59 protein-coding genes, 1 tRNA gene and 1 riboswitch (1 of these 61 cut by a window edge) are annotated in these 54,133 nt (G+C 66.7%); of the genes, 31 read left to right on the forward strand and 29 right to left on the reverse strand.

Going from position 1 to position 54,133, the window contains the following annotated elements; genetic code table 11:
• The first annotated feature begins 51 nt into the window (after positions 1 to 51).
• Positions 52 to 690: a DsbA family protein gene (locus DPV74_RS02365; RefSeq protein WP_060193526.1), complete on the forward strand. Its 639-nt coding sequence runs from the start codon at positions 52 to 54 to the stop codon at positions 688 to 690.
• Positions 691 to 758: 68 nt separating this feature from the next.
• The gene (locus DPV74_RS02370) at positions 759 to 1,706 is read left to right on the forward strand and encodes a LysR family transcriptional regulator (RefSeq protein ID WP_021157131.1); all 948 of its coding nucleotides are present in this window, start codon (positions 759 to 761) and stop codon (positions 1,704 to 1,706) included.
• Positions 1,707 to 1,754: 48 nt separating this feature from the next.
• On the opposite strand, the gene DPV74_RS02375 is transcribed toward DPV74_RS02370, so the two are convergent.
• From DPV74_RS02375 to xdhA, 4 genes are all read right to left on the reverse strand, one after another.
• Complete coding sequence (locus tag DPV74_RS02375) at positions 1,755 to 2,156, reverse strand: nuclear transport factor 2 family protein (RefSeq protein WP_060313812.1); 402 nt, start codon at positions 2,154 to 2,156, stop codon at positions 1,755 to 1,757.
• Between the two features lie 88 nt (positions 2,157 to 2,244).
• The gene (gene xdhC / locus DPV74_RS02380; RefSeq protein ID WP_091921236.1) at positions 2,245 to 2,862 is read right to left on the reverse strand and encodes a xanthine dehydrogenase accessory protein XdhC; all 618 of its coding nucleotides are present in this window, start codon (positions 2,860 to 2,862) and stop codon (positions 2,245 to 2,247) included.
• Between the two features lie 84 nt (positions 2,863 to 2,946).
• Complete coding sequence (gene xdhB / locus DPV74_RS02385; RefSeq protein ID WP_027788240.1) at positions 2,947 to 5,310, reverse strand: xanthine dehydrogenase molybdopterin binding subunit; 2,364 nt, start codon at positions 5,308 to 5,310, stop codon at positions 2,947 to 2,949.
• An 18-nt stretch (positions 5,311 to 5,328) separates the two neighbouring features.
• Positions 5,329 to 6,873 (reverse strand): xanthine dehydrogenase small subunit, encoded by a 1,545-nt coding sequence (gene xdhA / locus DPV74_RS02390; RefSeq protein WP_060193530.1) that lies wholly within the window; start codon positions 6,871 to 6,873, stop codon positions 5,329 to 5,331.
• 348 nt (positions 6,874 to 7,221) lie between these two features.
• On the opposite strand from xdhA, the gene DPV74_RS02395 reads away from it, so the two are divergent.
• Positions 7,222 to 8,436, forward strand: a complete 1,215-nt coding sequence (locus DPV74_RS02395) for an MFS transporter (protein ID WP_059698925.1) — start codon at positions 7,222 to 7,224, stop codon at positions 8,434 to 8,436.
• A 96-nt stretch (positions 8,437 to 8,532) separates the two neighbouring features.
• Here DPV74_RS02395 and DPV74_RS02400 read toward each other — a convergent pair whose 3' ends face one another.
• The 3 genes from DPV74_RS02400 to DPV74_RS02410 form a co-directional block, all read right to left on the reverse strand.
• Entirely contained in the window at positions 8,533 to 9,129 is a 597-nt protein-coding gene (locus DPV74_RS02400; RefSeq protein WP_060174623.1) for an RES family NAD+ phosphorylase, read from the reverse strand.
• A 9-nt stretch (positions 9,130 to 9,138) separates the two neighbouring features.
• Entirely contained in the window at positions 9,139 to 9,810 is a 672-nt protein-coding gene (locus tag DPV74_RS02405; RefSeq protein ID WP_119336431.1) for a hypothetical protein, read from the reverse strand.
• A gap of 113 nt (positions 9,811 to 9,923) precedes the next feature.
• A complete protein-coding gene (locus DPV74_RS02410) occupies positions 9,924 to 10,814 on the reverse strand; it encodes a DMT family transporter (protein WP_027788245.1) in 891 nt (296 codons plus the stop codon).
• Positions 10,815 to 10,951: 137 nt separating this feature from the next.
• Between DPV74_RS02410 and DPV74_RS02415 the strand changes: the two genes are divergently transcribed.
• A complete protein-coding gene (locus tag DPV74_RS02415) occupies positions 10,952 to 11,887 on the forward strand; it encodes an AraC family transcriptional regulator (protein ID WP_060193534.1) in 936 nt (311 codons plus the stop codon).
• A gap of 18 nt (positions 11,888 to 11,905) precedes the next feature.
• Here the strand turns inward: DPV74_RS02415 and DPV74_RS02420 are convergent, their stop codons facing one another.
• The gene (locus DPV74_RS02420; RefSeq protein WP_027788247.1) at positions 11,906 to 13,117 is read right to left on the reverse strand and encodes an alanine--glyoxylate aminotransferase family protein; all 1,212 of its coding nucleotides are present in this window, start codon (positions 13,115 to 13,117) and stop codon (positions 11,906 to 11,908) included.
• Between the two features lie 755 nt (positions 13,118 to 13,872).
• On the opposite strand from DPV74_RS02420, the gene DPV74_RS02425 reads away from it, so the two are divergent.
• From DPV74_RS02425 to DPV74_RS02445, 5 genes are all read left to right on the forward strand, one after another.
• Positions 13,873 to 14,856 carry a LysR family transcriptional regulator gene (locus tag DPV74_RS02425; protein WP_059497303.1) on the forward strand — a complete coding sequence of 328 codons (984 nt, stop codon included), beginning with the start codon at positions 13,873 to 13,875 and terminating at the stop codon, positions 14,854 to 14,856.
• A gap of 30 nt (positions 14,857 to 14,886) precedes the next feature.
• Positions 14,887 to 15,885 carry a 2-hydroxyacid dehydrogenase gene (locus DPV74_RS02430; RefSeq protein WP_048023666.1) on the forward strand — a complete coding sequence of 333 codons (999 nt, stop codon included), beginning with the start codon at positions 14,887 to 14,889 and terminating at the stop codon, positions 15,883 to 15,885.
• Positions 15,886 to 16,064: 179 nt separating this feature from the next.
• Entirely contained in the window at positions 16,065 to 16,823 is a 759-nt protein-coding gene (bluB, locus tag DPV74_RS02435; RefSeq protein ID WP_059698914.1) for a 5,6-dimethylbenzimidazole synthase, read from the forward strand.
• Positions 16,824 to 17,061: 238 nt separating this feature from the next.
• Positions 17,062 to 18,231 carry an MFS transporter gene (locus DPV74_RS02440; protein WP_119336432.1) on the forward strand — a complete coding sequence of 390 codons (1,170 nt, stop codon included), beginning with the start codon at positions 17,062 to 17,064 and terminating at the stop codon, positions 18,229 to 18,231.
• A 103-nt stretch (positions 18,232 to 18,334) separates the two neighbouring features.
• A complete protein-coding gene (locus DPV74_RS02445; RefSeq protein WP_060359560.1) occupies positions 18,335 to 19,495 on the forward strand; it encodes an MFS transporter in 1,161 nt (386 codons plus the stop codon).
• 168 nt (positions 19,496 to 19,663) lie between these two features.
• On the opposite strand, the gene fahA is transcribed toward DPV74_RS02445, so the two are convergent.
• The 6 genes from fahA to DPV74_RS02475 are packed head-to-tail and all read right to left on the reverse strand — an operon-like array spanning position 19,664 to position 25,723.
• Positions 19,664 to 20,968: a fumarylacetoacetase gene (gene fahA, locus DPV74_RS02450; RefSeq protein ID WP_119336433.1), complete on the reverse strand. Its 1,305-nt coding sequence runs from the start codon at positions 20,966 to 20,968 to the stop codon at positions 19,664 to 19,666.
• Positions 20,965 to 22,299: a homogentisate 1,2-dioxygenase gene (gene hmgA, locus DPV74_RS02455; RefSeq protein WP_059698909.1), complete on the reverse strand. Its 1,335-nt coding sequence runs from the start codon at positions 22,297 to 22,299 to the stop codon at positions 20,965 to 20,967. The genes fahA and hmgA overlap by 4 nt, the downstream gene beginning before the upstream one ends.
• A gap of 15 nt (positions 22,300 to 22,314) precedes the next feature.
• Positions 22,315 to 23,676 (reverse strand): MFS transporter, encoded by a 1,362-nt coding sequence (locus DPV74_RS02460; protein WP_119336434.1) that lies wholly within the window; start codon positions 23,674 to 23,676, stop codon positions 22,315 to 22,317.
• Positions 23,673 to 23,903 carry a DUF2783 domain-containing protein gene (locus DPV74_RS02465; RefSeq protein ID WP_021157152.1) on the reverse strand — a complete coding sequence of 77 codons (231 nt, stop codon included), beginning with the start codon at positions 23,901 to 23,903 and terminating at the stop codon, positions 23,673 to 23,675. The genes DPV74_RS02460 and DPV74_RS02465 overlap by 4 nt, the downstream gene beginning before the upstream one ends.
• Positions 23,904 to 23,931: 28 nt before the next feature.
• Positions 23,932 to 25,584, reverse strand: coding sequence for an FAD-dependent oxidoreductase (locus DPV74_RS02470; RefSeq protein WP_119336435.1), 1,653 nt, complete (start codon positions 25,582 to 25,584; stop codon positions 23,932 to 23,934).
• Positions 25,585 to 25,600: 16 nt separating this feature from the next.
• Positions 25,601 to 25,723 (reverse strand): hypothetical protein, encoded by a 123-nt coding sequence (locus DPV74_RS02475; RefSeq protein WP_257942895.1) that lies wholly within the window; start codon positions 25,721 to 25,723, stop codon positions 25,601 to 25,603.
• Positions 25,724 to 25,981: 258 nt separating this feature from the next.
• Between DPV74_RS02475 and DPV74_RS02480 the strand changes: the two genes are divergently transcribed.
• On the forward strand, positions 25,982 to 26,785 hold the full coding sequence (locus tag DPV74_RS02480; protein WP_027788254.1) for an EAL domain-containing protein: 804 nt from the start codon (positions 25,982 to 25,984) through the stop codon (positions 26,783 to 26,785).
• Positions 26,786 to 26,930: 145 nt separating this feature from the next.
• Here DPV74_RS02480 and DPV74_RS02485 read toward each other — a convergent pair whose 3' ends face one another.
• The gene (locus DPV74_RS02485) at positions 26,931 to 27,341 is read right to left on the reverse strand and encodes a GFA family protein (RefSeq protein ID WP_027788255.1); all 411 of its coding nucleotides are present in this window, start codon (positions 27,339 to 27,341) and stop codon (positions 26,931 to 26,933) included.
• Positions 27,342 to 27,496: 155 nt separating this feature from the next.
• On the reverse strand, positions 27,497 to 28,288 hold the full coding sequence (locus DPV74_RS02490) for an IclR family transcriptional regulator (RefSeq protein WP_027788256.1): 792 nt from the start codon (positions 28,286 to 28,288) through the stop codon (positions 27,497 to 27,499).
• 164 nt (positions 28,289 to 28,452) lie between these two features.
• Here DPV74_RS02490 and DPV74_RS02495 point away from each other — a divergent pair, with 164 nt between their 5' ends.
• Positions 28,453 to 29,640: an acyl-CoA dehydrogenase gene (locus tag DPV74_RS02495; RefSeq protein ID WP_021157157.1), complete on the forward strand. Its 1,188-nt coding sequence runs from the start codon at positions 28,453 to 28,455 to the stop codon at positions 29,638 to 29,640.
• A gap of 149 nt (positions 29,641 to 29,789) precedes the next feature.
• Here the strand turns inward: DPV74_RS02495 and DPV74_RS02500 are convergent, their stop codons facing one another.
• Positions 29,790 to 30,428, reverse strand: a complete 639-nt coding sequence (locus DPV74_RS02500) for a peroxiredoxin (RefSeq protein ID WP_021157158.1) — start codon at positions 30,426 to 30,428, stop codon at positions 29,790 to 29,792.
• A gap of 318 nt (positions 30,429 to 30,746) precedes the next feature.
• On the opposite strand from DPV74_RS02500, the gene DPV74_RS02505 reads away from it, so the two are divergent.
• The 3 genes from DPV74_RS02505 (at position 30,747) to DPV74_RS02515 (ending at position 32,049) form a co-directional block, all read left to right on the forward strand.
• Complete coding sequence (locus tag DPV74_RS02505; protein ID WP_006494044.1) at positions 30,747 to 31,049, forward strand: YqjD family protein; 303 nt, start codon at positions 30,747 to 30,749, stop codon at positions 31,047 to 31,049.
• A gap of 123 nt (positions 31,050 to 31,172) precedes the next feature.
• Positions 31,173 to 31,562: a phage holin family protein gene (locus DPV74_RS02510; protein WP_060084030.1), complete on the forward strand. Its 390-nt coding sequence runs from the start codon at positions 31,173 to 31,175 to the stop codon at positions 31,560 to 31,562.
• A gap of 43 nt (positions 31,563 to 31,605) precedes the next feature.
• A complete protein-coding gene (locus DPV74_RS02515) occupies positions 31,606 to 32,049 on the forward strand; it encodes a DUF3318 domain-containing protein (RefSeq protein ID WP_027788257.1) in 444 nt (147 codons plus the stop codon).
• Between the two features lie 54 nt (positions 32,050 to 32,103).
• Here the strand turns inward: DPV74_RS02515 and DPV74_RS02520 are convergent, their stop codons facing one another.
• From DPV74_RS02520 to glyA, 7 genes are all read right to left on the reverse strand, one after another.
• Complete coding sequence (locus DPV74_RS02520; protein WP_119336436.1) at positions 32,104 to 32,538, reverse strand: type IV pilin protein; 435 nt, start codon at positions 32,536 to 32,538, stop codon at positions 32,104 to 32,106.
• A complete protein-coding gene (locus tag DPV74_RS02525; RefSeq protein WP_205571878.1) occupies positions 32,535 to 33,059 on the reverse strand; it encodes a hypothetical protein in 525 nt (174 codons plus the stop codon). Before DPV74_RS02525 ends, DPV74_RS02520 begins: the two co-directional genes overlap by 4 nt.
• Before the next feature lie 140 nt (positions 33,060 to 33,199).
• The gene (locus DPV74_RS02530) at positions 33,200 to 34,033 is read right to left on the reverse strand and encodes a PilW family protein (protein ID WP_119336437.1); all 834 of its coding nucleotides are present in this window, start codon (positions 34,031 to 34,033) and stop codon (positions 33,200 to 33,202) included.
• A complete protein-coding gene (locus DPV74_RS02535) occupies positions 34,023 to 34,412 on the reverse strand; it encodes a hypothetical protein (RefSeq protein ID WP_204356095.1) in 390 nt (129 codons plus the stop codon). The genes DPV74_RS02530 and DPV74_RS02535 overlap by 11 nt, the downstream gene beginning before the upstream one ends.
• A gap of 20 nt (positions 34,413 to 34,432) precedes the next feature.
• Positions 34,433 to 34,996 carry a GspH/FimT family pseudopilin gene (locus DPV74_RS02540; RefSeq protein ID WP_119336438.1) on the reverse strand — a complete coding sequence of 188 codons (564 nt, stop codon included), beginning with the start codon at positions 34,994 to 34,996 and terminating at the stop codon, positions 34,433 to 34,435.
• A 153-nt stretch (positions 34,997 to 35,149) separates the two neighbouring features.
• On the reverse strand, positions 35,150 to 35,629 hold the full coding sequence (gene nrdR, locus DPV74_RS02545) for a transcriptional regulator NrdR (RefSeq protein ID WP_006476792.1): 480 nt from the start codon (positions 35,627 to 35,629) through the stop codon (positions 35,150 to 35,152).
• Between the two features lie 6 nt (positions 35,630 to 35,635).
• On the reverse strand, positions 35,636 to 36,883 hold the full coding sequence (glyA, locus tag DPV74_RS02550; protein WP_027788263.1) for a serine hydroxymethyltransferase: 1,248 nt from the start codon (positions 36,881 to 36,883) through the stop codon (positions 35,636 to 35,638).
• 137 nt (positions 36,884 to 37,020) lie between these two features.
• Positions 37,021 to 37,121: riboswitch (ZMP/ZTP riboswitch) on the reverse strand.
• Positions 37,122 to 37,301: 180 nt separating this feature from the next.
• On the opposite strand from glyA, the gene DPV74_RS02555 reads away from it, so the two are divergent.
• The 9 genes from DPV74_RS02555 to DPV74_RS02595 all read left to right on the forward strand — a co-directional run bounded on the left by DPV74_RS02555 (position 37,302) and on the right by DPV74_RS02595 (position 43,844).
• A complete protein-coding gene (locus tag DPV74_RS02555) occupies positions 37,302 to 38,048 on the forward strand; it encodes an SDR family NAD(P)-dependent oxidoreductase (RefSeq protein ID WP_059698893.1) in 747 nt (248 codons plus the stop codon).
• 101 nt (positions 38,049 to 38,149) lie between these two features.
• Positions 38,150 to 38,635 carry a tol-pal system-associated acyl-CoA thioesterase gene (gene ybgC / locus DPV74_RS02560; RefSeq protein ID WP_119336439.1) on the forward strand — a complete coding sequence of 162 codons (486 nt, stop codon included), beginning with the start codon at positions 38,150 to 38,152 and terminating at the stop codon, positions 38,633 to 38,635.
• A 130-nt stretch (positions 38,636 to 38,765) separates the two neighbouring features.
• Positions 38,766 to 39,443 carry a protein TolQ gene (tolQ, locus tag DPV74_RS02565; RefSeq protein WP_021157170.1) on the forward strand — a complete coding sequence of 226 codons (678 nt, stop codon included), beginning with the start codon at positions 38,766 to 38,768 and terminating at the stop codon, positions 39,441 to 39,443.
• 10 nt (positions 39,444 to 39,453) lie between these two features.
• Complete coding sequence (gene tolR / locus DPV74_RS02570; RefSeq protein ID WP_011351075.1) at positions 39,454 to 39,903, forward strand: protein TolR; 450 nt, start codon at positions 39,454 to 39,456, stop codon at positions 39,901 to 39,903.
• Positions 39,900 to 40,955: a cell envelope integrity protein TolA gene (gene tolA, locus DPV74_RS02575; RefSeq protein ID WP_119336440.1), complete on the forward strand. Its 1,056-nt coding sequence runs from the start codon at positions 39,900 to 39,902 to the stop codon at positions 40,953 to 40,955. The genes tolR and tolA overlap by 4 nt, the downstream gene beginning before the upstream one ends.
• A gap of 109 nt (positions 40,956 to 41,064) precedes the next feature.
• Complete coding sequence (gene tolB / locus DPV74_RS02580) at positions 41,065 to 42,360, forward strand: Tol-Pal system beta propeller repeat protein TolB (protein ID WP_027788267.1); 1,296 nt, start codon at positions 41,065 to 41,067, stop codon at positions 42,358 to 42,360.
• Between the two features lie 17 nt (positions 42,361 to 42,377).
• Positions 42,378 to 42,890: a peptidoglycan-associated lipoprotein Pal gene (gene pal, locus DPV74_RS02585; protein WP_021157174.1), complete on the forward strand. Its 513-nt coding sequence runs from the start codon at positions 42,378 to 42,380 to the stop codon at positions 42,888 to 42,890.
• Between the two features lie 19 nt (positions 42,891 to 42,909).
• Positions 42,910 to 43,659 carry a tol-pal system protein YbgF gene (gene ybgF, locus DPV74_RS02590; RefSeq protein ID WP_021157175.1) on the forward strand — a complete coding sequence of 250 codons (750 nt, stop codon included), beginning with the start codon at positions 42,910 to 42,912 and terminating at the stop codon, positions 43,657 to 43,659.
• A gap of 108 nt (positions 43,660 to 43,767) precedes the next feature.
• Positions 43,768 to 43,844 (forward strand) — tRNA-Lys (locus tag DPV74_RS02595).
• Between the two features lie 91 nt (positions 43,845 to 43,935).
• Here the strand turns inward: DPV74_RS02595 and DPV74_RS02600 are convergent.
• From DPV74_RS02600 to DPV74_RS02610, 3 genes are all read right to left on the reverse strand, one after another.
• Positions 43,936 to 44,442 carry a hypothetical protein gene (locus tag DPV74_RS02600; protein ID WP_119336441.1) on the reverse strand — a complete coding sequence of 169 codons (507 nt, stop codon included), beginning with the start codon at positions 44,440 to 44,442 and terminating at the stop codon, positions 43,936 to 43,938.
• Positions 44,436 to 44,615: a hypothetical protein gene (locus tag DPV74_RS02605; RefSeq protein WP_119336442.1), complete on the reverse strand. Its 180-nt coding sequence runs from the start codon at positions 44,613 to 44,615 to the stop codon at positions 44,436 to 44,438. The genes DPV74_RS02600 and DPV74_RS02605 overlap by 7 nt, the downstream gene beginning before the upstream one ends.
• A gap of 555 nt (positions 44,616 to 45,170) precedes the next feature.
• Positions 45,171 to 45,491 (reverse strand): XRE family transcriptional regulator, encoded by a 321-nt coding sequence (locus DPV74_RS02610; protein ID WP_111017746.1) that lies wholly within the window; start codon positions 45,489 to 45,491, stop codon positions 45,171 to 45,173.
• Between the two features lie 142 nt (positions 45,492 to 45,633).
• Between DPV74_RS02610 and DPV74_RS02615 the strand changes: the two genes are divergently transcribed.
• The 5 genes from DPV74_RS02615 (at position 45,634) to DPV74_RS02640 (ending at position 50,138) form a co-directional block, all read left to right on the forward strand.
• Positions 45,634 to 46,047 (forward strand): hypothetical protein, encoded by a 414-nt coding sequence (locus DPV74_RS02615; protein WP_060279494.1) that lies wholly within the window; start codon positions 45,634 to 45,636, stop codon positions 46,045 to 46,047.
• A gap of 50 nt (positions 46,048 to 46,097) precedes the next feature.
• Positions 46,098 to 46,562, forward strand: coding sequence for a hypothetical protein (locus DPV74_RS02620; RefSeq protein WP_111017747.1), 465 nt, complete (start codon positions 46,098 to 46,100; stop codon positions 46,560 to 46,562).
• Positions 46,563 to 46,931: 369 nt separating this feature from the next.
• Positions 46,932 to 47,201 (forward strand): DUF1778 domain-containing protein, encoded by a 270-nt coding sequence (locus DPV74_RS02625; protein ID WP_111017748.1) that lies wholly within the window; start codon positions 46,932 to 46,934, stop codon positions 47,199 to 47,201.
• Positions 47,198 to 47,686 (forward strand): GNAT family N-acetyltransferase, encoded by a 489-nt coding sequence (locus DPV74_RS02630; RefSeq protein ID WP_060279491.1) that lies wholly within the window; start codon positions 47,198 to 47,200, stop codon positions 47,684 to 47,686. The genes DPV74_RS02625 and DPV74_RS02630 overlap by 4 nt, the downstream gene beginning before the upstream one ends.
• Before the next feature lie 1,411 nt (positions 47,687 to 49,097).
• A complete protein-coding gene (locus DPV74_RS02640; RefSeq protein ID WP_119336443.1) occupies positions 49,098 to 50,138 on the forward strand; it encodes a relaxase/mobilization nuclease domain-containing protein in 1,041 nt (346 codons plus the stop codon).
• A 481-nt stretch (positions 50,139 to 50,619) separates the two neighbouring features.
• On the opposite strand, the gene yiaA is transcribed toward DPV74_RS02640, so the two are convergent.
• Positions 50,620 to 51,063, reverse strand: coding sequence for an inner membrane protein YiaA (yiaA, locus tag DPV74_RS02645; protein WP_119336460.1), 444 nt, complete (start codon positions 51,061 to 51,063; stop codon positions 50,620 to 50,622).
• A gap of 102 nt (positions 51,064 to 51,165) precedes the next feature.
• Complete coding sequence (locus DPV74_RS02650) at positions 51,166 to 52,113, reverse strand: AraC family transcriptional regulator (protein ID WP_119336444.1); 948 nt, start codon at positions 52,111 to 52,113, stop codon at positions 51,166 to 51,168.
• 130 nt (positions 52,114 to 52,243) lie between these two features.
• Between DPV74_RS02650 and DPV74_RS02655 the strand changes: the two genes are divergently transcribed.
• The 3 genes from DPV74_RS02655 to cysC form a co-directional block, all read left to right on the forward strand.
• A complete protein-coding gene (locus DPV74_RS02655) occupies positions 52,244 to 52,573 on the forward strand; it encodes a carboxymuconolactone decarboxylase family protein (RefSeq protein ID WP_027788276.1) in 330 nt (109 codons plus the stop codon).
• A 198-nt stretch (positions 52,574 to 52,771) separates the two neighbouring features.
• Positions 52,772 to 53,605, forward strand: coding sequence for a class II glutamine amidotransferase (locus tag DPV74_RS02660; protein ID WP_119336445.1), 834 nt, complete (start codon positions 52,772 to 52,774; stop codon positions 53,603 to 53,605).
• A 169-nt stretch (positions 53,606 to 53,774) separates the two neighbouring features.
• Positions 53,775 to 54,133, forward strand: partial view of an adenylyl-sulfate kinase gene (gene cysC / locus DPV74_RS02665; protein ID WP_081082835.1) — the 5' portion only. Its footprint extends 238 nt past the window's final position; only the first 359 of its 597 coding nucleotides appear in the window; it begins with the start codon at positions 53,775 to 53,777; its stop codon lies beyond the right edge, outside the window.

Consider the following 54,133-nt stretch of genomic DNA (forward strand, 5'->3'; position numbering starts at 1 on the left):
AACATGGAGGCCGCCGCCAGACGCCGCACGCCCCATCCACTGGAGATCGACATGACAACCGGCCTCGATATCGCCCAGCCCGCCTGGTTCTTCGACTTCGTGTCGCCGTTCTCCTACCTGCTCCTCGAACAGCACGACAAGTGGCCGGACGTGCCGTTCGAACCCGTCGCCGTGTCGCTGCCCGACCTGCAGCGGCACTGGGGGCAGCGCCCCAGCGCCGACGTGCCGGCCAAGCGCGTGTTCACGTACCGTCACGCGCTGTTCCGCGCCGAGCAGCTCGGCATCCGCTTCAAGATGCCGCCCGCGCACCCGTTCGAGTCCGACAAGGTGCTGCGCCTCGCGATCGCGCTGCGCGCCGACATCGCGACCGTGCTGGAGATGTTCCGCTTCATCTGGCGCGACGGCAACGATCCGTCGACGCCGGAAGGGTTCGCGGCATTGTGCGAGCGGGTCGGCGTCAGCCACGGCGACGAGCTGATCGAATTCGAGGAGACCGCCGCGCAACTGGCACGCAACAACGCCGACGCGATCGCGCTCGGGGTGTTCGGCGTGCCGACGTTCTGGATGAACCAGCAGCTGTTCTGGGGCGAGGATGCGCTGCCGATGGTGCTGTACTGCGCGCGCACGCCGAACTGGCTCGAATCGCGCGAGGTCAAGCGGATCAGCGCGCTGCCGAAGGGCCGCGCGTGATGGCCGGTATCACGCACGGCAACGCGCGATTACGGTAACGTTACGCGTCACCCGAATCACCCCCACCGATGGAAGACGACGACCGTACCGCCTCGCTCGATATCTGGCTCGTGCGTGTGCTGCGCACGCTGCTGCTCGAGCGCAGCGTCACGCAGGCCGCGCTGCGGCTGAACCAGACCCAGCCCGCGATCAGCACCGCGCTGCGCAAGCTGCGCGAGACGCTGAACGACCCGATCCTCGTGCGCGGCAAATCCGGCATGGTGCCGACCGAATACGGCGCGTCGCTGCTCGAGGCCGCGCAGCGCGCGCTGCGCGAGGTCGATTTCATCGCGACGCCGCACGGCGACTTCGATCCGTCGTCCGCACGGCGCACGTTCCGCGTCGCCGCGCCGGATTACCTGAACGATTTCTTCATGCCGACGCTGATCGAGCGCTTTCGCGACGCGGCGCCGCATGCGCACCTGGAAATCGATTCGCTGAATCCCGCGCTCGATCACGCGGGCGCGCTCGAATCCGGCGCGCTCGATCTCGTGATCGGCAACTGGCCGAAGCCCGACCCGCAGTTCGCACGCCAGGACCTGTTCTCCGACACGATCGTGTGCCTGATGCGCGATGCGCACCCGCTCGCGCGCGGGCCGCTCACGCGCGAAGCGTACGCGTCGGCCGCGCACGTCGCGCCGACGCCGTACACCGGCGACAAGCGCAACGCGATCGAGATCGGCCTTGCCCGCGCGCACCTCACGCGGCGCATCGTGACGACGCTTCCGTACTTCGGGATCGTGCCGCAGGTGCTGCTGCAATCGGACCTGATCTTCACGACGACGCGCCGCTTCGCGACGCATTACGCGCAGTTGCTGCCGCTCGTCGTCGTCACGCCGCCGGTGCCGTTTCCGCGCATCAAGAGCTACCTGCTCACGCATCCGCAACCCGACCGGCCGACCGACATCGCGTGGCTGTGCGCGCTGATGCAGAGCGTGTCCGACGAGCTGACGGTCGCCCGCGGCCGCAAGCGCTGAGCCGCAAGCGTCGCAGCCGCAGCGCGGCCGCTCAGGCCATTCAACCGTTCAGGCCGTACAGAAGGTTTCCTGCAGATGGGCCCAGCGCACGACGCCCGCCGCGTCGCGTTCGAACACGGCGGTCGCGCGGCGCGCGGGCAGCTCGCCCGAGGCCGCGTGCTGCGCTTCGAGATAGGTAAGCGTCGCATGCGACGCGTCGGCGGCGAGCACGCGGATGTCCGACAGCGTGATGCGCAGCCCCGGCTTCGCGCCGGCGAGCTTCGCGAACAGCGCGCGCGTACCGTCGTGGTCGACCTCGCGGCCGTCGGTCAGGATCATCGTGAAATCGGCGGAGAACGAAGCGAGCAGCGCGTCGAGCGCCCCGGGCGCGGTATCGACGCCGGACAGCCAGCGCTCGATGGCGACGAGGCTCGCATCGAGCGTGTCGAGATAAACCTGGTGATCGGACATGGTGCGTGCACGGTAAGGCGCGGCCCGGTGCCGCGCGTCGTCGTGCAGTGTATGCAAAAACGCGCGGCCATGCGCTGGCCGCGCGGTGCTACCGCGCGCAGGACACGTCGTCGCGCGCACGCCCCGCCGCGGCGGCCTTCACGTCCGCCACCGGCATGCCCGAGCGCGCCTGCAGCAGCTCCGCGCACACGGCCACCGCGATCGCGCCCGGCGTCTTGTCGACGATGCCCGCGACGCCGATCGGGCACACCATCTCGACGAGCCGCGCCGGATCGACGCCGCGCGCGGCAAGGCGGCGCTCGAACTTCACGCGCTTGGTGCGCGAGCCGATCATCCCGAAGTACGCATAGTCGCGCCGCCGCATGATCTGCGCGGCGAGCGAGAAGTCGAGCGCGTGGTTGTGCGTCATCACGAGGAAATATGCGCCGGGCGGCGCCGCGTCGACGACGGCCTCCGGCGTGTCGGTCGGCTCCGGCTGCACGTTCGGCGGACATTCGTCCGGGAACAGCTCGTCGCGCGTGTCGACCCACTGCACGACGCACGGCAGCGCGCCGAGCAGCGTGACGAGCGCGTGACCGACGTGCCCGGCGCCGAACAGCACGATGTGCATCGGCGCCGGCGTGCCGCTCGCGCGGTTGCGCTGGCCGGTGCCCTGCGCGAACGCCGGGGGCGGCGCGGTGCGAAGCGAGCGTGCGGCGCCGTTCATGTCAGCCTCCGCCGGGCCGCCCCAGGGAGGCTGACCGCCCCCATCGGAAGCAGCGAACGAAGCGAGCGTGGGAGCCGTTTCATCTCAGCCTGCCTGACCGGCGCGCGCCGCACGCACCGCGCTGACCGCGCGCAGGATCGACTCGCCGGTGGCCGGCGCGTCGAGCGGCGGGTTCACCTGGTAGTCGCCGACCGCGGCCACCGCGTCGCGCACCGCGAAGAACACCGAGAACGGCAGCAGCAGCGGCGGCTCGCCGACGGCCTTCGAGCGGTGGATGCTGTCCTCGACGTTGCGGTTCTTGAACAGCTGCACGTTGAACTCGGGCGGCGTGTCGTTCACCGTCGGGATCTTGTACGTCGACGGCGCATGCGTCATCAGCTTGCCGCCCTTGTTCCACCACAGCTCCTCGGTCGTCAGCCAGCCCATCCCCTGGATGAACGCGCCTTCGACCTGGCCGATGTCGAGCGCCGGGTTCAGCGATGCGCCCACGTCGTGCAGCGCATCGACGCGCAGCGTGCGCATCTCGCCCGTCAGCGTGTCGATCACGACTTCCGACACGGCCGCGCCGTACGAGTAGTAGTAGAACGGCCGGCCCTGCAGCTTCGACTGATCCCAGTACAGCTTCGGCGTCGCGTAGAAGCCGTCGGACCACAGCTGCACGCGCGCGAGGTACGCCTTCGCGACCACGTCGCCGAACGGCACGCCGTTGCCGCCGACCCACACGAAGTCGTTGCCGAACTTCACGTCGGCCGCATCGACCTTGCCGTCGCCGAACTGCTTCGCCGCGAACACCGCGAGCCGCTCGCGCAGCTGGCGCGCCGCATCCTGCGCGGCCTTGCCGTTCAGGTCCGAGCCCGTGGAGGCGGCCGTCGCGGACGTGTTCGCGACCTTGCTGGTGTCGGTCGCCGTCACGCGGACCCGGCCGAAGCGGATGCCGAGCTCGTGCGCGACGACCTGCGCGACCTTCGTGTTGAGCCCCTGCCCCATCTCCGTGCCGCCGTGGTTCACGAGCACCGAGCCGTCGGTATAGATGTGCACCAGCGCGCCGGCCTGGTTGAAGTGCGTGACGTTGAACGCGATACCGAACTTCACCGGCGTGAGCGCGATGCCCTTCTTCAGCACCGTGTTGCGCGCGTTGAATTCGCGCACGCCCGCGCGCCGCGCGCGGTAGTCGCTCGTCGCCTCGAGTTCGCCGAGCAGTTCCTGCAGCACGTTGTCCTCGACCGTCTGCCCGTACGGCGTCACGTTGCGTTCGGTCTTGCCGTAAAGGTTCGCGTAGCGCACGTCGAGCGGATCGCGGTCGAGCGAACGCGCGATGTCGTCGAGGATGTACTCGATCGCGAACGCGCCCTGCGGGCCGCCGAAGCCGCGGAACGCGGTGTTCGACTGCGTGTTGGTCTTGCCGCAGTAACCGGCGATGTTCACGTCGCCGAGCCAGTACGCGTTGTCGAAATGGCATACCGCGCGCGTCATCACCGGGCCCGACAGGTCGGCCGAGAAGCCGCAGCGCGACGTCATGTCGAGCGCGACGCCATCGATGCGGCCGTCGTCGTCGTAGCCGACGTCGAAGCGGTAATGGAAGTCGTGGCGCTTGCCGGTGATCATCATGTCGTCGTCGCGATCCGGACGCAGCTTCACCGGGCACAGCAGCTTCCACGCGGCGAGCGCCGCGCAGCACGCGAACAGGCCCGACTGCGATTCCTTGCCGCCGAACCCGCCGCCCATCCGGCGGCACTCGACGAGCACGTTGTGCGACGCGACGCCGAGCACGTGCGCGACGAGGTGCTGCATCTCGCTCGGGTGCTGCGTCGAGCAGTACACGTGCATCCCGTCGTCGTCCTTCGGCACCGCGTACGCGATCTGCCCTTCGAGGTAGAACTGCTCCTGGCCGCCGAGCAGCATTTCGCCCGACTCGCGGTGCGGCGCGACGGCGAGCCGTGCGGCCGCGTCGCCGCGCGCGAGCTTCAGCGGTGGGATCACGTAGGTTTCGGCCGCGCGCGCTTCCTGCGCGGTGAGAATCGCCGGCAACTCCTCGTAGTCGACCTGTGCGCGGCGCGCGGCGAGCCGCGCGGTTTCGTGCGACGTCGCGACGACGATGAACATCGGCTGGCCGACGAACTGCACGATGCCCTTCGCGAGCACCGGGTCGTCGTGGATGATCGGGCCGCAATCGTTGACGCCCGGGATGTCGTCGGCCGTGAACACGGCGACCACACCCGGCGTCGCGCGCACCGCGTCGAAGTTCATCGACACGATCTTCGCGTGCGGCTTCGCCGACAGGCCGAGCGCCGCGTGCAGCGTGCCCGCGACGATCGGGATGTCGTCGGTGTAGGTGGCACGTCCGCTGACGTGCAGGTGCGCGGATTCGTGCGCGCGCGAGACGTGGACCTGCGCGGCGTCGGCTTGCGGATCGAGGGTGTTCAGGAACGGTTCTGCTTGCTGGTTCATGTTCGGGGTTCTCCGTCTTCAGACGCGCGCCGCGTCGGTGCCGGTTTCTGCGGCCACTTCACGCACATTCAGGGCTTGCGGCGGCAGCGGGTCGTGCGGGCGCGTCTCCAGCCAGAATCGGTACATCAGGTTCTTCGCGGTATCGAGGCGATACGTGCTCGTCGCGCGCATGTCGGACAGCGGCTGGTAGTCGCGCTCGAGCGCCTGCATCGCGGCCTGCGCGGTGGCTTCGTGCCATTGCGCGCCGTCGAGCAGGCTTTCCGTGTGCGTCGCGCGCTTCGGCGTCGCGGCCATCCCGCCGAACGCGATGCGCGGCTCGCGGATCGTGTCGCCGTCCGCGATGAACGCGAACGCCGCGCACACGGCCGAGATGTCGGAGTCGAACCGCTTCGACAGCTTGTACGTGCGGAACTGCAGCTTCGCGCGCGCGCCGGTGCGGGTCGGCACCTTCAGGCCGACGACGAATTCGTGCGGTGCCATGTCCTTCTGCTGGTAGCCCGTGTACAGCGCCTCGAGCGGCAGCTCGCGCACCGTGTCGCCGCCGCGCAGCACCACGCGCGCGCCGAGCGCGATCAGGCCCGGCATCGAATCGCCGATCGGCGAGCCGTTCGCGACGTTGCCGCCGATCGTGCCGGCGTTGCGGATCGGCAGCGACGCGAAGCGCTTCCACATTTCGGTCAGCTCCGGATACGTGCCGGCCAGCGCCGCATACCCGTTCTCGACCGTCACGCCCGCACCGATCTCGATCCAGTCGTCGCCGTGCACGACGCGCTGCAATTCGGCGATCTGGCCGACGTAGATCAGGTCGTCGAGCCGGCGCATCTGCTTCGTGACCCACAAGCCGATGTCGGTGCTGCCCGCCAGAATGCGCGCGTCGGGCCGCTCGACCTTCAGCGCGGCCAGCGCATCGAGCGTGCGCGGCGCCGCGAAGCGCGCGCCGTCGAGCGTCGTGTAGTCGAACGTGTCGTCGCGCTTGAGCGACGCGAGCGTGCGGGCCAGCGCGGCCGTGTCGACCGGTGCCGACGGCGCCGGCCCATCGAACATCTGCACGGCTGCGTCGACGATCGGCCGGTAGCCGGTGCAGCGGCACAGGTTGCCGGTCAGCGCATCGGCGATCTCGGTGCGCGTCGGTACGTCCTTCGCCTTCGCGCACGCGCTGCCGCAACCTTCGTGGCCGTGCTTCTCGTACAGTGCCCACATCGACATCACGAAGCCCGGCGTGCAGAACCCGCATTGCGAACCGTGGCAGTCGACCATCGCCTGCTGCACCGGATGCAGCGCGCCGTCCGGCTGACGCAGGTCCTCGACCGTCAGCAGCGCCTTGCCGTCGAGCGTCGGCAGGAACTGGATGCATGCGTTGACGGCCTTGAACTCGACCGCGCCGGTGTCGGTCAGCTCGCCGACGACGACCGTGCATGCGCCGCAGTCGCCTTCCGCGCAGCCTTCCTTGGTGCCGGTGCAATGCGCGTCCTCGCGCAGGTATTGCAGCACGGTGCGGGTGACGTCCGCGCCGCTGACTTCGCGAATCGCGTGACGATGGTAGAAGCGGATCGGCTCACTCATGTCTCGAGGGTTCTTCAAATGGGGGGCAAGGCGGCCTGCGCAGTGCGCTCGACCGACGTTTTTCTGACAGTTTGCACGCTATCACCATCAAATTTCGCAACCCATAGCCCATCACGCATGGGGCCCATATAACTGCCGCGATATGAACGCCGGGGAACGCCGGGGCCGCCCGCCGCCCTTTCCGCACGGTGCCCTGCCCCCGCTCCCGACGCCTTCGACACCGTCCGCCATCGTCAAAAACGGGGCGCGATTAACTAAATGGTACCTGCGTGAAAACCGGTTCCATGGGAAAATCCCGATTCCCTTTTTCGCCGTCTTCCGTTCGCTTCGTTCATTCGTTCCGACCCCATGTCAACCGATTCCGCCACACCGCCGCGCAGCGGGTTCGCGGTCACGCTGCAAATCGTGTCCGTCGTCTGCTTCACGTTCATCTGCTACCTGACCATCGGCCTGCCGCTCGCGGTGCTGCCGGGCTTCGTCCATGACGACCTCGGTTTTTCCGCGATCGTCGCGGGCGGCGCGATCAGCGTCCAGTATTTCGCGACGCTCGCATCGCGGCCGCTCGCCGGGCGCTTCGCCGATACGCTCGGGCCGAAGCAGACGGTGCTGCGCGGGCTGGTCGGCTGCGGGGTGTCGGGCGTGCTGCTGCTCGTCGCGCTGCTGCTCGCGCACTGGCCGGTCGCGAGCCTCGTGCTGCTGGTCGCGAGCCGGCTCGTGCTCGGCGTCGGCGAGAGCCTGTGCGGCACCGGCGCGATCCTGTGGGGCATCGGCCGGGTCGGCGTCACGCACAACGCGAAGGTCATCTCTTGGAACGGAATCGCCACCTACGGCGCACTCGCGCTCGGCGCGCCGGTCGGCGTCGCGATCGCGCATACGCTGAATCCGGCGCTGATCGGCGTGATCGTGATCGCGCTCGCCGCGACCGGCTTCTATCTCGCGCGCCTGATCGATTCCGTGCCGCTCGTGCACGGCGAGCGGATGTCGTATGCGAGCGTGTTCACGCGCGTGCTGCCGCACGGCCTCGGCCTCGCGCTCGGCTCGGCAGGCTTCGGCTCGATCGCCACCTTCGTCACGCTGTACTACGCGGCGCGCCACTGGCCGAACGCCGCACTGTCGCTGACCGTGTTCGGCACGCTGTTCATCGGCGCGCGCCTGCTGTTCGCGAACACGATCAAGACGTACGGCGGCTTCCGCGTCGCGATCGTGTCGTTCGCGTTCGAATGCTCGGGCCTCGTGCTGCTGTGGCTCGCGCCGGTGCCGCACGTCGCGCTCGTCGGCGCCGCGCTGACGGGCTTCGGCTTCGCGCTGATCTTCCCGGCACTCGGCGTCGAGGCCGTCGCGCTCGTGCCGCCCGCGAGCCGCGGCGCGGCGCTGTCCGCGTACTCGGTGTTCCTCGACCTGTCGCTCGGCATCACGGGCCCGCTCGCCGGCTATGTCGCGGGCGCGTTCGGTTATCCGCAGGTATTCCTGTTCGCGGCGGTGGCCGCCGCCGCGGGCGTCGCGCTGTCGATGGTGCTGTACCAGCGGCAGGCGCGGGTTGCGGAGAGCGGCGCGGCGGCATGAGCGCCCGGGCCGCGGGATACCGCGCGAGCCCTCGTTCCGACGGAAGGCCGCGCGGGGCCATTCGTCGGCGTCCGGCGAGACACGGCTTGACGTGACTTAACGCGGCAGTATGTTGAAGTCCCGCAGCACGCGGGCAGCGTCGACGTGGCGCCGGAACGGCACGGCGCGCTCGAGCATGAGCTTCGGTTCGGCACGATCGAAAAGCACGAGCGCTTCCGACGTGTTGAGATGGCGTGACATATACAGAAAACCGTCGACCCGGCGGCCATGCCCGTGCACGGCGAGCGACCATTGCTGCGGGATGTCGTACGGTACGACGGTCGACAGCGCGCCGTCGCCGCCAAGGTTTTTCAGCGGCAAGCCGTGCAGGACGGCCACCGTCAGCGGCGAGCCGGTAAACGACAGCACGAACCGCTCAAGCTCCGTCGTCACGAGCGGAAAGCCGCCAACGGCGAGATCGGCGACTTCGTCGTGCAGCACCGTCTCGGCGAACGCACAGTGCAGGTCGAAACCGAAATAGCTGGTGCCATACCGGCGCCGCTTGCGCGGGTCGTCGAAACGGTTGCCGCCCGACTTGCCGAAGTACGGCTCGCCCGTCTCGTACCGGGAAACGCGCACCAGCGCCGCCGGCGGAATCGTTCGCGTAACCAGCGTCGCATTCGCGAAGTGTTCGCTCGGCGGCCTCAACGTCAACCGCGCCTCCTAGCGTTCCGCGAACGCCGCCGCGGCACGCTCGACCTCGGCAAGCTTCCCCTGCGACAGCGCCTTCAGCGGCGTGACGTTGCCGAGGGACGCCTTGGGCGTCGTGAAGAATTGCCATTTGCTCCACCCCGGCAACCCGCCCAGGCATTGCGTCACCTTTCCGAGCGTCTTGCGATCGATATCGCCCGTCAGATAAAAGGCCGGGTAGTACTGCGCCGCCCCCACGTCGACCGCGAAGATGCGCCCCGACGCGACCGCCTTGCTGAGCGCCTGCCGTGTCATGCCGAGCCCCGCCCAGATCTCCGCGGCCGGCAGCAGCGCGCCCTTCGCGACGAGCGCCCGCCGTTCGGCCAACGCACGCTGCTCGAAATCGGCGGCCGCGGCATCCGCGCGGGCCACCGGCCTCGCAGGCGGTTTCCTGCGAACGGACGGTTGCCTGTCGCGGGTCGCGGCGGCAGCGATGCCGAACGTGATCGTGCCGGCCAGATCGATGACCTGGGCGATGCCGACCTTGAACAAGTGCCCCAGCTGTTCGTCCGACAGCCTGAGCAGCGCCCGGGCCCGATCGGGCCCGAGCATGGTCGCGGCGCCGACGGCGCTGCGCAGCGCCTCCTCGGTCTCGACATCGAGAACCGCAGCCGCGCCTTCAAGCGCATGAGCCTGCCTGACCATCGCTACCTCCTTGCACGACCGGAAGCTCGAGAGTAGGCTCGATTCGAAACCAAGTCAACCATGACAACCGAACTGACGACCGGGCAGGCGACATCGGGCAGCCCCCTCATCCGTCACGCCGTCCTCGGAAACAGCCTCCGCGTCAGGTCGAACGCAACCAGGTTGCCGGCCACCACCAGCAGCAGCCCGACCACCGCGAGCGGCGACCACTGGTAACCCTCGAACACCGTCGACACTGCCAGCGCGACGATCGGGAACAGCACCGTGCAGTACGCAGCACGCTCCGGCCCGATCCGGCCGACGAGGGTCAGATAGGCGGTGAAACCGATCACCGAGCCCGGCACGGCCAGGTAGACGAGCGCGCCGAGATAACGCGGGCTCGTGTCGAGCGTGAACGGCAAGCCGGCCGCTGCGCTGCCGACGGTCAGGATCGCCGCGCCGATCAGCATCGCCCAGCCGTTGGTCGCGAGCGGGTGCAGCCCCATCGACTGCATCCGGCTCGACAGCAGGTTGCCGGCCGAGAAGCACATCGTGCCCGCCAGCGCGATCGCGAGCCCCGTCCAGGTCGCGTGGTCGTCGAGATGGCCGGCCATCTGCTGCCAGAACAGGCATGCGATGCCGGTCAGGCCGAGCAGCGCGCCGGCGATCGCCGACGGCCGCAGCGGGCGGCCCATGAACAGCCGGCCGTTGATCGAATTCAACAGCGGCGCGGTCGAGAAGATCACCGCGACAAGGCCGCTCGGTACGACCTGTTCCGCGTAGTAGAAGCACAGGAAGTTCAGGCAGAACAGCGCGAAGCCCTGCGCCAGCAGGAAACGCCACGCTTCGCGCGGCGGGCGCACCGGCCGGCGCATCACGCGCAGCAGCGCGAACAGCACGGCGGCCGCGAGCCAGAAGCGCCAGGCGATCGACACGGGCGGCGGCACGGAGCCGAGCTGCCACTTGATCGCGATCCAGGTGGTGCCCCAGATCAGCACGGTGACGAAATAAAGCGACAGGTTCATGGCGGCAACGATCCAAAAAAGCGGGTGAAACGGGACTCCGACTATGCCGCCGCCCGGCGCGCGCCGATTGTCCGGAATTGCGGTCTTTTTCGGGCCGCCGCCCGCGGCGCCGCCCGCCCGCTTATACTCGGCCCATCATGAGCCTCACCCTTTCCGCGCCCCCCATCGACCACCCCGCCGCCCTGGCCGGCGGCGATCTGCCGTTCGGCCTGCAGTCGGTCTGCCGCACGCTCGCCGACGCGAACGCGACGCTCGAGCGCTTCGCGTGGCTCGGCGACCATCTCGCGATCGCCGAATGGACGCGGATCACCGACGAAAGCGAGACGATCTACGAGCAGCCGGGCCACCACACGCTGTCGTGCTACCTCGACGGCGGCTACCAGACGGAACGCCAACGCGTGCCGCGCTACGGCGCGCCGAGCCTGCTGTGCGCGCTGCCGGGCGACCACGAATCGCGCTGGTGGGTGCGCGGCGAGATGCACTTCATCCACCTGTATTTCCTGCCCGAGCACTTCACGCAGCGCGCGATCCGCGAACTCGACCGCGAGCCGCGCGAGCTGAAGCTCGCCGACCGCACTTACTTCGAGGATGCGCGCGTCGCCTCCCTGCTGCGCTCGCTCGCGCTGGACGGCTGGGACGATGCCGACGAGCGGCTGCGCGTGAACGAGACCGCGCACGAGGTGCTGAGCCTGCTGCTGCGCGGGCAGAGCACGACCCGCACCGACACGTCGTTCCGCGGCGGGCTCGCGCCGGCCGTGCGGCGCCGTGTGCGCGACTACATCGACACGTACCTGACGCAACCGCTGACGCTCGGCGAACTCGCCGACGTCGCCGCGCTGTCCGAGTACCACTTCTCGCGGATGTTCCGGTTGTCGTTCGGCCGGGCGCCGCACGCGTGGGTGGCCGAGCAACGGCTGGCGCGGGCGCGCGAGCTGTTGCGCACGACGTCGCTGCCGCTCGCACAGATCGCGGCCGACTGCGGCTATGCGAACGCCGGCCACTTCAGCCATCGCTTCCGCGACGCTCACGGTACGACGCCGATTACCTACCGGCGTGCGATGCAGGGCCGCTGAGCGCGGCCCCGGCGCGGCTTACGCGCCGCGTCGCGACAGTTCCTGTTCGAGCGCCGCGACGCCGGCCGGCAGGTCGACCGGCACCTTCAGGTCGACCATCGTGCGGCCGAACGCATGCAGCGTACGGAACAGGTTGTGCTCACGGCACTGCTCGCCCATCTGTCCGATCCGCACGATCGGCAACCCGAACGAGCCCGAGATCTCGACCTGGTACTGCTTCGAGATGTGGCCGCAGACCATCCCCGGCGTCAGCCCTTCCGGCGTCTCGATCCCGACAACCGAGTTCAGCCGGCAATCCTTCGGCGCATAGAGCTTGAGCCCCATCGACTCGACGCCCGCCTGCAGCGCGAGCGAGCAGCGCAGGTGGCGCGCGAAGCGGCTTTCGAGCGTCTCCGCGCAGACGAGCCGCAGCGCTTCGTGCAGCGCGAGCACGCCCGACACGGGCGCCGTGTAGTGATAGCCCGCGTTGTGCCAGAAATTCTCCGCGAGCGCCATGTCGAGGCACCAGTGCGCGTTCGGTTCGGGGCGCTGCTTCATCCGGTTCCACGCGGCGTCGGAGAACGCGATCAGCGACACGCCCGGGATCGACGACAGCCCTTTCTGGCCGCCGGTGATCACCGCGTCGATGCCCCACGCGTCCATCTCGAGCGGCATCGTCGACAGCGTGCACACCGCGTCGACCACGACCAGCGCACCGGCCGCCTTCGCGAGCGCCGCGATGTCGCGCAGGTCGCGGTTCCACACGGTGTTCGACGTCTCGCCCTGCACGATCGTGACGATCTCGGGCCGCTCGCGCGCGATCGCGTCCGCGATCTCGTCGAGGCTCGCGACCGCGCGATCGGCCACTTCGAGCGTCGCGACGTCGGCGCCGACGCGCGTGGCCATCTCGGCCATCCGCGCGCTGAAGAAGCCATTGCGGATCGACAGCACGCGGGTACCGCGCCACGCGAGGTTCGAGATCGCCATTTCCATCGCGGCCGAACCGGGGCCCGCGACGCCGAGCACCCACTTCGTGCGGGTCTGGAACACGTAGCGCGCCATCTCCTTCACCTGCTCGATGATCTTCGCCATCGTCGCGCCGAGGTGGTTGATCACGATCGTGTTCGCCTTCGCGACGGCGGCCGGGATCGGAACCGGGCCGGCCCCCATCATCAGCAGCGGTTCTTCGGGCAGGATCGCGTCGAGCGGCACGACGACGGGACAGGGAATCGGCGAGTAATCGATGGACATGGCAGGTAAAAGGTGAGGAAAGGAAGTGCACGGACGCCCGCCGCGCAGCATGGCGAACTGATCGATCATTCCGTGTTCCGCCGCCTCGCGCAAGAGGCACGCACGGCCGGACAGCGCAACGCTGGCCCGGTCGCCGGACCGGGCCAGCCAGCCGTGCGCGTGCCGCACGCCAGCCATTCGAAATGAGAAACGATTGCGGGCCGGGTTGTGAAACGGTTCCATTCGTACGCCAGGCGCTCGATTTTCTCCGTCAATAACACAACGAATCGTCGAAACCGCCGGTTCAACGCGACTTCTGTATCAAAAAAATAGACCGAATCCGCCCTAAAAATCGCCTCACGGAATCCTGCACGCAAAACAGACGTGCGGCCCCAAAAAACATCCATTACTTCTGCATGTATTGGGGCACGCTTTCCATCAATACCGGAACAAGCGTGCCAGAATAGCCATCAACCCATTGATTAACATAGGAAATACTCGAACAACCGCGCTTACTCTAATACCCTGCCGTCTTTGAACGGCAGGCATCGATACAGCACCGCGTTTAACGCGTTACTCCCTATTTCGATTTTCCGCAACCCGCCCCTTTTCTCAGGTTGACGGATATCGCTTCTGTATTGAACAATCGTCTGCGGAATCGAAAAAAACGATTTTTCGATACGAAGGAAAACTGGGTGCCGCGCGATACGCTTTCGAGGTTGCGCGGCGAAAAGCATCAACCATAATCAATCAACCGGGCCAGAAATACGCAAGCCATGAACCAGATTCAGACCATGCGTGTATTCGTCTGCGTCGCCGAGCAGCAGAGCTTCCGGCGCGCGGCGCACCATCTCGGCGTGTCCAATGCACTCGTCACGCGTTCGATCGCGATGCTCGAGGGCCACCTGAACACACGGCTGATCCACCGCACCACGCGCAACCTGTCGCTTACCGAGGCCGGCGTGCGCTACCTCGACGGGTGCCGTGCGCTGCTCGAGGAATTCGACCACCTCGAATCGTCCGTCGCGCATGCCGTGCGCGAACCGGCCGGCACGCTGCGCGTCGTCGCGTCGGGCCTGCTGTCGCCGCTTGCACTGACGCCGCTCGTCAGCAGCTTCCGGCACCGCTACCCCGAGTTGCGCGTGCAGCTGACCGTCTCCGAGGGGCCGCTCGACGTGCTCGATTCGGGTTACGACGTCGGCATCGTCACGGGCAACCGGCTCGACGGCAACCCGACGCTGATCGGCCACGCGCTCGCGCCGAACCCGTTCGTCGCGTGCGCGGCACCGGCCTATCTCGAGCGACGCGGCGAGCCGCGCTTGCCCGACGACCTGCCGGGCCACGACTGGGTCACGCTCGCATCGCACCAGCATGCGCCCGCGTGGCAACTGGTCGGCCACGACGGCATCGCGCATTCCGTCACGGTGCGCCCGACCTGCACGGTCAACCAGCTCGCGCTCGTCCAGGCGGCCGCCGTGGCCGGCGCCGGCATCGCGGTGCTGCCCGAGCCGTGCGTCGCCGACGCGCTCGCGAGCGGCACGCTCGTGCGGTTGATGGCCGGCTACCGGATCGACGATCCCGACACGCAGCTGTCGCTCGTCTACCCGAACCGCCAGTACGTACCGGCCCGCACGCGCAGCTTCGTCGAGCACGCGCTCGACCACTTCAGTGCGCAGCCGGCCCGCGAACGAACCGACTACGGCTTCCTGCGGCCGCCGCGCGGGCCCGACCGCTCCGACATCGTCACGGGCCTGCAGTAAACTGCGCGCGTCAGCCTTCGGAGGTGCAGCGTGCGCGTGATCCTGTTCAGCAGCCGGCAGTACGACGACGATTCGTTCGCTGCCGCCAACCGGCAGTTCGGCTATCGGCTGCACTTCCAGCCGTCGCACCTCGACGCGGAAACCGCGATCCTCGCGCACGGTTATGAGGTCGTCTGCCCGTTCGTCAACGACACCGTCGACGCGGCCGTGCTCGCACGGCTGGCCGACGGCGGCACGCGCCTGATCGCGCTGCGCTCGGCGGGCTTCAACCATGTCGACCTGGCCGCCGCCGAGCGGCTCGGCATCACGGTCGTGCGCGTGCCCGCCTATTCGCCGCACGCGGTGGCCGAGCACGCGGTCGCGCTGATCCTCGCGCTCAACCGCCGCCTGCCGCGCGCGGTCGCGCGCACCCGCGAAGGCGACTTCTCGCTGAACGGCCTGCTCGGCTTCGACTTGCACGGCAAGACCGTCGGCGTGATCGGTACCGGCATCATCGGCAGCGTGTTCGCGAAGATCATGATGGGCTTCGGGATGCATGTGCTCGCGCATTCGGTGCCGCCGTACAACGACGAACTGATCGCGTTCGGCGCGCGTTATGTCGAGCTCGACGAGCTGCTGCACCACGCCGACATCGTCAGCCTGCACTGCCCGCTGCTGCCGTCGACGCACCACCTGATCAACGAACGGACGCTCGCGCGGATGAAGCATGGCGCGATGCTGATCAACACCGGGCGCGGCGGCCTCGTCGATGCGCAGGCGCTGGTCGATGCGCTCAAGAGCGGCCAGCTCGGCCACCTCGGGCTCGACGTGTACGAAGAGGAAAGCGGGCTCTTCTTCGAGGATCACTCCGACCTGCCGCTGCAGGACGACGTGCTCGCCCGCCTGCTGACGTTCCCCAACGTGATCGTCACGTCCCACCAGGCGTTCTTCACGCGCGAAGCGCTGGCCGAGATCGCGCACACGACGCTGCTGAACATCGAGGCGTGGCATGCGGGCACGCCGCAGAACGTCGTGACCGCGAATCGCTGACAAACCGACGAAAACGGCTCATTTGACGGTTGCCGGCGCCACCGCAATCGTTTGCTTGTGGCCGTCGCCGCAAACGAAGCGCGTTTCATCAACAATTTCGCGCTTTGTTTCGACTGATGTAACGATTCCGGTGCGCCGTCTGCTATCGTTGCGCCGACGTTATCCCGCCCTTCCCGCTCATGCGTTTCGACGACTCCGACATCGCCGCCGTCTACCGCGCCATTTTCGAACGGCGCGACATGCGCCACTTCACGCCGGCGCCCGTCGATCCCGCCGTGCTCGCGCGCCTGCTGCGCGCGGCGCATCACGCGCCGAGCGTCGGCTTCATGCAGCCGTGGCGCTTCATTCGCATCACCGATCCCGCGCTGCGCACCGCGATCCACGCGCTGGTCGAGGCCGAGCGCCGCGCGACCGCCGACGCACTCGGCGAGCGCCAGGACGAATTCATGCGGCTGAAAGTCGAAGGCGTGCGCGAATGCGGCGAGTTGCTGATCGTCGCGCTCGCCGACGGCCGCGAGCGTCACGTGTTCGGCCGCCGCACGCTGCCGGAAATGGATCTCGCGTCCGCCGCGTGCGCGATCCAGAACATGTGGCTCGCGGCCCGCGCCGAAGGGCTCGGGATGGGCTGGGTCTCGCTGTTCGACGTCGACGCGCTGCGCGCGCTGCTGCGCATGCCCGACGGCGCGAAGCCGATCGCCGTGCTGTGCGTCGGGCACGTCGACGCGTTCTATGCGAAGCCGATGCTCGAGCAGGAGCGTTGGGCCGCACGGATGCCGATCGAAGCGTGCCTGTTCGAAAACGGCTGGGACGATCCGGCCCCGATCGATGCCGCCGGCGCGCCTTCGTCGCGCGCGGACGCGACAGCGGCCCCCGACTCGGCAAGCACACCCGGCGCATCGACCACGAGCGTCGACGGCTCCCCCGAACGCATCGCCTGACGTGTACGCGGTCGCCGGCATCGTCCCGGCACCGGCACATTCACCGCGGCAAGCCCTGTTGAATCCCACACTGTGGGCTTCACGCGCGCAGCCTCGTCGCACGCCGGCAACATCCGTTTTGGCCCCAAGCATAGGGGTTTTCACTGAAGTAGAATCGCGGCTGTCGTTCGCCTTCCCGTCCGCCCGTCCCGCGCATCCTGCGCCAGCCCGAGCGGCGGCTTTTCCCGAGCCCACCGCGATGCCCTTACCTCTTTTCGCCCTCGCCGTCGCCGCATTTGGAATCGGTACCACCGAATTCGTGATCATGGGGCTGCTGCCCAACGTCGCGCGCGATCTCGGCGTGACGATCCCGGCCGCCGGGATGCTCGTGTCGGGTTACGCGCTCGGCGTGACGATCGGTGCGCCGATCCTCGCGATCGTCACCGCGAAGATGCCGCGCAAGCGCGCGCTGATGGGCCTGATCGGATTGTTCATCGCGGGCAACCTGTTCTGCGCGATCGCACCGGGCTACGCGGTGCTGATGGCCGCGCGCGTCGTCACCGCGTTCTGCCACGGCGCGTTCTTCGGGATCGGCTCGGTGGTCGCGAGCAACCTCGTCGCGCCGAACCGCCGCGCACAGGCGATCGCCCTGATGTTCACCGGCCTCACGCTCGCGAACGTGCTCGGCGTGCCGCTCGGCACCGCGCTCGGCCAGGCATTCGGCTGGCGCGCGACGTTCTGGGCCGTCACCGGCATCGGCCTCGCCGCGGCCGCCGCGCTCGCGGTGTGCCTGCCGAGGAACCTCGCGATGCCCGACACCAGCATCACGCGCGAATTCAGCGTGCTGAAGCATCCGCAGGTGCTGATGGTGCTCGGCATCAGCGTGCTCGCGTCGGCAAGCCTGTTCAGCGTGTTCACGTACATCACGCCGATCCTCGAGGACGTGACGGGCTTCTCCCCGCGCCAGGTCACCTACGTGCTGCTGCTGTTCGGCCTCGGGCTGACGGTGGGCGGCACGCTCGGCGGCAAGCTCGCCGACTGGCGCCGGATGCCGTCGCTGATCGCGACGCTCGCGCTGATCGGCGTGGTTCTCGCGCTGTTCGCGGGCACGATGCACCTGCCGTTCGCCGCGCTCGCGACGATCTTCGTGTGGGGCATCCTCGCGTTCGCGATCGTGCCGCCGCTGCAGATCCTGATCGTCGACCGCGCAAGCGATGCGCCGAACCTCGCATCGACGCTGAACCAGGGCGCGTTCAACCTCGGCAACGCAACCGGCGCGTGGCTCGGCGGGATGGCGATCGGCTCCGGCGTGTCGCTCGTGAGCCTGCCGTGGGTCGGCGTCGCGATGGCCGTCGCCGCGCTGGCGCTCACGCTGTGGTCGGCGTCGCTCGAACGCCGCCCGGTGACCGTGCCGACCGAATACGTGTAACGCCGCCGCGCGCGCATTCGTTGCGCGCGCAACGCCAGCAACACCATCCGAACCTGATGGCCTTCATGGACCTTTCAAGGTCCGCGGTGTAGCATCCCGGCCGATGAAAGCCATTCTGAATCGCGATTTCCTCGCGCTGATCCTGAGCGTCGCGGTCGTCGGCCTCGGCACCGGCGCCACGCTGCCGCTCACCGCGCTCGCGCTGACCGAGGCCGGGCACGGCACCAACGTCGTCGGCATGCTGACCGCCGCGCAGGCCCTCGGCGGCCTCGCGATCGTCCCGTTCGTCACCGCGCTCGCACGCCACATCGGCTCGCGCCGCGCGATCGTCGTATCGGTCGTGCTGCTCGCGGCAGCCACGGCGCTGATGCAGTTCACGTCGAACCTGATCCTGTGGGGCGCGCTGCGCGTGCTGTGCGGCGCCGCGCTGATGCTGCTGTTCACGATCGGCGAGGCGTGGGTCAACCAGCTCGCCGACGATTCGACGCGCGGCCGCGTCGTCGCGATCTATGCGACCAATTTCACGCTGTTCCAGATGGCGGGGCCCGTGCTCGTGAGCCAGATCGCCGGTGCGACGAGCATCCGCTTCGCGCTGTGCGGCGCGCTGTTCCTGCTCGCGCTGCCGACGCTCGCGACGATCCGGCGCGCGCCGCTCGCCGGCGACGACGCGCATCACGAAGCGCACGGCCGCTGGCTCGACGTGCTGCCGCGCATGCCCGCGCTGATCATCGGCACCGGTTTCTTCGCCCTGTTCGATACGCTCGCGCTGTCGCTGCTGCCGCTCTACGCGATGGATCACGGCGTCGCGAGCGCCACGGCCGTGCTGCTCGCGTCGATCATGCTGTGCGGCGATACCGCGATGCAGTTTCCGATCGGCTGGCTCGCGGACAAGCTCGGCCGCGAACGCGTGCACCTCGGTGCGGGCTGGATCGTGCTGGCCGGCCTGCCGCTGCTGCCGCTCGTCATCGCGAACCCGTGGCTGTGCTGGCCGCTGCTGTTCGTGCTCGGCGCGGCGGCCGGCAGCATCTACACGCTGTCGCTCGTCGCGTGCGGCGAACGCTTCCGCGGCGCGGCGCTCGTCACCGCGAGTTCGCTCGTGTCGGCGTCGTGGAGCGCCGCGAGCTTCGGCGGCCCGCTGGTCGCCGGCGCGTTGATGGAGCAACTGGGCAGCAACGCGCTGGTCGGCGTGCTGGTCGTCTGTGTCGCCGCGTTCGTCGCGGCCGCGCTGTGGGAGCGCCGCGCCGCGTTGCAGCGCGCGGTCTGATATCGGTGCTGTCGATGTCGCAGACGCAAACGCAAACATTGACGCTCGCACTCGGCGCCCCACACGGACGCACACGCGCCGCCCCCGGCCTGCCAAACGAAAACGGCCCGCGCAATGCGGGCCGCCCTGTCCTTCCGGACGACTTGTTGCGTGTCGCGCCGCGCCCCGTCACGCGCTCCGCGCGGGCAGGATCTTGCCGGCACACGTGCCGAAGCCGACGCGATAGCCGTCGCCCTGGCACCATCCGGCGAGCGTGAGCTCGTCGCCGTCCTCGATGAACGCGCGACTGCCGCCGCCGTTCAGCGCAACCGGCTCCTTGCCGTTCCACGTCAGCTCGAGCAGGCTGCCGAACGAATCCTTCGTCGGCCCGCTGATCGTGCCCGAACCCATCAGGTCGCCCACGCGCGTGTTGCAGCCGGCCACCGTGTGATGCGCGAGCTGCTGCGCCATCGTCCAGTACATGTGCCTGAAATTCGTGCGGCAGATCGACGTCGCCTCCGCCGCCCCTTCCGCGCGCAGCGTCACTTCGAGCGCGATGTCGAACGCATGCTTGCCCGCATGCCGCAGATACGCGAGCGGCTGCGGCGACTGCTCGGGCTGCGCGACGCGGAACGGTTCGAGCGCATCGAGCGTGACGATCCACGGCGAGATCGTCGTCGCGAAGGTCTTCGCGTTGAACGGGCCGAGCGGCACGTATTCCCACTGCTGGATGTCGCGCGCGCTCCAGTCGTTCAGCAGCACCATCCCGAAGATATGTGCTTCCGCGTCCTCACACGCGATCGGCTCGCCGAGCGCATTGCCGCGGCCGACGATGAAGCCGGTCTCCAGTTCGATGTCGAGCTTGCGGCACGCGCCGAACACCGGACGCTCCTGGTCGGGCAGCTTCAGTTGCCCGTTCGGGCGCCGCACCGGCGTGCCGCTCACGACCACCGACGACGCACGTCCGTTATAGCCGATCGGCATCTCCGACCAGTTCGGCAGCAGCGCGTTCTTCGGATCGCGGAACATCGAACCGACGTTGGTCGCATGCTCCTTCGACGAATAGAAATCGGTGTAGCCGGGAATCTCGACCGGCAGATGCAGCGTCGCGTCGCGCTGCGCGACGAGCACCTGCGCGCGCAGCGCCGCATCGTCACGCAGCCGCGGGTTGTCGCGCGAGAACAGGTCCGACAGCTGCACGCGCACGCTGCGCCATGCGTCGCGGCCGAGCGCGATGAACGGATTGAGCGTCGGCGCGGCGAACACGTCGGTGCCGGCCGGCAGCGTCACGAGGCCCGTGCGTGCGAGCGCGGCGAGATCGACGATCCGGTCGCCGAGCGCGACGCCGGCGCGGCGCGCCGTCTGCTTCGCATCGCTGAAGATCCCGAACGGCAGGTTCTGGATCGGGAAATCGCAGGCGGGATCGTTCGCCGTCTCGACCCAGCTCTTGCGGGCCGGGTCGAGCGTCGCGCGCCAGTCTTGGGTATCGCTCATCTTTGCTCCGGATTGAAGTGTTTCCTGATGCCTTGCCAGCATTCGAAGTAGTCGGCCTGCAGCTGCGCGGTGTCGAGCGCGTAGCGCGTCGGCCGGATCAGCGTGCGGGTTTCGAACATGAACGCCATCGTCGCGTCGACCTTGTGCGGCTTGCTCGTATCGCTCGCGGACGCCTTCTCGAACGTGTCCGCGTCGGGCCCGTGGCCCGACATGCAGTTGTGCAGGCTCGCGCCGCCCGGCACGAAGCCTTCGGCCTTCGCGTCGTACGCGCCGTGCACGAGCCCCATGAACTCGCTCGCGACGTTGCGGTGGAACCAGGGCGGGCGGAACGTATCCTCGGCCGCGAGCCAGCGCGGCGGGAAGATCACGAAGTCGATCGTGTCGACGCCCGGCGTGTCGCTCTGCGACTGCAGCACCAGGAAGATCGACGGATCGGGATGGTCGTAGCTGATCGAGCCGATCGTGTTGAACAGGCGCAGGTCGTATTTGTACGGCGCGTAGTTGCCGTGCCACGCAACGACGTCGAGCGGCGAATGGCCGATGTCCGCGCGCCACAGCCGGCCGTTCAGCTTCGCGATCAGCTCGAACGCGCCTTCGCGGTCTTCGTAAGCGGCCTGCGGCGTCAGGAAGTCGCGCGGGTTCGCGAGACCGTTCGAGCCGATCGGGCCGAGGTCCGGCAGACGCAGCAGCGCGCCGAAGTTTTCGCAGATGTAGCCGCGCGCATTGCCGTCCGGCAGCGCGACGGAAAAACGCACGCCGCGCGGGATCACCGCGATCTCGAACGGCTCGACGTCGAGCCGGCCGAATTCCGTCGCGATGAACAGGCGCCCCTGCTGCGGCACGATCAGCAGTTCGCCGTCCGCGCTGTAGAAAAAGCGGTCCTGCATCGAGCGGTTCGCCGCGTACAGGTGGATCGCGCAACCGTTCATCGCGGCGGCCGACCCGTTGCCGGCCATCGTCACCAGCCCTTCGACGAAATCGGTCGGCTCGACCGGCATCGGCAGCGGGTCCCAGCGCAGCTGGTTCGGCGGCGTCGGCGGCACGTCGGCCGAGTCGCCGAATTCCGACACGAGCCGCTGCGGGCCCGCGTACGGCTCGAACGGCCGATGCACGGCCGCCGGGCGGATGCGGTACAGCCACGAGCGGCGGTTGTGGCCACGCGGCGCGGTAAACGCGGTGCCCGACAGTTGCTCCGCATACAGCCCGTACGGCGCGCGCTGCGGCGAGTTGCGGCCGTGCGGCAGCGCGCCGGGCAGTGCCTCGGTCGCGAATTCGTTCGCGAAACCGCTCAGGTAGCCGGCGTTTGCCGGTTTCGACAGGTCAAGCGTCATCGTTTCCTTTCTCCCTCAATTCGTGGCGGCGGTCGGCGCCTGCACGCCGTTGCGCCGCGTTACGCCCGCAAGCCCGAGGACGAACAGCGCCGAGCACAGCACGGGCACCGCGGCCGCGTGGAACAGCGCGCCGTTCGACCAGTTGAGCGCAATCAGTTGCCCGCCGACGAGCGGCCCGAGCACCGAGCCGATCCGGCCGATGCCGAGGCTCCAGCCGATGCCCGTCGAGCGCAGCGACGTCGGGTAATACTGGCCCGCGAGCGCGTTCACGGCCGGCTGCCCGCCGACCACGCAGAACCCGCCCGCGAACACGACCGCCAGCAGCCACGGCAGCGCATGCGCGACCGAGCCGATCAGCCCGACCGACACCGCGGCACATGCAAAGCAGGCGAACAGCACGCGCACGAAGCCGTAGCGTTCGATGAACCAGCCGAGCGACAGCGTGCCGATCACGCCGCCCGTCTGCAGCACCGTGCCGACGATCACGGCCGTACCCGGCGAATAACCGGCATCGCGCATCACCGTCGGCAGCCAGTTCGACAGGAAATACAGGTCGATCAGGTTCATGAAGCTGATCGCCCACAGCAGCAGCGTGACCGGCAGGCGGCCATGGCTGAACAGCTCGGCGACCGGCGCGCCGGTCGCGGCCCGCTCGCGCACGACGAGCCGCATGTTCGCATCGATGCCGGCCTGCGGCGCGAAACCCGCGAGCCAGTCGCGCGCCTGCGCGACGCGCCCTTTCAGCACCAGGAACTGCAGCGATTCGGGCAGCCGCGCGACCATCGCGATCGTGAGCACGAGCGGCACCGCGCCGCCGACGAAGAACACCGAGCGCCAGCCGAGCGCCGGAATCAGCGCGGCGCTGATGAAGCCGCCGAGCGCCGCGCCGAGCGTGAAGCCGCACGACACGATCATCATCCGCTTCACGCGATGCGCGGCCGGGCTGAACTCGCCGACCAGCGCCATCGCGTTCGGCATGATGCAACCGAGGCCGAGGCCCGTGACGAAGCGCAGCGCCATCAGCACCGGGATCGAACCCGCGAACGGCGTCGCGAGCATCGTCACCGCGAAGAACAGCGTCGAGCCGATCAGCACCGGGCGCCGCCCGATCCGGTCGGCCAGCACCGACAGCCCGAGCGCGCCGAGCAGCATCCCGAACAGGCTTGCGCTGAACACCGGCCCGAGCGCCTGTTTCGGCACGCCCCATTCGGCAATCACGCTCGGGGCGACGTAGCCCATCGCCTGCGCATCGAACCCGTCGATCACGAGGCACAGCCCGCACAGCACGAGCAGCATCCAGTGAAAGCCCGGGCGATGGGTTTCGTCGATCACGTGCTCGACTTCGAGCACGCGTGCGTCGGCCGGCGCCGCGCTCATTGCGCGACCTCGGCGGCCGGATGCACGGGCGGCGTCACGCCCTGGCGCGCGAGCGCCATCGCTTCGCGCAGCACGTCGGCGTCGCCGATCTGGTTCGCGAGCAGCAGGATCAGCTTCGCGTTGACGAGCTGGCTGTCGGCGTCGGACAGGTCGCGATGCATGTCGATCAGCGCTTCGTAGAACGCGTCCGGGTCGGCCAGGCGCGGGCGGGTGTCGAGTGAGGGCATGACGGAGTCTCCGGTGTCTTTATCGTATTCAGCGTGCGCAGGTCGCGCGCGCCAGTGCGTCGGCAAGCGCCTGACGCTCGAGCGTGCGCATGCGGGCGCAGACATGCTGGTCGGGGCGCAGCAGGTAGAACGTGCCGGGCTTCGCGTCGTAGCGTTGCGCGGCGAAACCGTCGACGTCCTCCACGACGTCGACACCCGCGACCGGCTGCGCGTGCCCGGCCGGCACAACGAGCACGGGCCGCACCGGCAGCACGAGGCCGTCGAGCGCCTGCGCGAGCGCGCCCGCATCGCCCGGCAGCCCGAACAGCACGCCGGTGAAGCCGCTGCCCAGATGCTGCAGCAGCCAGCCCGACGCGCCCTGCGCACGCACCGGCGCATCGGCTGCCGCCGCGCCCGGGCGCATCGCGCCCGCGAATGCGTCGCCATTGCGGTCCGGCGTGTTCAGCGGCGAATCGGCCAGCACCGCCGGCACCGACAGGCGGCCGCTGTTCACGAGCTTGCGCGCGAACTCGCAGTCGCGCGCGAGCTTCAGCGTCGCGTCGCGGAATACGCGCGACACCGGGCTTTTCGGCGTGATGAAGTCCGTCGAGCGCGTCGAGTTGCGGATGTTCTCGTCGGCCGCGAACTCGCGCTCGCTCGCATACGTATCGAGCAGGCTGTCGGCCGAACGGCCGTCGAGCACGAGTTTCAGCTTCCAGGCGAGGTTGTCGGCGTCCTGCACGCCGCTGTTCGCGCCGCGCGCGCCGAACGGCGACACGCCGTGCGCGGAGTCGCCCGCGAACAGCACGCGGCCGTGGCGGAACGTATCCATCCGCTGGCAGCGGAACGTATAGACGCTCACCCATTCGAGCTCGAACTCGACGTCCGGTCCGAGCAGCGCGCGCACGCGCGGGATCACGCGCTCCGGCTGCTTCTCGGCGACCGGATCGGCATCCCAGCCGAGCTGGAAGTCGATGCGCCACACGTTGTCGGGCTGGCGATGCAGCAGCACCGACTGATTGGGGTGGAACGGCGGGTCGAACCAGAACCAGCGCTCGGTCGGAAACTCCGCCTTCATCTTCACGTCGGCGATCAGGAAGCGGTCCTTGAACGTGCGGCCGTGGCTTTCGAGGCCCATCATCGTGCGCATCGGGCTGCGCGAGCCGTCGGCCGCGATCACGTACTGCGCGCGCAGCGTCGCGGTGCCTTCCGGCGTCTCGATCGTCAGCACCGCGTGTTCGGCCGCCTGCTCGATGCCCGTCACCTTGTGCTTCCAGCGGATATCGATGTTCGGCAGCTCGAACGCGCGGTCGGCCAGATAACCTTCGACGTAGTACTGCTGCAGATTGATGAACGCGGGGCGCGCATGCCCTTCCTCGGGCAGCAGGTCGAATGCGTACAGCTGCTCGTCCTGCAGGAACACCTTGCCGACGTGCCAGCTGACGCCCTTGTCGACGAAGCGCTCGCCGCAGCCGAGCCGGTCGAAGATCTCGAGCGTGCGCTTCGCGAAGCAGATCGCGCGCGAGCCGGTGGACAGCGTGTCGTCGTCGTCGAGCAGCACGACGGGCACGCCCTGCTGCGCGAGGTCGATCGCCGCCGCGAGACCCACCGGGCCCGCGCCGACGACGATCACCGGGTGAACGGTTGCGTCCTGCGCACGCGGACGGTATTCGAACTTCAGCGTCTGGTAATCGATGCTCATGGTCGCCGTCCGCCCCTCAACCCTGCCGGGCGGGCGCCGGCTCGCCCGTCATCCCGCCCGTCATCCCGCCCGTCATCCCGCCCGTCGCCTGCCGGCGCGCCGCGCCGCCGTCCCGCGTGCCATTCCTGTCAACCGCCACGTCTCGCTCCTTGCTTCCTGTTGATTCGCGAACGGCGCCGTTTCGCGGCGCCCGCCTGCCGCATTTCTTGATCGGCGACAAATTCTGGATTTACGAATAGTAAAACCAATTACGAATAGTGAAATCAACGTAAACCCTAGGCGAAGGCTCGGAGACGGGATAACCATATAAGTGAAACGCCGAGCCGACCTTGGCCGGCACTGCTAATATCAAGCTACGAGGCGGCCCGTTCGGCCGCCGTTTTTCCTTCTTACGCCGATGATTCCGCCCACCATTCCCGAGCTGGTCGCCCGTGCCGGGCAACTGCCGTACCTGCGGGATCACCTCGCGCTCGCCGATGGCGGCACCGCAAGCGCGAACCTGCCCGAGCGCACGCTCGGCAGCGCCTACGAACCGATCTACGACGTGACGATGCCGGGCGCGCCGCAATCGACGTCGTTCGCCGACGCCATCGAGCGCTATGGCGACGAGCTCGGCTTCCAGGCCGTGACGGTCGTCACGGGCGCGCCGCACGATCCGGTCGACTCGGCCGTCGACGACCAGACGCTCGTGGCGATCGACCGCCTGTCGCGCGCGCTGCACGCGATCAATTTCTTCGGCGCCCAGCGCCACGGGCTGTTGTTCCTGCGCGTGCACGAACGCCTGCTGAAAAGCGTGAAGTACGACCACGGCAAGCATTTCTCGTCGGTGCTGCAGCGCTTCGGGCTGCCGACCGAGCGGATCGTGATCGAGCTGCCGGCGGTCGCGGTCGCGCACAAGACCTTCCTCGGCTACCTGACACGCAGCTACCAGCATCACGGCTTCAAGGTGGCGGACAAGCTGCCCGACCCGGGCCGCATCCTCGCGGTCGAATCGGACATGGCGCGCCCCGACTACATCAAGATGGATGCGGGCATCGCGTTGCGCGACGGGATGGTCAAGGCGCTCGTCGCGTATGCGCAGCGCGTGCGGATTCCGCTGATCTTCGACGGCGTCGTCGACGAAACGCAGTGCGAGCTGCTGCGCCAGCACGACGTGCGGTTCATGCAGGGGCCGGTGTTCGCGAAGGTCGTGACGGCCTGAACGGATGAGGTAGCCGGCGCACGCGGGGAGCGGCGCGCCGGATGCGCGGCGAGGGTGTGGCGCCGCTTGAAGAAGGATGAAGCGATCGGGTGGCCGGGCGTGACCCGCGGCTCGACGCCTGCCCGTCAGGGCAGACGGTTACCGCCTACGCGCTTCCGCCATCGTCGTACTTGGGCAGATCGTCGTCGATCTCGATGCCCGGGAAACGATCCCCATACCAGACGTGCCAGGCCGGCCGTAGCCGCGACGGCTCATCGAGCGTGGCGTAATTGATCTCGACCGTTTTCGGCGCGTCGATCAGCCGGTATTCGAGCTGCGCGCCGCAACGGCCGCAGAAGCGCCGCTCGCCCCACGCACTCGACGCGTAGACGGTCGGTTCGCCCTGCAGGTATTCGAACGCGTCGATCGGCACCGATGCCGATGCGACGACCGCCGCACCGGTCGTGCGCTGGCAGAGCCGGCAGTGGCAGAAGCCGGCGTCGGTCGGGACCTGGGCGATACGGTAGCGGATCGCGCCGCACGCGCATCCGCCTTCCATGGATTCCGGGTGAGACATCGCAGACCTCGTCGTCGGGAAGCTGGCGATCGATGATGAGCGCGGTTCGAGCGCGGCACAAGAGACGGCGGCAGCCGCCGCCCGCCGTCACCATCCCCCTCACCTTCACCGGCGACGACGCGGTTGCGGTGCGAGGGCAACGCGCACCGCGTTTCTCAGGCCGTCTGCCCGAGCCGTTGCGCGAGCGCCTTCAGCTTCGGCCCGACCTGCGTACGAAACACCTCCTCGTCCATCGACGATGCGGGGCCGCTGCAGCTCAGGATCAGCCAGCGCCCCTCGCGCGGCTCGCGAAACGGCACGGCCGCCGCGTTGACGTCCATGTGCCACGCCCGGAACGAATAACAGCAGCCGCCCGCCGAGAACTCGGCCACCGCGTGCTGCGCGGCGGCGACGAGCGCATCGGCGTCGGCCGCACCGCCGGCCGCGCGGTGCAGCTCCGCATAGAGCGCGCGGCGCACGTCCTCCGGCTGCACGGCCAGGTACGCGCGCCCCATCGAGCTCGTCAGCATCGACAGCCGCGAACCGGGTGCGAGCCCGAGCGTCAGCGCGGTCTCGCTGCGGATCGTCTCCAGATAGATCATGTCGAGCCCGTCGCGGCAGCCGAGCGACACGGCCGCGCCGATGTCGCGCGCGAGCGCCTGCATGTGCGGCCGCGCGAGGTCGAGCGTCCCCGAGCCGGACAGCAGCGCGTAGCCGAGCGACAGCACGCCGGCGTCGAGCGCATACTTTCCGAGCGTCTCGTCGTAGCGCAGGTAGCCGAGCACGGTCAGCGTATAGGCGAGCCGGTTCACGGTCGCCTTCGGCAGCCCGGTGCGCTCCGCGAAGTCGCGGTTGCCGAGCATCGTCTCGCCGGGCCGGAATGCGCGCAGCAGGTCGAGCCCGCGCGCGAGCGCGACGACGAACTTGCGCTCGTCAATCGTGGTTTCGTCGATGGTTGAAAGTGTCATCTGGTGCTACACTGGGTTCGATTTGCAAAACATTGTTCCGCACAGCGGAACTCCAGTCAAGCGAACTTTTGGCATGGGGCCCGGCTGGAAGACCGAACCGACCGCTAAGCATGGGGCCAGAGTAAGCGCTGAAGCGCCAACTCTGCCCGACAGGAGATGAGACGATGAGTGCTGCAACTTTTCATTGGGACGATCCGCTGCTGCTCGACCAGCAACTGACCGAAGAAGAGCGGATGGTGCGCGACGCGGCGCAGGCGTATGCGCAGGACAAGCTCGCCCCGCGCGTCACCGAGGCGTTCCGCCACGAGCGCACCGACGCCGAAATCTTCCGCGAGATGGGCGAAGTCGGCCTGCTCGGCCCGACGATTCCCGAGGAATACGGCGGCCCCGGCCTCAATTACGTGAGCTACGGACTGATCGCGCGCGAAGTCGAACGCGTCGATTCGGGCTACCGGTCCATGATGTCCGTCCAGTCGTCGCTCGTGATGGTGCCGATTTACGAATTCGGCTCCGACGCGCAGAAGCAGAAATACCTGCCGAAACTCGCGACCGGTGAATGGATCGGCTGCTTCGGGCTGACCGAGCCGAACCATGGCTCCGACCCGGGCAGCATGGTCACCCGCGCGAAGAAGGTGCCCGGCGGCTACTCGCTGTCCGGCGCGAAGATGTGGATCACGAACTCGCCGATCGCCGACGTGTTCGTCGTGTGGGCGAAGCTCGAGGAGAACGGCAAGGACGCGATCCGCGGCTTCATCCTCGAGAAGGGCTGGAAGGGCCTGTCGGCGCCCGCGATCCACGGCAAGGTCGGGCTGCGCGCATCGATCACCGGCGAGATCGTCCTCGACGAGGTGTTCGTACCGGAAGAGAACCTGATGCCGAACGTGAGCGGCCTGCGCGGCCCGTTCACGTGCCTGAACTCGGCCCGCTACGGGATCGCGTGGGGCGCGCTGGGCGCCGCCGAATCGTGCTGGCACACCGCGCGCCAGTACGTGCTCGACCGCCAGCAGTTCGGCCGGCCGCTCGCCGCGAACCAGCTGATCCAGAAGAAGCTCGCGGACATGCAGACCGAAATCACGCTCGGCCTGCAAGGCGTGCTGCGCCTCGGCCGGATGAAGGACGAAGGCACGGCGGCCGTCGAGATCACGTCGATCATGAAGCGCAACTCGTGCGGCAAGGCGCTCGACATCGCCCGGCTCGCGCGCGACATGCTCGGCGGCAACGGCATCTCCGACGAATTCGGCGTCGCGCGCCACCTCGTGAACCTCGAAGTGGTCAACACGTACGAAGGCACGCACGACATCCACGCGCTGATCCTCGGCCGTGCGCAGACGGGCATCCAGGCGTTCTTCTGATCGTCCGGCTGCGGCCCGCCCGGCAGCCATGCCGCGCCGCGCATGCATAAAAGACACGGCCCGCCCGGCATCACTGCCGGGCGGGCCGTTTTTCATCGGAAACGCACTCCGGGCCGGCGGCCCGGTACGCGTTCACGTGCCGCAGATGCTTACTTGTTCGGCTGCGGCGTGAGGCGCAGATACGGACGCACTGCTTTGAAGCCCTTCGGGAAGCGCTTCTTCAGCTCTTCCGGATCCTGCAGCGACGGCACGATCACGACGTCGTCGCCATCCTTCCAGTTGCCGGGCGTCGCGACCTTGTAGTTGTCGGTCAGTTGCAGCGAGTCGATCACGCGCAGCACTTCGTCGAAGTTGCGCCCCGTGCTGGCCGGATACGTGATGATGAGCCGCACCTTCTTGTTCGGGTCGATCACGAACAGCGAACGCACCGTCAGCGTTTCGTTCGCGTTCGGGTGGATCATGTCGTACAGCTGCGAAACCTTGCGGTCCGCATCGGCGATGATCGGGAAGCCGACGACCGTCGACTGCGTTTCGTTGATGTCGTTGATCCAGCCCTTGTGCGATTCGACACCGTCGACCGACAGCGCGATCACCTTCACGTTGCGCTTCTCGAATTCGCCCTTCAGCTTCGAGGTCAGCCCGAGTTCGGTCGTGCATACCGGCGTGTAGTCGGCCGGATGGGAGAACAGGACACCCCAGCCGTCACCCAGCCACTCGTGAAACTTGATCGGGCCCAGGCTCGATTCCTGCTCGAAATCCGGTGCGATGTCGCCAAGACGCAGACTCATGATGTTCCCTCCTCGAACGATGCTGGTTGAAACCGCGCCCGGGTCGGCGCGGGAAAGTGTGTCAGCTTACGGGAAGCAATGGGGCATGCGAACGATTATTCCGTTTGATATTCATACTTTTTTGTCATTTTTGCCCGGTGTCGGTGCAGCGCGGGCAGCCCTGCGGGAAACTTTTCACCCCGTTTGCCGCTCTGTTGATCATTACAAGTCGTTTACCATGCGGTCTTGCGCTGCCGTCGTGTGTCTTCCCGGCTCGCCAGCAGGCAGGCGTTTCGCTACGATGTGAACCTGCAGCATGACAGCATGAAGGGAGTTGCAATGTCGGAAATCAACAAGGAGAAACTGATGTCGGATATCAAAACCGTTCTCTCGGACGCCGAAGACCTGCTCAAGCAAGCTGCGAGCAGCACGGGCGACCGTGCGGCCGAGCTGCGCGAGAAAGCCATGTCGCGCCTGAAGCAGGCCAAGGAAAAGGCAGCCGACGTCCAGGTCGTCGTGGTCGAGAAAGGTAAGAAGGCCGCACGCGCGACCGACGATTACGTGCACGAGCATCCGTGGACGTCGATCGGCGTCGCCGCCGGCGTTGGCGTGCTGATCGGCCTGCTGATCAACCGCAAGTAACGCGCCCTGCGTCGTTCCGTCCCGCGGGCCGCTTCACGCGGCCTGCGGGCGTCGAAGCCAGCCGGCGGTTTCCGCCGGCCGGCTTTGTCCTAGCTGCACACTGCACGCGCACGCACCTCACCCATGACGACAGACACCACCTCGCAGCCGTCCGGCCAAGGACCGCTGCGCCGCCTCGTCGGCTCCGCGATCGGGCTTTTGCAAACGCGCCTCGAACTGGTGGGCATCGAGCTTGCCGAGGAGAAGGAGCGCCTGATGGGCGTGCTGTTCCTCGGGCTCGCCGCGATGATGCTCGCGACGATGGCACTCATCAGCCTGACCGTACTCGTCGCGATCGCGTTCTGGGATACCTACCGCTGGCAGTCGCTCGCGGCGATCACCGCGCTCTATGCCGCAGGCGGGATCACGTGCGCACTGAAAGCCCGTTCGGGCCTGCGCGACGCGCCGACCGTATTCGAGGCGACGCTCGCCGAACTCGAGAAAGACCGCGAACTGTTCCGCGGCAAGCCGTGAACGCAGTCGCGCTCACCCCTCCCACCTACTTCGCCGACGCGCCATGAGCCAGAACGTCACGGGCAATTCCCCCCGCTCCCATTCGTCGCGATCGAACTGGAGCGCGTCGCAGCATCGCGCGCTCCGCAAGGAACTGCTGATCCTGCGATCCGAAGTCGAGCGGCTCGAACTCGCGGAAGCCGCCGGCGAAATGCGCCAGGCCGTCACGCGCTTCAGCTGGCTCAAGGTGTTCATCCCCGGCCTGTCCAGCAACAAGTTCAGCCAGTCCGCCAAGAACCTGAACGCGAGCCTCGGCCAGCTCGTCAACCAGTATCCGATGCTGAGTTCGCTCGCATCGCTCGTGCTCGCCAAACCCGTTCGCTCGCTGCTGCGCGCGAGCGCGGGGCCCGCGCTGAAGTGGGGCACCCTCGGTTTCGCTGCATGGGAGGTCTACCGGATCTGGAAGGCGTCCCGCGACGAGCGCGGGCTCGACGCGCACGACGACTGATCGTCGCCATCCCGCGCGCCCGGCCATCCGCCGTGGCGCGCCTTTCATTCGAACTCAACGCACACCCCAGCACGCGGCGACCTGTTCGTCGACGGCATCACTTCGGACGTTGCCTTTCGTCCCGTCCGAGCGCAGCGTGAATGCGCCGCATGCATCGCCGTGCATCGGGCCGGTGTCGAGCGGAATGGCTTCCAGCTCATAGCTCACGGGCGAATCGTCGCTGTCCGGCCGCCGGAGCGCCAGACGATAGACCGCGCGCCCGTCCGGCGGCGCTTGCACGAGCGCCGTGGGCAATGCCGAAGGCGGCCCCCCCTCCAGTGTTTCGAGATATTGGGCCGCCCGGTACAGCGCGGCGACTGCCGATGCGCGATGAGCGCGCGCCACATGCTCGCGATACGACGGGATGCCCCATCCGGCCAGCACCGCGACGATCGCGAGCACGATCAGCGTGAATCCCGCCGAGCGTTGCATGGATGGGCGACCGCTCATCGAAGCACCGTCGCGACGTGACGCCAGCGCAAGGCGACGATGTATCCGTCGCGGATCGCGACCTGATGCTGCAGCCAGACGGCGCTCGATGCATGCGCACCGACACCGCGCGCGGTGACCACGTACGCAAGGGCATCGGGCGGCCCGGCCCCACGCCACGCTTCGATCAGGCATCGCGGCGGTTGCACGACCGCCGGCCATCCTGCGAACGGCGCGAACGCTTCGGCCGCCGCCAGCGCCGGCGTGCGCCGCCACGCGTCGGGCTCCGCGTGCGACTCGCCTTCGCTTACGTAGGGCGCCGAGCCCCGGCGCAATCGCGCGGTGCACGCGGCAAGCGCGGCATCGGCCGCGTGAAATGCGACCAGCCGATCGGACAACGCGCGCGTGCGGCGCGATTCCGTCAGTGCAGCTTCGAACCACGTGCCTGTCAGCGCCGCAACCGCCGCGCCGACCGCGATCACCGCGGGCAATGCAAGGCCCGCTTCGCGACGCCGATCGCGGATGGTTGACCGCAAGCGCATGTGCAGCGCTCGCCGTCTCGACGCCAGGGCCTCCGCACCCGCAGCCCGCCGCAGGCCTTCGCCACTTGTCGCGACACGCTCGTGCGGGTTGCCTGCCGCGACGCATGCCGACCGCTGCGGCACGTGCCGCCCCGCTCCGTTCATCGCAGCACCTCGCGGTCATCCGTTGCATCGCGCGGCGTATCGTCAAATGTGCCCGCGACATTCCTCAATGCGACGATGCGATCGAGCGTCATGCGCGCGCGGCCGTCTTGTGCAACGACGGTGCGGCCATCGCAGTCGATGTGCCGCGCCGGCTCGCCCGACGGTTCACCGCGCGCCCGCACGCAGACATGCACGGCCACGACCTCGTGCCAGTCGTCGACGCGCATGGCATCGGCATCGACGAACTGCGTGCCGTCGCGACGAAGATAGCGCACCCGCAACTGATCGATTCCCGACACGACCGGCTGTGGTGTGCCCGGACGGCCGTTTCCTTCGCAATACAGTTCGGGCTCGCCCGTCGACGGACTAACGTGCACATCGAAGCGGTTCTCCACCGGCGCACGTTCGCCGGCCCCGCCGATACCCTGCCCGAGGCAATCCGGCACCTGGCCGCTAACGGTGGGCCACGTCGACACGGCGTCGCCGACATACCGGATCAGCAGCGCATCCGATGCAGCGCGCACGGGCTCGCACCGTACTTGCGCGCCACTTCCCCTCACACGCGCCATCGAACAGCCGAACACCGGCGGCAACGACGACACGCCCCCTGCATCGAGCGGCCGGAATCCTGCCATCTGGATCTGCTGGCCGATCAGCATCAGTGCGGTGCCGGCCGCATCGCGCATCCGGAACCCGTCGTCCGCACGCCGCTGGGCGATGCGCTGCGCGTGGAGCAGCGCAACGGCCGCCGCGAGCACGAGCAGACCGACCGTCATCGCAATCAATACTTCAAGCAGCGTATGCGCACGCATGCGGCGATCAGCGTTCATCGGCGTCAGTCTCCCGATACGGAATCCGGACGCAAGAAGGCGGCTGCGCCGGCCTGCCCGTCGCATCGCATCGCGGCCCGGTAGCCGAATGACCGCCGCGCCAGCCGACAACCGCGTAGCTGACGCCACCCGGCCCATCGCCACGCATCATCGCGCCGCCGGGTAGCGACGCCGCGGCCCGCGCCGCGAGGCCATCGTCAGCCTGCGCGGCTACGTGCAAGCGCTCGATACGCGCATCAGCCAGCCACAGCGCGCGCTCACGCCAGATCGTCGCGCGCTGCGCACGCGCCATCGCAAGCTGGCTGCCCGCCACGGCCAGCATTACGGCCGCGAGGAGCGCGACGGCCAGCATCGCTTCGAGCAACGACGTGCCGCGCATTGCGTTGCGCATCATGACACTCACGCCGCATCGCAGCGGCCGGCGACAACCCGCGCCCGGCCACCTGCCGCAATCCGCACGCAACGCGACGCACGTGTGGCGTCAGCCTCCGATATGTCGCGCCGTGGACTCAATTCGAACCGCCGGATACCACCGATTGCCTGACCGACCGGCGGCGCAAACGCGAGATCGTGGGCCGCACCCGCGACGGCCACTTCGGCATCGCGCGGATAGCGCCTCAGCACGCGTGACTGCCCGTCGACCTGCCCGCTGACGATCCAGTCGCACGACCATTCGGCCGGATCGCACCGTTCACCCGCACGCAAACAGGTGCCGCCGCTCCCGGCCCTGCACAGCGTGACGCGCACGCCGAGGCGCATCGCCTCGGTACGCGCAAACGACAGCGCGCCGAGCAGCGCGCGCGAGCGTGCATCCACACGTTCACGCATGCGCCACTGATCGAACGCGGGCGCCGCATGGAGCGCGAGCCCGGCCGCCAGCGAGAGGGCGACCATCAGCTCGACGAGCGTGAACCCGCCCGAGCGGCGCAACACATTTTTCAGGGGTAAAGCGTGCAGTCCCATCGCAGCCGTCCTTCGCCAAGGTGATGCGACGACTGTAGCGACGCGTGCGGACGCGCGCCATTTGCCGAACGGCCGACTGGCGGCATGCGATCGCGACCGACACAATCGGCGCGAACTGATCCAACGGAGAAGACGATGAACGGACGCAGCGCGTCAGCGCTTACGCGGAGTCTTGGCGGGAGAGGCGCGACGGAACTCTTCGATCACGTCGGCAAATTCGGAAACGTCCTCGAACCGGCGATACACCGATGCGAAGCGGACATAAGCGATCGTATCGAGGCCGCGCAACTCGTTCATCACGAGTTCGCCGAGCTTCTCGCTACGCACTTCGCGCTCGCCTGTCGCGAGCAGTTGATACTCGATGCGGGCGACCGCCGCGTCGATCGCGTCGGCAGCAACCGGCCGCTTGCGCAGCGCGAGTTGCATGCTGGCGACGATCTTGCGACGGTCGAATTCCGTGCGGCTGCCGTCCTTCTTCACGACGAACGGCAGGGACAACTCGACCCGCTCGTACGTCGTGAAGCGCTTGTCGCAAGCCGAGCAGCGACGGCGCCGCCGGATCGCGGCGCCATCTTCGGACACGCGCGAGTCCACGACCTGCGTGTCGTCATGCCGGCAGAACGGGCAGCGCATCGTCGATCAGCGATAGACCGGGAAACGCTTGGTCAGCTCGGCGACCTGCGCACGCACGCGCTCGATCGTCGCTGCATCTTCCGGGTTTTCCAGCACGTCAGCGATCAGGTTGCCCACCTGTTCCGCTTCCGCCGGACCGAACCCGCGCGTCGTCATCGCCGGCGAGCCCAGGCGCACGCCGCTCGTCACGAACGGCTTTTCCGGATCGTTCGGGATCGCGTTCTTGTTGACCGTGATGTGCGCGGCGCCGAGCGCGGCTTCCGCTGCCTTGCCCGTGATGTTCTTCGCGCGCAGGTCGACCAGCATCACGTGGCTTTCCGTGCGGCCCGACACGATGCGAAGGCCGCGCTTCACCAGCGTTTCAGCCAGCACGCGTGCGTTCTCGACCACCTTCTCCTGGTACGCCTTGAATTCCGGCGACAGGGCTTCCTTGAACGCCACCGCCTTGCCCGCGATCACGTGCATCAGCGGGCCGCCCTGGATCCCCGGGAAGATCGCCGAATTGATCGGCTTCTCGTACTCCGCCTTCATCAGGATCACGCCGCCGCGCGGGCCGCGCAGGCTCTTGTGCGTCGTCGTCGTCACGAAGTCCGCGTGCGGCACCGGGTTCGGGTACACGCCTGCCGCGATCAGGCCGGCGTAGTGCGCCATGTCGACCATCAGGTACGCACCGACCGACTTCGCGATCTTCGCCAGACGCTCGAAATCGATCTTCAGCGAGAATGCCGACGCGCCCGCGACGATCAGCTTCGGCTTGTGTTCCTGCGCAAGCTTCTCGGCCGCTTCGTAGTCGATGTCTTCGTTCTCGTTCAGGCCGTAGCTCACCACGTTGAACCACTTGCCCGACATGTTCACCGGCGAACCGTGCGTCAGGTGGCCGCCGTGCGCGAGGCTCATGCCCATGATCGTGTCGCCCGGCTTGAGCATCGCGAAGAACACGCCCTGGTTCGCCTGCGAACCCGAGTTCGGCTGCACGTTCGCCGCTTCCGCGCCGAACAGCTGCTTCACGCGATCGATCGCCAGCTGCTCGACCACGTCCACGTATTCGCAGCCGCCGTAGTAGCGCTTGCCCGGATAGCCTTCCGCGTACTTGTTCGTGAGCTGCGAACCCTGCGCGGCCATCACCGCCGGGCTCGTGTAGTTTTCCGACGCGATCAGCTCGATGTGATCTTCCTGGCGGCGGTTTTCCTGCTCGATCGCAGCAAAGATTTCGGGATCGACGTTCGCGATGGTGCTTTGGGCTCTGTCAAACATACGGTTTCCGTTAAGTGTGTACAGGTTGACCGAAGTGGCCGAGTACGGTGCGCTGCTGGCGGGACCAGCTCGACGTGGCGGAGGAATCCGTATGACGCGAGGCAGGACAGCCACCGGCGATGCACGCGACGGCGCACAACGGCTGCCCAGGCGAACGGCAAAAACGGCGCCCCGCGCTTCACGGTGGGATGCTCCACCTTGAACCCGAAGGGTTCTATCGCCAGTCACGCAGGGGTGATGAGCGCGTTAGTGTATTGGATGCGTCATGAATAGGCAACCGCACGGCGGTGCGCCCGGAGCAATTGGGGCCAGACTCTACGCGCCCGTGCCGGAACGCTTTGCCGCCTTGCCGCGGTGCGGCATTCTCAGTAGGCTTGCGGGATATCACCCGCTATTTTGTCTTCGACCAGGAGCAGCAATGATCGTGTTCGTCACAGGCGCGTCCGCCGGCTTCGGCGCCGCCATCGCCCGTGCCTTTGTCAACGGAGGCCACCGCGTCGTCGCGACCGCGCGTCGCAAGGATCGTCTCGATGCGCTCGCCGCCGAACTCGGCGATTCCCTTCTGCCGCTCGAGCTCGACGTACGCGATCGCGCGGCCGTCGAGGCCGTACCGGCCGCCCTTCCCGCCGAATTCGCGGCGCTCGACGTGCTCGTCAACAACGCCGGCCTCGCGCTCGGCGTCGAGCCGGCCCAAAAGGCCAGCCTCGACGAATGGCACACGATGATCGACACGAACTGCACGGGCCTCGTCACGGTCACGCACGCGCTGCTGCCCGGCATGATCGAGCGCGGCCGCGGCCATATCTTCAATCTTGGCTCGGTCGCGGGTTCGTACCCTTATGCTGGCGGAAACGTCTACGGGGCGACCAAGGCTTTCGTCAGACAATTCAGCCTGAACCTGCGCGCCGACCTGCTCGGCACGCCGTTGCGCGTCACCGACGTCGAGCCCGGCCTGTGCGGCGGCACCGAATTCTCGAACGTTCGTTATCGCGGCGACAACGAAAAAGCGGCGAACGTCTACAACAACGTCCAGCCGCTCATGCCCGAGGACATCGCCGACACGATCTACTGGATCGCGACGCGCCCGGCGCATGTCAACGTCAACACGATCGAGCTGATGCCGATCGCGCAAGCACCCGGCGGCCCGACCGTCCACCGAGGCTGAAGCCCCGCTGGCCGGCCCCTTCGGGCCGGCCAGCAGTGTGCTACCGCATACTACATTCCGTTACGAATCGGTTACGAATCAGGCTCCTGCCTTCCGGTAGAATGCGCGCCATGACCCAGCCTACCCGCTCCCCGGAAGCGCCCTCCGGCTTCATCTGGCCGGTGCGCGTGTACTACGAGGATACCGACGCAGGCGGCATCGTCTTCTATGCCAACTACCTGAAGTTCTTCGAACGCGCCCGCACCGAGTGGCTGCGCGCCTGCGGCATCGACCAGCGTCGGCTCGCCGACGAGACCGGTGCGATCTTCGTCGTCCGCAGCACGTCGCTCGACTACCGCGCACCGGCGCGACTCGACGACACCCTGGCGATCACGAGCCGGCCCGGACGCATCGGCCGCGCATCGGTGGAGTTCACGCAGGAAGCCTGGTGTGGAGACACGCTGCTCGTGGCCGGGCACATCCGCCTCGGTTGCGTCGACCGTACCGGCATCCGGCCCGCGGCGATCCCGCCGGCCGTGCTCGACGCGCTGGAACGCGGGCCCGTCACCGACGACGGGCAGACTGCACTGTCAACGAAGCTCGCATGAGCGCCGTTTAGACACAGCCTATGAACTTGCCTTTCTGATTCGATACTAAGCAAGGTTCGGCGCCAGGCATGGCCGGCGCGCCGCGCCGCACGCATACCGGGCGCCCCGAAGGGACGTTACTCAAACCTCTATGAACACTTCTCAAGACCTGTCGATCATTTCCCTCGTCCTCAATGCGAGCGTGCTGGCCCAGGCCGTGATGGGGCTGCTGCTGCTGCTGTCGCTGATGTCGTGGACCTTCATCTTCCGCAAGTGGTTCGCGATCCGCCGCGCACGCGCGCAGACCGAACGCTTCGAGAAGGACTTCTGGTCGGGCGGCGACCTGCAGGCGCTGTACCAGAGCGCAGCCAACAACCGCCACACGATCGGCGCGCTCGAGCGGATCTTCGAATCGGGCATGCGCGAGTTCCTGAAGGCGAAGGAAAAGCGCATCAGCGATCCGGGCCTCGTGCTCGACGGCGCACGCCGCGCGATGCGCGCGTCGTTCCAGCGTGAAATGGACGTGCTCGAAGCGAACCTCGCGTTCCTCGCGTCGGTCGGCTCGGTCAGCCCGTACATCGGCCTGTTCGGCACGGTCTGGGGGATCATGAATTCGTTCCGCGGCCTCGCGAACGTGCAGCAGGCCACGCTCGCGAACGTCGCGCCAGGCATCGCCGAGGCGCTCGTCGCCACCGCGATCGGCCTGTTCGCCGCGATTCCGGCCGTGGTCGCGTACAACCGCTACGCGCACGATATCGACCGCCTCGCGATCCGCTTCGAGACCTTCATCGAAGAGTTCTCGAACATCCTGCAGCGTCAGGCCCAGTAAGGAGCGCGCCATGGCAGGAAGCCCCATCCGATCCAGCATGCGCGGCGGCCGCTCGCGCCGTGCAATGGCCGACATCAACGTCGTGCCGTACATCGACGTGATGCTGGTGCTGCTCGTGATCTTCATGGTCACCGCACCACTCGTCGCCCCGTCGATCATCAACCTGCCGACCGTCGGCAACGCCGCGCCGCAGGAGCAGACGCCGCCCGTCGTCGTCAACATCAAGGCCGATCGCACGATGAGCGTCAAGTACAAGGGCGACTCGGGCGCGACCCAGGAAGACACGATGACGAAGGCCGAGCTCGACAGCTTCATCGTGGCCCGGCAGGCCGATCATCCCGACCAGCCGGTCGTGATCGCGGCCGACAAGACCGTGCAGTACGATGCAGTCATGACCGTGATGTCCGATCTGAAGGCGCGCGGCGTCAAGCGCGTCGGCCTCCTCGTCAAATCGCAATGAACTGGCAGCAATCCACGCGCAGCTCCGCCTACCCGCCTCAGCCTCCCCGCGAGCGCGGTACCTGGCGCGCATTCGCGCTCGCCGCGCTGATGCACGTGCTGCTCGCGCTGTTCCTCTATCACGGCGTGCAGTGGCAGAACAGCACGCCGGCCGGCGCCGAAGCCGAGCTGTGGACCGAGGTGCCCGACGTGCCCGCGCCGCGGCCCGTCGTCACGCCCACGCCGCCCGTGAAGGTCGCGCCGCCCGCTCCCCCCGTGCGCGACGAGCAGGCCGACATCGCGCTGCAGCAGAAGAAGCGGCAGCAGGAAGCGGCCGCGCGTGAAGCGCTGCTCGAGCAGCAGCGCCGCGCACAGCAGTTGAAGGCGCAACAGGAAGAGGAAGCCCGGCGCGCGCAGCTTGCCGCGCAGCAGGCGGCCGCACTCGCCGCGCAAAAGGCCGCGGAACGCGACCGGCAGAAACAGGCCGACAAGCTCAAGCAACAGCAGCTTGCCGAACAGCAGAAGCTCGAACAGCAGAAACTCCAGCAGCAGAAGCAGGCGCAGCTCGAAGCGCAGCAGGCGGCGAAGGCGAAGGCCGACGCGGCCGCGAAGGCAAAGGCGGAAGCCCAGGCCAAGGCGAAGGCCGAAGCCACGGCACGCGCGAAGGCCAATGCGGCGGCGAACGCGAAGCTCGACCGCGAGCGCAGCGCGCGCCTCGCGCAGATGCAGGGCCTGTCCGGCGCCGGTGAAGGCGGCGGCGAAGGCCTCGCGAAAAGCGGCACCGGCACGGGCTCCGGCGGCAATGCCGCGACGCCCGGCTATGCCGACAAGGTGCGCCGCCGCGTCAAGCCGAACATCGTTTGGGGCGGCGAGCGGGCAGGCCTGACCACCGTCGTCAAGATTCGGTGCACGCCGTCCGGTGACGTATTGAGCGCATCGGTCTCCCGCTCCAGCGGGAATTCGGGGTGGGATCAAGCCGTGGTCAATGCGATCCACGCATCGGTCCCGTTGCCGCCCGATTCTAACGGTCGTACCCCGTCGGACATTACGATTACCTTCAAGGCGGCGGAGTGAAACGAAATGCGCTTACACTCCGGGCGTCGCTGTCGGACGGGAACGAATCGGGTATTTTTACTGTCTCTGCCGTTGCGCAGCGATCCAAGCCATACGGGAAGCAAGAAGCATGAGTTTGATGACAAAGCTAGGTTTCAGGGCACTCGTGGCCTCGTGTCTGATTACGGCGGGCAGCGCCGCTAACGCCCAGGTCAACGTGCTGATCACCGGTGTCGGGTCGACCCAGTTCCCTATCGCCACCGCGAATTTCGCGAACGAGGCGAACCTGCCGCAGCAGGTCACGTCGATCGTCCGCGCCGACCTCGCCCGCAGCGGCAAATTCACCAACATCGACGCAGGCAGCACGCCCGTGCCGGAGACCGCATCGGTCGATCTCGGCGCATGGAAGGCGAAGGGTGCCAATGCGTTCGTCGCCGGCAGCGTGAACCGCGAAGCGAACGGCCAGTACAAGGTCAACTTCATCCTGTACGACACCGTGAAGCAGCAAAGCCTCGGCGGCCTGTCGCTGACGGCCACCGACACCACGCTGCGCACGGCCGGCCACAAGATCGCCGACTACATCTACCAGAAGCTGCTCGGCGTGCGCGGCGTGTTCGCCACGCGCCTCTCGTACGTGATCAAGACCGGTAACCGCTACCAGTTGCAGATCTCGGATTCGGACGGCCAGAACGCGCGCATCGCGCTGTCGAGCACCGAGCCGATCATCTCGCCGTCGTGGTCGCCGAGCGGCACGAAGGTCGCGTACGTGTCGTTCGAGCGCAAGAAGCCGATCGTCTACATCCACGACCTGCCGACCGGCCGCCGCTACATCGTCTCCGACCAGAAGGGCAACAACAGCGCACCGGCATGGTCGCCGGACAGCAACACGCTGGCCGTCGCGCTGTCGCTGACGGGCAATACGCAAATCTATTCGGTCAATTCGACGGGCGGCGGCCTGCGCCGCCTCACGCAGAGCAGCTCGATCGACACCGAGCCGTTCTACTCGCCGGACGGCCGCTGGATCTACTTCACGAGCGATCGCGGCGGTGCGCCGCAGATCTACCGGATGCCCGCACAGGGCGAAAGCGCCGGCGCCGCGCAGCGCGTGACCTTCACCGGCAGCTACAACACGAGTCCGCGTATCAGCCCGGACGGCAAGCTGCTCGCTTACATCTCCCGCACGGGCGGGGGCTTCAAGCTGTACGTTCAGGATCTGCAATCGGGCGCGGCGAACGCCATCACGAATACGAATCGCGACGAATCGCCGAGCTTCGCGGCAAACGGCCAGTACCTTCTGTACGCTACCCAGTCGGGTGGTCGCAATGTTCTGGCAGCAGTGCCCTCCGACGGCAGCGCGCCGCCGCAAATCCTGTCCGTCCAGGGCGGCTCCGTACGTGAGCCGTCGTGGGGGCCCTTCATGCAATGACCACAAGGAGAGTAACCATGATGTCGAATAAAGCTCGTCTGGCCCTGGCCGTGATGATGATCAGCGCGCTCGCAGCGTGCAAGTCGGGCGTGAAGCTCGACGACAAGGCCAACAACGCGGGTGCGGTCAGCACGCAGCCGAGCGCCGACAACGTCGCGCAAGTGAACGTCGATCCGCTGAACGACCCGAACAGCCCGCTCGCGAAGCGCAGCATCTACTTCGACTTCGACAGCTATTCGGTGAAGGACGACTACCAGTCGCTGATGCAGCAGCACGCCCAGTACCTGAAGAGCCACCCGCAGCGCCACGTGCTGATCCAGGGCAACACCGACGAACGCGGCACGAGCGAGTACAACCTCGCGCTGGGCCAGAAGCGTGCGGAAGCCGTCCGTCGCGCGATGGCACTGCTCGGCGTGAACGATTCGCAGATGGAAGCCGTGAGCCTCGGCAAGGAAAAGCCGCAGGCAACGGGTCACGACGAAGCATCGTGGGCGCAGAACCGTCGCGCCGACCTCGTCTACCAACAGTAAGTAACGGAAGAATCGCCGTATGACGCACCGTGTATCCCTGCTGCGCGTTGCCGCAGCATTCTGCGTCGCGGGCGCGGCGTGGTCGGTCGCGCCGGCGCACGCCGGCGTGTTCGACGACAACGAAGCGCGCCGCGCCGTGCTCGATCTGCGCACCAAGACCGACAACCTGGCCAGCCAGTTGTCGGCCGCCCAGCGTACGATCCTCGATCAATCCGGCCGTCTCGACCAGTTGAACCAGCAGGTCGCGACGCTGCGCGGCGAGAACGAGGATCTGACGAACCGGCTGACGACGCTCGAACGGCAGCAGAAGGAGTACTACCAGGATCTCGACACGCGGCTCAAGAAGTTCGAGCCGCAGCAGGCGACGATCGATGGTGTCGAAGGCACCGTGCAGCCGGGTGAAACGGATGCGCTCAATGCGGCGCAACAGCAGTTCCGCAACGGCAACTTCAAGGCGGCCGCGGCTTCGTTCCGCGCGTTCATCGCGAAGTATCCGCAGAGCCCCTACCAGCCGACCGCGCAGTACTGGTACGGCAATGCGCAATACGCACTGCGCGACTACCGCGGTTCGACTGCGACGTGGCAAGGGATCGTCAGCAAGTTCCCGCAGCACCCGCGCGCGGCCGATGCCCTCGTGGCGATCGGCACGAACCAGCTCGAGCAAGGCCAGAAGGCGGCCGCGAAGAAGACGTTCGAGCAGGTCGTTTCGCAGTACGCCGGGTCGAATGCTGCACAGACGGCGCAGGGCAAACTTGAAACGATCAAATAATTATCGCGGCGGGTTGTTGACAGCCTGACACCCCGTCGCTATAATCTTTTGCTCTTTGGGTCGTTGCCCAAGTTGTTCAAGCAACGAACCGACAGGTTTCAAGAACGTGGGGTGGTAACTCAGTTGGTTAGAGTATCTGACTTTTAATCAGAGAGTCGAGGGTTCGAGTCCCTCCCACCCTACCAACTATCTTTGATAGTGCAAATAAAGCCTCCCAAGCGGAGGCTTTTTTGCGTCTGTTGCTTTTGCGTGGGCACGACGTCCGTTCCCTGCCCGTCACGGCTGTCGTGCGTTGGCCTCCACGGCATTCTCCGACGTCGCGGCCGCAACCGGCACCTGCCCCGCCGCCGCTGCCGGCGCGCGCAACCGCATGATCCCCGCGTCCCCGACTTCGACGTACAGATCGCCCTGCGGCGTGACAACCATCCCCGCCGGCCGGTTCAACGAACCCGGCAACGTACCCGCGCGATTGCCGCGCGAGCCGAGTTGCCCCGCGATGACCGCCGCGTCACCCTTCGGATCGATCCGCAACACTGTGTGGTTGCCGCTGTCGCTCACGTACACGTTGCTTCTCGCATCGGCCGCGATGCGACCGGGCATGCACCATGTCCAGTCGCAACTGATCAGGTTGTTCGTCAGCCGGTCCTTTTCGTCGCGCGATTCCGCTTTCGCGAGCGCGCCGTAGTACGCATGTTCCGCGGCCGGCCACGGCCCGGGCAGGAAGTGGATCCGGTGCGCGCCGGTCGCGGGATCGATCTGCCAGATCACATCGCGACTCAGCACGAAGAGCTGCCCGGCAGCCGGCGGCTCGTCACGAAACGTTCGACCTCTTCGCGCGGAATCTTGTACTGCTGTTCATCGCGCGCAACGGTCGTGACCGTTCCCGCCGAGAAATCGAGCCGCCGGATACGTGCGCCGCGCCTGCCGATAAACGGACTGTCGTCGAGCACGTACAACCGGCCGTTATGATCGAAACGCAGATAGCGCGGCCGCCATTACGTCGCTTGCGCGAACGGGCCGTCGACCCGCGTCTCGTCGCTGAGCGTGCCGCTCACCGTCTGCACGTTGCCCTGACGGATCGATGCGGCGGATCAACGCACTGCCGCTATCCGCCACGTAGAGATTGCCCGACGCATCCAGCGAAGTGCTCGTCGACAGCGAAGCGAACCGAACTGCGTGGGGCATGACACGACGCCTGAGCGCGCAGCGGAACCGATACAGAGCGCGATCAGACATGTCGCGAGACCGAGGCAGAATCGATAACGCTTCGCCTCGTCAGTCGAGATGGTAGCGAAACAGATCAATGTATCGCCATCAACCCAACTAAGCATGCGTCAAACGGTGTTACTGCCGATGGGGACCGTAGTCTCTGCGGACATGATGTTCAGGCTGATGGACACCTGCCGCGACAATCAGCCGGACAGCGCTGTGCGGACAACAGAGACATGCAACGCCTTACAGCGCCATGCCCGCCCCACCCTAAAATCACATTGGACCAGATAGACCAGAATCTACTGCTCGGACGGCTCGGCAAACGCCTCAATGAAAGCTAGAAGTGCCTCGCGCTTGCGCACATCGAGCAGCCGGAACCTCGCGACAAGCTGCCGCTCGTCAGGGTTCTCAAGCAGAGCCCCCTCCTCTCCGGTAAGAACGTAGCCGACATCCACGCCCGCCGCCGCGATTGCGGTGAGGTAATCGGAATTCGGCCGGCGTAGCCCCTTTTCGTATTGATACTGCGCACGCTGCTTGACAGCACCTAAGGCGCCAAACTCCGTCTGGTTCAATCCCAACCGCGACCGCTCGCGCCTCAGCCTCTCGCCGAACTCGTCCATTCGAGATAGTTCCCTTCTTGACAACGGATCAAAAGATCCTATAGTTGGTTTCAAGCAAGCTTGATTGAGTCATTTTTATGGCGCCAAGTATTTCGTTTGAGCAGTTGTCGGGCACCCCATATTCTCAAGATGGAGAACCATCATGACATCCACATACGAAATTTGCGGTGCCTTGTCCGTCCTCGACAACTTTCGCCACCAACACGCCCAGCGATTCGCCGAGAGTATCGCGAACCCCGCTGACGTCTATTTCGCCACTGACGCGGTCACTCATTCGTTCATGATTCGCATTCGCGGCGTACTCAATGACGATGAAGCCCGGTCCGTCGAGGAGGCGCTGGAGGAATTGTCCCAGAAATGGGCGCGTGCCGGCGCCATCTTCCGCCGCGTGCGATACGGTGAATCATCGTTTATTCCCATCGGCCTTGCCCATTACGTCGAACTGCTTGAAGAACTCGCCGACGAGCACCTGCAACTGGACGCCTTCCTGCAACGCCAGGCCCGGATTCTGGAAAAGTTTCGGCCCTCCACCACTTCACGCGCGAGAGAACGCTGACAGACCACGACAACCCTTGGCCTAGGATAACCGAAGCAACGGAGAAGACGATGGAAGAGCCAGCACGCTACGTCCTGTCGGGTGCGCTATCCGTTCAGGATGACTTGGAAGATGAGCAGCTTGATCGAGTGTCTCGGCATCTGAGCGGCATAGCGACGGTGCACTTGAAGCACGACAAGGTGGCACACACCGTCTCACTGCGCATCTCGGGCGAATTGATGCGCGACGACGTGCGCTACATTGAGCAGCGCGTCGAGCGCTTCGCCGAGGAGAATGCCCGGGCCGCCGCGATTCTGCTGAGCGAGTGGAAATGCGAGACGAGCGAACTCGTCGTGGGCATGAACTGGGACGCTCAATGCCTGATCCGGCTGGGCGCGGTACAAGAACAACTCGCAAAACTCACCGAACGGTATTTCGACTTTCTGCTGCGGCTCGAGCCTCCTGACGCTCCCTTGCGCGGCCACCCACTTCTGTGCGTCGCAGTGGAGACCGACGACGATCGAAGGCTTGGCTAATGCGTGTGCTCGCAGGTCTGGCAAGGCTCTACGTGGTCTATCCGTGTGGCGCAGCGAAAGCATCTCAAAAGCCGCACCGTGCCACGCTTCCCTACGCTGACGACGCCGACCACCTCAGAACGAAGCCATCTTCGGGCATATGGCGCGCCAATCCCGGTGAGAGGGCGGTCGAGCCGTGCGCGCGGCCCCTTCTTGGATCGAATCGTGCCGTGGCACCATGGCCGGCACCCTGATCTGCCAGCATGTACGCGCCCGACCCGTCGTGAGCACCGATCGCCCAATGGGGACGAACGACCGAACCGGCAAATTTCCGTACATGTTGACTTGACCGGCAATTTTCCGTACAGTGGCATCAGGAGGTAAGCGACCATGGCTACTACTCGATTTGAAGCCCGCATTGAGACAGACGTGCATGCAGTGATCCGGCGCGCCGCCGAGATCCAAGGGCGCACCATGTCGGACTTCGTCGTGTCTGCCGCTCGCGAAGCGGCGCAACGTGCAATCGCCGACGCCGAAATTATCCGGCTGTCGGTGACGGACTCCGAACGTTTCGCGCAAGCAATTCTGTCGCCGGCAGAACCCGTCGACGCGTTAAAGCGTGCGCTCGAGCGCCACGAGCAACTCCTGCGTGACGAATGAGCCGTTCAACACTTGTTGTCGCTGCCCTGGGACCGATTCATGACCGATCGCAGTTCGTTTGTGGAACGCCAGCGCTAGACCGTTATTTGCGAGAGCAAGTCACGCAGGACGTTCGCCGAAAGATTGCTGCCTGTTTCGTCATGCTCGACGGCAATGTCGTTGTCGGCTACTACACACTGTCTGCCGCCAGTATCACCCTTGTAGACTTACCGCATGATCTGGCACGCAAGCTGCCGCGGTATCCGGCGATTCCAGCCGTGCGCATGGGGCGGTTAGCCGTTGATCAGACTTACCGAGGCAGGGGATTCGGCGCGGCGCTGCTCGTGAATGCGCTACAGCGTGCCGCGAGATCCGAAATCGCCGCAGTCGCTCTCACGGTCGACGCGAAGAACGAGGCTGCCGCCACGTTCTATCGGCATTTCGGCTTTGAGCAACTGGCGAATGACCCATTGGCGTTGTTCTTGCCTTTGGCAACCGTGAAGTAAGGCATGCAACCAAGTTGGGTGAATGCCCATATCGGAATACCGAGCACGCACCTCGCATAGAACACCGGTCACGGAGACTTCGCCGTACGAGCCAGCGCGCAAACCGGCTTGGCGAACCACCCTAGCCCGGTGTTGTCAGCCAAAAATTTTTCCAGCACTCAGCGGATTGACTGAGAACGACACGGATGCGTGTGCCCGCCGACACCTCGGCGCGCCCTCTTGTTTCTGCTGAAAAATCGACCTAGATTCAAGCCAATCCGGTCCGGTCAACGGGCATGCGCAATCGAGCGCATGCTTGCCCACGCCGTCACCTCTGTTCACTGGTCACGACGGCCATCGTGCCGTTCGCGACGAGCCTGCATCTGAACACTTTTTGCGACCCTCGCCATAGGTCGCAGATACGCGGTACGCACGACCGACTGCATTTCTGTGTGCATCGGTCCCGGCCCTTGGGATGCGCTCCATGAGGAATGCTGCCATGAAATTGCGCCCAATCATCACTCAACAGCTCAATGGACTGCAGTGTCGAGTAAGGCTTGACGCCTGTCCACGGCAAGGAAATCTTCGCCAAATGTGGCATGGTGGCCAATCGGCTGACCATGAGCACATCTCGCCCCGCGCGGGGTGGCTCGAGCGTCTTGTAATGCACACGGCGGGACCGAAATTTGACAACATTCGGCTCAGTCAACAAGAGGCCATGCACCGCCAGATTGATATTGCTTCGCCGATCGGCTCTTGCTTCATGCCCCGAGTCACGAGAGGCCCATTCCAAAGCACTCCCGATACAATCCTCGCCGCCCTTCCTGCAAAAGCAATTCCGCGTACCCGAGCAGGCAGCCACACGTGCGTGCGCCCCACGACAGATGCCCAACCCGTGGCAGGTGAACCGTGAACGCACCCCGGGCGAGACTCAGCGTCGAACTTGGGCCGCTCAAAGCCGAATGGGAGGCGTGGTGCGCACAACGCGGCGTCACGCCCAGCGAGGGTCTGCGGCAGTTCGCAGCGAAGGCCATTGAACGGGCAGGCGACCGACCAGATACGCGAGCATCATTTCCCCCTCGAGACGGCCCCTGCATACGCATCGGGATCGGACTCACTCGCACTGAGCACGAATGCGTCAGGGCCGCGGCCTATGTTAGCGGTTTCACAGCCAACCGATGGATCGTCGCGCTGATTCGGGCGCACCTCACCGGTGAACCGCAGCTTGGGAACCGAGAGTTAACACTTCTCGCAGAGTCCAATCAACAACTTGCGGTAATCCGTAAGCTACTCGGTGAACTCGTCAGGAGTTCAGACACGAGCCCCTCTCGGCAGGGACCCGCTTGGGAGGACACTCGCGCAGCAATTGACGCGCACCTACGCGCCGCCGCGAAGCTCGTGCGGAGCAACCTGGATCGATGGAGCCGCTGACATGGCCTTTCCCAGAACCTACGTCGATGCTCTGCTGGTCAACTGGGGAGATCGACTGTTTCACGAACCGCTTCGGCATGCCCACGCTCAGCACCTATCACATTGGACAATGCACCGACACGCCCTGCATTTGCGTGAGAAGCTGGTTGCAACGCTTGGGCGCGCTCCAGAGGTGATGGTCAAGATTAGCAACAAGGGGGGCGGCGCGCAGGGGATGGCCGTAGTCCGTCGTCACTTGCAGTACATCTCGCGCAACGGTGATGTCGAGTTGGAAGATCAGGACGGGCATGTGATCACCGGAAAGACCGAGTTGAATGACCTCCTCGAGCAATGGCACTTGGGCGGCTGGGGAATTCCCCAAGAAAGCAGGCGAAGAGAGACCCTCAATGTGCTGCTGTCGATGCCTCCCGGTACAAATCGCCAAGCAGTTCGGGATGCGGCAAGCGCATTTGCACACGAGACATTCTGCGATGGGCGGCCATACGTCTTCGCGGTACACGATGATGAAGCACATCCTCATGTACACCTAAGTATCCATACACGTGGTCCTGATGGCCAGCGACTCAATCCGCGCAATCAGGATTTGCATCAGTGGCGAGAATCCTTCGCACGGCAATTGCGAGAACATGGCGTCGACGCGAACGCGACACCCAGAATCGTGCGAGGCCAAACTCAACGCTTTCCGAAACAAGCCGCTATTTGGATGGCAGCACAAGGTATTCCTCTCCGCTTTTACTCGTCGGTGATGGACGACGAGACACGCCAGGTTCTATGGGAGGCACATCTCGACACCTTGAGCGCCTGGCACGAAATCGCACACGCACTGGCCCATTCCAATGTCCCCGAGGATCGAGCAATGGCAATCGACATCGCAAATTTTGTGTCGCGAATGCCGATCCGAGCGTTGAGTCCCATGCACACTCCGCAACATCGCGGCCCCGCGCAACAACCCGACCATTCGGTCAACCGAGGGCGCACGACATACAGTCCGGATTTGCCATGCAATGAACGCGGCGCACCATCGTTCGACATGGACCTCTAATCGCACTCAAGCGGAGCACCCCGGATAAGGTGACGTCCAGATCGCCAGCGTCGCGCCCGAATAGTGTAAGCGACTACTCGACCGTAGCCGCCGGTGTCCGAACCGATCTCGACGAAGTCGATCTGGCCGCCAACGACTGCAGCAATCTGTGCACATGCATCGGCGGGCAACCCATCGTACGTGATGATCCATTGCGCGAAGCCTGCGCCACCGTCTGGCCCGACAGCGCCCGCACAAGACGCTTAAGGCTATCATCGTCTTCGCCTTGCTAGAGCTCCCGCGCGAACCCGCCCCCGCTCGCGACAAAACGAGCGGCCGCACACGTATCGTGCATCGGTTGCATATCATCTGTCATGCGCGGCGGCACGGATGAATCGGGCGCACGGAAATCCGGCGTTGCGCCGGCGCCCGGTGCCCGGTGCCCGCCGCGAGGTTCGTCGCGCGACGTAGCGGCCGCAACGGCCACCCGCCCCGCGCGCGTTCACTCCGTCACGGACGGCGCGGAATCTGCGTCGGAGAAACGCGGCTTCGCGCTCTGCAGGTCGCGCGTGTTCTTCTGCACGGCCACCGAGCCGAACAGCGCGAGCACGAACGACATCGCGTAGAAGCCTTTCTCGCTCAGTTGCAGCGTCGCATTGAAGAGGCCGACGATCAGCAGCGCGATCGACAGCAAAAGCGCGATCCAGCTGAGGCCGTAGTAGATGCCGGTGACGGGAATGCCTTCCGCGCGGTCGCGCACGCTCTTCTGCAGCGAGATCGCCGCGTAGAGGCCGAACACCAGCACAGTGAAGTAGTAGCCCTTCTCGTTGAGCTGCATGCCGGCGTTCCAGAGACCGATCAGGAATGCTGCGAAACCGGCGAGCAGCGCGGCCCACGACGCGGCCACGAACGCGAACGACGGTTGCTGGATGGTGGTCTGGTTCATTGCTTTGCCCTCTCTTTCTTCTTGTTCGAAATCGTTTTCGTTGAACTGCGTTTCGCGCATGGTAGCAGCTTTGGCACGCGGCACGACGGCTTGCTTGCAGTCTTACGATTCGCGCTGCGCGCGTCGCCAGCGCCCCGGCGTCGTGCCGAGCACCGCGCGAAACGCCTTGCCGAACGCGGCTTCCGACTGGTAACCGACCGCCTGCCCGATCTCCGCCTGCCCGCGCTGCGTGTCCTGCAGCAGCGCGCACGCATGCATCATCCGCATCTGCGCGACGAACGCGCCGACACTCATTCCGGCCCGCTCGCGGAAATGCCGGGCGTACGTCGCACGCGACATCGCGGATGTGTCGCCGAGCGACTCGACCGTCCACGGCTTCTCCGGTGCCTGCAGGACGGCCTGTACCGACGGGCCGAGCCGCGCATCGGCAGCGAGCGCAAGCCAGCCGGACGGCACGCGCGCGCCACGGCCGTATGCGCGCAACGCATACGCGAGCAGCGCCTGCCCGAGCGCGTTCACGATCGCGCCGGCGCCCGGCTGCCCATTCGACGCCTCGGTACGCAGCACGCTCGTCAGCAGTTGCAGCGGCGCGAACCCCGACGCCTCGCGCAGCCCGACATGCAGCACGTGCGGCAGCGTACGCATCAGCAGTTCGCCCGCGCCGCGTGCATAGACGAACCGTCCGCACAGCAGGTCCATGCTCGCGCCGCCCGGTTCGGTCGAATCGAGATTCGACTTGACCGGCAGCACCGCGCCGCCGCCGGCGCCGTGTTCGCGCAGCGCCGCAACCGGCCGCGACCGGCCCGCGCCAGCGTCGAGCAGCTCGTGCGCGCCACCCGCGGGCAGCAGCACGAAATCGCCTTCGGCGAGCTGCAGCGTGCGCCCTTCCGCGGTATGCAGCCGGCACGTCCCGGCCAGCACCAGGTGAAACGCCGCCTCGCCCGGCGGCAGCGGGTCGTGCGGCATCGCGAACGGCCCGCCGAGCAGGCAGCGCACGTCGAGCTCGACATGGCTGCGGCCCAGCGACAGCAGTTGACTCAGGGCATCCATGAGACGATTGCGCTAAAAATTGACACTCTAGCGTATCGAAACCCTCAGCGCGAACGATCAGAATAAGCCTGCATCGCCCGAGATCGCGGCGCCCGCCGCCCTCCTCACCTCTTCTCGAAAAGGACGCATCATGCTGAACTGGAACGAATACCGGAAGGAACTCTCGACGCGCATCGGCGACATCGCCAAGCTATCGCCGGACACGCTGGCCGGCTACCAGGCGCTGGCCGGCGCCGGCGCCAAGACGGGCCATCTCGACGCAAAAACACGCGAGCTGATCGCGCTCGCGGTGGCGGTCACGACACGCTGCGACGGTTGTATCGCCGTGCACACCGCCGAAGCGGCCAAGCATGGCGCGACGAAGGAGGAAGTAGCGGAAGCGCTCGGCGTCGCGATTGCGCTGAACGCGGGTGCGGCGCTCGTCTATTCGGCGCGCGTGATGGACGCGCTCGGCGACTGAACCTGACGGCCGCGGCGCTACCGTCGCGTGACGGCGCCCGGCTGCATGGCTGCCCGGTTGCGCACCGCGCATCCGGGCAAATGACGTATGAAGATTGGCCAGCATACCTGCCCGAATGGCTGGCCGGACGCACGCGGGCGAGGATACGCCGCGAAGTCGGCTACCATGCGCGAACGATCCATCGTGAAGGAGCGCCCCATGTGCCGCTGGCTCGCCTATACGGGTAATCCGATCCATCTGGAGACCGTGCTGTTCCGCGCGAAGCATTCGCTGATCGACCAGAGCCTGCATTCGGAGCTGGGGGCGACGACCACCAACGGCGACGGCTTCGGCATCGGCTGGTACGGGCGCCCCGACGAACTGCCGTTCCGCTACCGCTCCGTGCATCCCGCGTGGAACGACCGCAACCTGCGCGAAGCCGCACGCGCGATCCGCTCGCGGATGTTCATCGCGCATATCCGCGCGGCCACCGACACGCCGGTGCAGGAAACCAACTGCCACCCGTTCCGCCACGGCCGCTGGCTGTTCGCGCACAACGGGCTGATCCGCGACTTCCACAAGCTGCGCCGCGACCTGACGATGAAGGTCGATCCCGCGCTGTTCCCGACGCTCGAGGGCTCGACCGACTCCGAACTGATGTTCCGCCTCGCGCTGACCTACGGCCTCGAGCAGATGCCGCTGCCCGCGCTCGAGCGGATGGTCGGCATGGTCGAGGAAACGGCCGCGCGCCACCGCGTGGCCGAACCGCTCAACATGACGATCTGCGCGACCGACGGCGAGCGGATCATCGCGGTGCGTTACTCGAGCGAACGGCAGTCGCGTTCGCTGTTCCACAGCACGTCGTTCAAGCACCTCCATGAGCTGTATCCGCACAACCCGCGCATCGCCGAAGCCGGCGACGACGCGTTCATGGTCGTGTCCGAGCCGCTCGTCGACCTGCGCGGCGCGTGGGAGGAAGTGCCGGAGAGCATGGCGATCGTCGCGCAGGGTGCTGATGTGCAGCAGCGGCCGTTCGCGCCGCGACACAAGTAGCGGACGGCACCATTGAAGGCTTCGTAAGGGGATGCCAAACGTATGCGGAAGAACGAATACGCCCGGAAAATAACGGATTACAAACATACCGGCGCGTTACAATTGTCAACGGAAGTCGACGAGACTCCGAACAAAGTAACTGTGCGATCGTCCGTACCTCTAATCGGAAATGACCCAAGATTCCAAGAATTGGCCACCCGTCAGGCCGACGGACTGCGAACCGGCACGTCCTCGTGTGAAACAGAATCGAGCCTTCGTGGTGTGGCTGACCGGGATTTCCGGCGCCGGCAAATCGACACTGGCGAACCTGCTGAAGGAACAGCTCGATGCACGCGGACTTCGCACCTATCTGCTGGATGCCGACCGCTTGCGCGAGGGGCTGAACCGTGATCTAGGGTTCAGCGATGCCGATCGCCACGAAAATATCCGGCGAACCGCCGAAGTGGCCAGGCTGCTGGTGGATGCCGAATTCATTGTCATCGCCGCATTGATCTCGCCATTTCAGGCAGCGCGTGACAAGGCCCGCAC

Origin of the sequence: Burkholderia sp. HAN2018 (assembly GCF_024704855.1) — a bacterium.
In the GTDB taxonomy this organism is placed as follows: domain Bacteria; phylum Pseudomonadota; class Gammaproteobacteria; order Burkholderiales; family Burkholderiaceae; genus Burkholderia; species Burkholderia cepacia.

What these genes read in the sequence shown, in the direction of transcription:
- DPV74_RS02440 (WP_119336432.1), top strand. Translation starts at nt 17,062, where the DNA reads ATGCCCTTACCTCTTTTCGCCCTCGCCGTCGCCGCATTTGGAATCGGT.
- xdhC (WP_091921236.1), bottom strand. Translation starts at nt 2,862, where the DNA reads ATGAACGGCGCCGCACGCTCGCTTCGCACCGCGCCGCCCCCGGCGTTC.
- DPV74_RS02510 (WP_060084030.1), top strand. Translation starts at nt 31,173, where the DNA reads ATGACGACAGACACCACCTCGCAGCCGTCCGGCCAAGGACCGCTGCGC.
- DPV74_RS02410 (WP_027788245.1), bottom strand. Translation starts at nt 10,814, where the DNA reads ATGAACCTGTCGCTTTATTTCGTCACCGTGCTGATCTGGGGCACCACC.
- DPV74_RS02525 (WP_205571878.1), bottom strand. Translation starts at nt 33,059, where the DNA reads ATGCGCTTGCGGTCAACCATCCGCGATCGGCGTCGCGAAGCGGGCCTT.
- DPV74_RS02660 (WP_119336445.1), top strand. Translation starts at nt 52,772, where the DNA reads ATGTGCCGCTGGCTCGCCTATACGGGTAATCCGATCCATCTGGAGACC.
- DPV74_RS02500 (WP_021157158.1), bottom strand. Translation starts at nt 30,428, where the DNA reads ATGAGTCTGCGTCTTGGCGACATCGCACCGGATTTCGAGCAGGAATCG.
- DPV74_RS02620 (WP_111017747.1), top strand. Translation starts at nt 46,098, where the DNA reads ATGGAAGAGCCAGCACGCTACGTCCTGTCGGGTGCGCTATCCGTTCAG.
- bluB (WP_059698914.1), top strand. Translation starts at nt 16,065, where the DNA reads ATGCGTTTCGACGACTCCGACATCGCCGCCGTCTACCGCGCCATTTTC.
- DPV74_RS02415 (WP_060193534.1), top strand. Translation starts at nt 10,952, where the DNA reads ATGAGCCTCACCCTTTCCGCGCCCCCCATCGACCACCCCGCCGCCCTG.
- tolQ (WP_021157170.1), top strand. Translation starts at nt 38,766, where the DNA reads ATGAACACTTCTCAAGACCTGTCGATCATTTCCCTCGTCCTCAATGCG.
- nrdR (WP_006476792.1), bottom strand. Translation starts at nt 35,629, where the DNA reads ATGCGCTGCCCGTTCTGCCGGCATGACGACACGCAGGTCGTGGACTCG.
- fahA (WP_119336433.1), bottom strand. Translation starts at nt 20,968, where the DNA reads ATGAGCGATACCCAAGACTGGCGCGCGACGCTCGACCCGGCCCGCAAG.
- DPV74_RS02465 (WP_021157152.1), bottom strand. Translation starts at nt 23,903, where the DNA reads ATGCCCTCACTCGACACCCGCCCGCGCCTGGCCGACCCGGACGCGTTC.
- DPV74_RS02405 (WP_119336431.1), bottom strand. Translation starts at nt 9,810, where the DNA reads ATGGTCAGGCAGGCTCATGCGCTTGAAGGCGCGGCTGCGGTTCTCGAT.
- DPV74_RS02470 (WP_119336435.1), bottom strand. Translation starts at nt 25,584, where the DNA reads ATGAGCATCGATTACCAGACGCTGAAGTTCGAATACCGTCCGCGTGCG.
- pal (WP_021157174.1), top strand. Translation starts at nt 42,378, where the DNA reads ATGATGTCGAATAAAGCTCGTCTGGCCCTGGCCGTGATGATGATCAGC.
- xdhA (WP_060193530.1), bottom strand. Translation starts at nt 6,873, where the DNA reads ATGAGTGAGCCGATCCGCTTCTACCATCGTCACGCGATTCGCGAAGTC.
- DPV74_RS02530 (WP_119336437.1), bottom strand. Translation starts at nt 34,033, where the DNA reads ATGAACGCTGATCGCCGCATGCGTGCGCATACGCTGCTTGAAGTATTG.
- glyA (WP_027788263.1), bottom strand. Translation starts at nt 36,883, where the DNA reads ATGTTTGACAGAGCCCAAAGCACCATCGCGAACGTCGATCCCGAAATC.
- DPV74_RS02365 (WP_060193526.1), top strand. Translation starts at nt 52, where the DNA reads ATGACAACCGGCCTCGATATCGCCCAGCCCGCCTGGTTCTTCGACTTC.
- DPV74_RS02610 (WP_111017746.1), bottom strand. Translation starts at nt 45,491, where the DNA reads ATGGACGAGTTCGGCGAGAGGCTGAGGCGCGAGCGGTCGCGGTTGGGA.
- DPV74_RS02540 (WP_119336438.1), bottom strand. Translation starts at nt 34,996, where the DNA reads ATGGGACTGCACGCTTTACCCCTGAAAAATGTGTTGCGCCGCTCGGGC.
- DPV74_RS02650 (WP_119336444.1), bottom strand. Translation starts at nt 52,113, where the DNA reads ATGGATGCCCTGAGTCAACTGCTGTCGCTGGGCCGCAGCCATGTCGAG.
- DPV74_RS02535 (WP_204356095.1), bottom strand. Translation starts at nt 34,412, where the DNA reads ATGCGCGGCACGTCGTTGCTCGAAGCGATGCTGGCCGTCGCGCTCCTC.
- DPV74_RS02460 (WP_119336434.1), bottom strand. Translation starts at nt 23,676, where the DNA reads ATGAGCGCGGCGCCGGCCGACGCACGCGTGCTCGAAGTCGAGCACGTG.
- DPV74_RS02395 (WP_059698925.1), top strand. Translation starts at nt 7,222, where the DNA reads ATGTCAACCGATTCCGCCACACCGCCGCGCAGCGGGTTCGCGGTCACG.
- hmgA (WP_059698909.1), bottom strand. Translation starts at nt 22,299, where the DNA reads ATGACGCTTGACCTGTCGAAACCGGCAAACGCCGGCTACCTGAGCGGT.
- DPV74_RS02480 (WP_027788254.1), top strand. Translation starts at nt 25,982, where the DNA reads ATGATTCCGCCCACCATTCCCGAGCTGGTCGCCCGTGCCGGGCAACTG.
- DPV74_RS02615 (WP_060279494.1), top strand. Translation starts at nt 45,634, where the DNA reads ATGACATCCACATACGAAATTTGCGGTGCCTTGTCCGTCCTCGACAAC.
- DPV74_RS02630 (WP_060279491.1), top strand. Translation starts at nt 47,198, where the DNA reads ATGAGCCGTTCAACACTTGTTGTCGCTGCCCTGGGACCGATTCATGAC.
- tolB (WP_027788267.1), top strand. Translation starts at nt 41,065, where the DNA reads ATGAGTTTGATGACAAAGCTAGGTTTCAGGGCACTCGTGGCCTCGTGT.
- DPV74_RS02555 (WP_059698893.1), top strand. Translation starts at nt 37,302, where the DNA reads ATGATCGTGTTCGTCACAGGCGCGTCCGCCGGCTTCGGCGCCGCCATC.
- DPV74_RS02505 (WP_006494044.1), top strand. Translation starts at nt 30,747, where the DNA reads ATGTCGGAAATCAACAAGGAGAAACTGATGTCGGATATCAAAACCGTT.
- DPV74_RS02495 (WP_021157157.1), top strand. Translation starts at nt 28,453, where the DNA reads ATGAGTGCTGCAACTTTTCATTGGGACGATCCGCTGCTGCTCGACCAG.
- tolR (WP_011351075.1), top strand. Translation starts at nt 39,454, where the DNA reads ATGGCAGGAAGCCCCATCCGATCCAGCATGCGCGGCGGCCGCTCGCGC.
- DPV74_RS02655 (WP_027788276.1), top strand. Translation starts at nt 52,244, where the DNA reads ATGCTGAACTGGAACGAATACCGGAAGGAACTCTCGACGCGCATCGGC.
- DPV74_RS02485 (WP_027788255.1), bottom strand. Translation starts at nt 27,341, where the DNA reads ATGTCTCACCCGGAATCCATGGAAGGCGGATGCGCGTGCGGCGCGATC.
- DPV74_RS02375 (WP_060313812.1), bottom strand. Translation starts at nt 2,156, where the DNA reads ATGTCCGATCACCAGGTTTATCTCGACACGCTCGATGCGAGCCTCGTC.
- DPV74_RS02640 (WP_119336443.1), top strand. Translation starts at nt 49,098, where the DNA reads ATGGCCTTTCCCAGAACCTACGTCGATGCTCTGCTGGTCAACTGGGGA.
- DPV74_RS02625 (WP_111017748.1), top strand. Translation starts at nt 46,932, where the DNA reads ATGGCTACTACTCGATTTGAAGCCCGCATTGAGACAGACGTGCATGCA.
- xdhB (WP_027788240.1), bottom strand. Translation starts at nt 5,310, where the DNA reads ATGAACCAGCAAGCAGAACCGTTCCTGAACACCCTCGATCCGCAAGCC.
- DPV74_RS02425 (WP_059497303.1), top strand. Translation starts at nt 13,873, where the DNA reads ATGAACCAGATTCAGACCATGCGTGTATTCGTCTGCGTCGCCGAGCAG.
- tolA (WP_119336440.1), top strand. Translation starts at nt 39,900, where the DNA reads ATGAACTGGCAGCAATCCACGCGCAGCTCCGCCTACCCGCCTCAGCCT.
- DPV74_RS02445 (WP_060359560.1), top strand. Translation starts at nt 18,335, where the DNA reads ATGAAAGCCATTCTGAATCGCGATTTCCTCGCGCTGATCCTGAGCGTC.
- DPV74_RS02520 (WP_119336436.1), bottom strand. Translation starts at nt 32,538, where the DNA reads ATGAGCGGTCGCCCATCCATGCAACGCTCGGCGGGATTCACGCTGATC.
- yiaA (WP_119336460.1), bottom strand. Translation starts at nt 51,063, where the DNA reads ATGAACCAGACCACCATCCAGCAACCGTCGTTCGCGTTCGTGGCCGCG.
- DPV74_RS02490 (WP_027788256.1), bottom strand. Translation starts at nt 28,288, where the DNA reads ATGACACTTTCAACCATCGACGAAACCACGATTGACGAGCGCAAGTTC.
- DPV74_RS02420 (WP_027788247.1), bottom strand. Translation starts at nt 13,117, where the DNA reads ATGTCCATCGATTACTCGCCGATTCCCTGTCCCGTCGTCGTGCCGCTC.
- DPV74_RS02515 (WP_027788257.1), top strand. Translation starts at nt 31,606, where the DNA reads ATGAGCCAGAACGTCACGGGCAATTCCCCCCGCTCCCATTCGTCGCGA.
- ybgC (WP_119336439.1), top strand. Translation starts at nt 38,150, where the DNA reads ATGCGCGCCATGACCCAGCCTACCCGCTCCCCGGAAGCGCCCTCCGGC.
- ybgF (WP_021157175.1), top strand. Translation starts at nt 42,910, where the DNA reads ATGACGCACCGTGTATCCCTGCTGCGCGTTGCCGCAGCATTCTGCGTC.
- DPV74_RS02370 (WP_021157131.1), top strand. Translation starts at nt 759, where the DNA reads ATGGAAGACGACGACCGTACCGCCTCGCTCGATATCTGGCTCGTGCGT.